The sequence below is a fragment of the Vibrio sp. 779(2023) genome, assembly GCF_033344285.1.
Taxonomy (GTDB): domain Bacteria; phylum Pseudomonadota; class Gammaproteobacteria; order Enterobacterales; family Vibrionaceae; genus Vibrio; species Vibrio alginolyticus.
The window spans coordinates 1-57671 of record NZ_JAWPOM010000026.1 but is presented as its reverse complement, the minus strand read 5'-3'; the positions used below and the strand labels follow the sequence as shown (position 1 = coordinate 57671).

Annotated in this window: 47 protein-coding genes (1 of these 47 running past the window's edge); 21 read left to right on the top strand and 26 right to left on the bottom strand. The window is 42.7% G+C overall.

What is annotated here, in order from left to right:
- Positions 1-1320, top strand: the 3' portion of a protein-coding gene (locus tag R8O70_RS22160; protein WP_318184378.1) for a secretin N-terminal domain-containing protein. The gene continues 33 nt to the left of window position 1, outside the view; the window shows 1320 of its 1353 coding nt (coding positions 34-1353); its start codon lies off the left edge, out of view; its stop codon occupies positions 1318-1320.
- 39 nt (positions 1321-1359) lie between these two features.
- On the opposite strand, the gene R8O70_RS22155 is transcribed toward R8O70_RS22160, so the two are convergent.
- Positions 1360-1986, bottom strand: a complete 627-nt coding sequence (locus R8O70_RS22155) for a DUF2726 domain-containing protein (protein WP_243195379.1) — start codon at positions 1984-1986, stop codon at positions 1360-1362.
- 212 nt (positions 1987-2198) lie between these two features.
- Here R8O70_RS22155 and R8O70_RS22150 point away from each other — a divergent pair, with 212 nt between their 5' ends.
- Positions 2199-2912 (top strand): hypothetical protein, encoded by a 714-nt coding sequence (locus R8O70_RS22150; protein ID WP_140084687.1) that lies wholly within the window; start codon positions 2199-2201, stop codon positions 2910-2912.
- A 157-nt stretch (positions 2913-3069) separates the two neighbouring features.
- Here R8O70_RS22150 and R8O70_RS22145 read toward each other — a convergent pair whose 3' ends face one another.
- Positions 3070-3285, bottom strand: a complete 216-nt coding sequence (locus R8O70_RS22145) for a hypothetical protein (RefSeq protein ID WP_069490317.1) — start codon at positions 3283-3285, stop codon at positions 3070-3072.
- Positions 3286-3465: 180 nt separating this feature from the next.
- Positions 3466-3831 carry a phage protein gene (locus R8O70_RS22140; RefSeq protein WP_069490318.1) on the bottom strand — a complete coding sequence of 122 codons (366 nt, stop codon included), beginning with the start codon at positions 3829-3831 and terminating at the stop codon, positions 3466-3468.
- A gap of 170 nt (positions 3832-4001) precedes the next feature.
- Here R8O70_RS22140 and R8O70_RS22135 point away from each other — a divergent pair, with 170 nt between their 5' ends.
- On the top strand, positions 4002-4433 hold the full coding sequence (locus tag R8O70_RS22135) for an AHH domain-containing protein (RefSeq protein ID WP_064353937.1): 432 nt from the start codon (positions 4002-4004) through the stop codon (positions 4431-4433).
- Positions 4434-4513: 80 nt separating this feature from the next.
- Entirely contained in the window at positions 4514-5089 is a 576-nt protein-coding gene (locus R8O70_RS22130; protein ID WP_064353938.1) for a hypothetical protein, read from the top strand.
- Positions 5090-5509: 420 nt separating this feature from the next.
- Here R8O70_RS22130 and R8O70_RS22125 read toward each other — a convergent pair whose 3' ends face one another.
- From R8O70_RS22125 to matP, 3 genes are all read right to left on the bottom strand, one after another.
- A complete protein-coding gene (locus R8O70_RS22125) occupies positions 5510-5833 on the bottom strand; it encodes a hypothetical protein (protein ID WP_017634287.1) in 324 nt (107 codons plus the stop codon).
- 114 nt (positions 5834-5947) lie between these two features.
- Positions 5948-6259, bottom strand: coding sequence for a DUF3634 family protein (locus R8O70_RS22120; RefSeq protein WP_005377468.1), 312 nt, complete (start codon positions 6257-6259; stop codon positions 5948-5950).
- 15 nt (positions 6260-6274) lie between these two features.
- A complete protein-coding gene (gene matP / locus R8O70_RS22115; protein ID WP_005396497.1) occupies positions 6275-6724 on the bottom strand; it encodes a macrodomain Ter protein MatP in 450 nt (149 codons plus the stop codon).
- 210 nt (positions 6725-6934) lie between these two features.
- Here matP and R8O70_RS22110 point away from each other — a divergent pair, with 210 nt between their 5' ends.
- Positions 6935-8575, top strand: a complete 1641-nt coding sequence (locus R8O70_RS22110) for an AAA family ATPase (RefSeq protein ID WP_171346171.1) — start codon at positions 6935-6937, stop codon at positions 8573-8575.
- Between the two features lie 70 nt (positions 8576-8645).
- Positions 8646-9164 (top strand): bifunctional 3-hydroxydecanoyl-ACP dehydratase/trans-2-decenoyl-ACP isomerase, encoded by a 519-nt coding sequence (gene fabA, locus R8O70_RS22105; protein ID WP_005390081.1) that lies wholly within the window; start codon positions 8646-8648, stop codon positions 9162-9164.
- A gap of 140 nt (positions 9165-9304) precedes the next feature.
- On the opposite strand, the gene rmf is transcribed toward fabA, so the two are convergent.
- From rmf to R8O70_RS22035, 14 genes are all read right to left on the bottom strand, one after another.
- Positions 9305-9478, bottom strand: a complete 174-nt coding sequence (gene rmf / locus R8O70_RS22100) for a ribosome modulation factor (protein WP_005377453.1) — start codon at positions 9476-9478, stop codon at positions 9305-9307.
- Between the two features lie 181 nt (positions 9479-9659).
- Positions 9660-11393 carry a DUF3466 family protein gene (locus R8O70_RS22095; protein WP_104979197.1) on the bottom strand — a complete coding sequence of 578 codons (1734 nt, stop codon included), beginning with the start codon at positions 11391-11393 and terminating at the stop codon, positions 9660-9662.
- A gap of 7 nt (positions 11394-11400) precedes the next feature.
- Positions 11401-13320, bottom strand: coding sequence for an ABC transporter ATP-binding protein (locus R8O70_RS22090; protein WP_206954798.1), 1920 nt, complete (start codon positions 13318-13320; stop codon positions 11401-11403).
- The gene (locus tag R8O70_RS22085) at positions 13298-13540 is read right to left on the bottom strand and encodes a glutaredoxin family protein (RefSeq protein WP_017821808.1); all 243 of its coding nucleotides are present in this window, start codon (positions 13538-13540) and stop codon (positions 13298-13300) included. Before R8O70_RS22085 ends, R8O70_RS22090 begins: the two co-directional genes overlap by 23 nt.
- 21 nt (positions 13541-13561) lie before the next feature.
- Positions 13562-15682: a bifunctional 23S rRNA (guanine(2069)-N(7))-methyltransferase RlmK/23S rRNA (guanine(2445)-N(2))-methyltransferase RlmL gene (gene rlmKL, locus R8O70_RS22080; protein ID WP_062730585.1), complete on the bottom strand. Its 2121-nt coding sequence runs from the start codon at positions 15680-15682 to the stop codon at positions 13562-13564.
- A 486-nt stretch (positions 15683-16168) separates the two neighbouring features.
- A complete protein-coding gene (locus R8O70_RS22075) occupies positions 16169-16711 on the bottom strand; it encodes a cell division protein ZapC (RefSeq protein ID WP_017634282.1) in 543 nt (180 codons plus the stop codon).
- A 168-nt stretch (positions 16712-16879) separates the two neighbouring features.
- A complete protein-coding gene (pyrD, locus tag R8O70_RS22070; protein WP_258624330.1) occupies positions 16880-17890 on the bottom strand; it encodes a quinone-dependent dihydroorotate dehydrogenase in 1011 nt (336 codons plus the stop codon).
- A 311-nt stretch (positions 17891-18201) separates the two neighbouring features.
- Positions 18202-23043, bottom strand: coding sequence for an NAD-glutamate dehydrogenase (locus R8O70_RS22065; RefSeq protein ID WP_115386001.1), 4842 nt, complete (start codon positions 23041-23043; stop codon positions 18202-18204).
- A 201-nt stretch (positions 23044-23244) separates the two neighbouring features.
- The gene (locus R8O70_RS22060) at positions 23245-23463 is read right to left on the bottom strand and encodes a DUF2835 domain-containing protein (RefSeq protein WP_005377440.1); all 219 of its coding nucleotides are present in this window, start codon (positions 23461-23463) and stop codon (positions 23245-23247) included.
- 65 nt (positions 23464-23528) lie between these two features.
- On the bottom strand, positions 23529-26135 hold the full coding sequence (gene pepN, locus R8O70_RS22055) for an aminopeptidase N (RefSeq protein ID WP_054574165.1): 2607 nt from the start codon (positions 26133-26135) through the stop codon (positions 23529-23531).
- 226 nt (positions 26136-26361) lie between these two features.
- Entirely contained in the window at positions 26362-27027 is a 666-nt protein-coding gene (locus R8O70_RS22050) for a hypothetical protein (protein ID WP_005377438.1), read from the bottom strand.
- Between the two features lie 194 nt (positions 27028-27221).
- The gene (gene prc / locus R8O70_RS22045; RefSeq protein WP_033905323.1) at positions 27222-29228 is read right to left on the bottom strand and encodes a carboxy terminal-processing peptidase; all 2007 of its coding nucleotides are present in this window, start codon (positions 29226-29228) and stop codon (positions 27222-27224) included.
- 17 nt (positions 29229-29245) lie between these two features.
- Positions 29246-29872, bottom strand: coding sequence for an RNA chaperone ProQ (gene proQ, locus R8O70_RS22040; protein ID WP_005377435.1), 627 nt, complete (start codon positions 29870-29872; stop codon positions 29246-29248).
- A gap of 97 nt (positions 29873-29969) precedes the next feature.
- A complete protein-coding gene (locus R8O70_RS22035) occupies positions 29970-30443 on the bottom strand; it encodes a GAF domain-containing protein (RefSeq protein ID WP_005377433.1) in 474 nt (157 codons plus the stop codon).
- 92 nt (positions 30444-30535) lie between these two features.
- On the opposite strand from R8O70_RS22035, the gene R8O70_RS22030 reads away from it, so the two are divergent.
- From R8O70_RS22030 to rsmF, 4 genes are all read left to right on the top strand, one after another.
- The gene (locus R8O70_RS22030; protein WP_005377431.1) at positions 30536-32332 is read left to right on the top strand and encodes an ABC transporter ATP-binding protein; all 1797 of its coding nucleotides are present in this window, start codon (positions 30536-30538) and stop codon (positions 32330-32332) included.
- A gap of 24 nt (positions 32333-32356) precedes the next feature.
- Positions 32357-33607 carry a paraquat-inducible protein A gene (locus tag R8O70_RS22025; protein ID WP_005377429.1) on the top strand — a complete coding sequence of 417 codons (1251 nt, stop codon included), beginning with the start codon at positions 32357-32359 and terminating at the stop codon, positions 33605-33607.
- Complete coding sequence (locus R8O70_RS22020) at positions 33600-36248, top strand: PqiB family protein (RefSeq protein ID WP_258624333.1); 2649 nt, start codon at positions 33600-33602, stop codon at positions 36246-36248. Before R8O70_RS22025 ends, R8O70_RS22020 begins: the two co-directional genes overlap by 8 nt.
- 150 nt (positions 36249-36398) lie before the next feature.
- On the top strand, positions 36399-37835 hold the full coding sequence (gene rsmF / locus R8O70_RS22015) for a 16S rRNA (cytosine(1407)-C(5))-methyltransferase RsmF (RefSeq protein ID WP_248486608.1): 1437 nt from the start codon (positions 36399-36401) through the stop codon (positions 37833-37835).
- A gap of 282 nt (positions 37836-38117) precedes the next feature.
- Here rsmF and R8O70_RS22010 read toward each other — a convergent pair whose 3' ends face one another.
- Complete coding sequence (locus R8O70_RS22010) at positions 38118-38951, bottom strand: S1 RNA-binding domain-containing protein (protein WP_017633794.1); 834 nt, start codon at positions 38949-38951, stop codon at positions 38118-38120.
- A gap of 192 nt (positions 38952-39143) precedes the next feature.
- Between R8O70_RS22010 and R8O70_RS22005 the strand changes: the two genes are divergently transcribed.
- Complete coding sequence (locus tag R8O70_RS22005) at positions 39144-40496, top strand: hypothetical protein (protein WP_005377421.1); 1353 nt, start codon at positions 39144-39146, stop codon at positions 40494-40496.
- Positions 40497-40529: 33 nt separating this feature from the next.
- Here the strand turns inward: R8O70_RS22005 and R8O70_RS22000 are convergent, their stop codons facing one another.
- Positions 40530-41027, bottom strand: coding sequence for a DUF4442 domain-containing protein (locus tag R8O70_RS22000; RefSeq protein ID WP_005377418.1), 498 nt, complete (start codon positions 41025-41027; stop codon positions 40530-40532).
- A 372-nt stretch (positions 41028-41399) separates the two neighbouring features.
- Between R8O70_RS22000 and R8O70_RS21995 the strand changes: the two genes are divergently transcribed.
- Positions 41400-42458 carry a 3-deoxy-7-phosphoheptulonate synthase gene (locus R8O70_RS21995; protein ID WP_047102331.1) on the top strand — a complete coding sequence of 353 codons (1059 nt, stop codon included), beginning with the start codon at positions 41400-41402 and terminating at the stop codon, positions 42456-42458.
- A 21-nt stretch (positions 42459-42479) separates the two neighbouring features.
- Positions 42480-42962: a YajQ family cyclic di-GMP-binding protein gene (locus R8O70_RS21990; RefSeq protein WP_005377415.1), complete on the top strand. Its 483-nt coding sequence runs from the start codon at positions 42480-42482 to the stop codon at positions 42960-42962.
- 102 nt (positions 42963-43064) lie between these two features.
- On the opposite strand, the gene R8O70_RS21985 is transcribed toward R8O70_RS21990, so the two are convergent.
- On the bottom strand, positions 43065-43985 hold the full coding sequence (locus R8O70_RS21985) for a bifunctional precorrin-2 dehydrogenase/sirohydrochlorin ferrochelatase (RefSeq protein WP_258624336.1): 921 nt from the start codon (positions 43983-43985) through the stop codon (positions 43065-43067).
- Between the two features lie 460 nt (positions 43986-44445).
- Here R8O70_RS21985 and R8O70_RS21980 point away from each other — a divergent pair, with 460 nt between their 5' ends.
- From R8O70_RS21980 to R8O70_RS21960, 5 genes are all read left to right on the top strand, one after another.
- Positions 44446-45474, top strand: a complete 1029-nt coding sequence (locus tag R8O70_RS21980) for an amino acid ABC transporter substrate-binding protein (protein ID WP_005377403.1) — start codon at positions 44446-44448, stop codon at positions 45472-45474.
- Between the two features lie 218 nt (positions 45475-45692).
- Entirely contained in the window at positions 45693-46898 is a 1206-nt protein-coding gene (locus R8O70_RS21975) for an amino acid ABC transporter permease (protein ID WP_005377402.1), read from the top strand.
- Between the two features lies 1 nt (position 46899).
- Positions 46900-47997 carry an amino acid ABC transporter permease gene (locus R8O70_RS21970; RefSeq protein ID WP_138939226.1) on the top strand — a complete coding sequence of 366 codons (1098 nt, stop codon included), beginning with the start codon at positions 46900-46902 and terminating at the stop codon, positions 47995-47997.
- Between the two features lie 23 nt (positions 47998-48020).
- Positions 48021-48770 carry an amino acid ABC transporter ATP-binding protein gene (locus R8O70_RS21965; protein ID WP_005377400.1) on the top strand — a complete coding sequence of 250 codons (750 nt, stop codon included), beginning with the start codon at positions 48021-48023 and terminating at the stop codon, positions 48768-48770.
- Between the two features lie 249 nt (positions 48771-49019).
- Complete coding sequence (locus R8O70_RS21960; RefSeq protein WP_025766607.1) at positions 49020-49682, top strand: Bax inhibitor-1/YccA family protein; 663 nt, start codon at positions 49020-49022, stop codon at positions 49680-49682.
- A 76-nt stretch (positions 49683-49758) separates the two neighbouring features.
- On the opposite strand, the gene R8O70_RS21955 is transcribed toward R8O70_RS21960, so the two are convergent.
- A complete protein-coding gene (locus R8O70_RS21955) occupies positions 49759-50133 on the bottom strand; it encodes a chromosome partitioning protein ParB (RefSeq protein ID WP_042523006.1) in 375 nt (124 codons plus the stop codon).
- Between the two features lie 408 nt (positions 50134-50541).
- Between R8O70_RS21955 and R8O70_RS21950 the strand changes: the two genes are divergently transcribed.
- Entirely contained in the window at positions 50542-50871 is a 330-nt protein-coding gene (locus R8O70_RS21950; protein WP_005377396.1) for a TusE/DsrC/DsvC family sulfur relay protein, read from the top strand.
- 2 nt (positions 50872-50873) lie between these two features.
- On the opposite strand, the gene yccX is transcribed toward R8O70_RS21950, so the two are convergent.
- Positions 50874-51146 (bottom strand): acylphosphatase, encoded by a 273-nt coding sequence (gene yccX, locus R8O70_RS21945; RefSeq protein WP_017634611.1) that lies wholly within the window; start codon positions 51144-51146, stop codon positions 50874-50876.
- A 90-nt stretch (positions 51147-51236) separates the two neighbouring features.
- Here yccX and R8O70_RS21940 point away from each other — a divergent pair, with 90 nt between their 5' ends.
- Entirely contained in the window at positions 51237-52640 is a 1404-nt protein-coding gene (locus tag R8O70_RS21940; protein ID WP_053304484.1) for a methyl-accepting chemotaxis protein, read from the top strand.
- Positions 52641-52800: 160 nt separating this feature from the next.
- Positions 52801-53994 carry a class I SAM-dependent methyltransferase gene (locus R8O70_RS21935; RefSeq protein WP_054574168.1) on the top strand — a complete coding sequence of 398 codons (1194 nt, stop codon included), beginning with the start codon at positions 52801-52803 and terminating at the stop codon, positions 53992-53994.
- 53 nt (positions 53995-54047) lie between these two features.
- Here the strand turns inward: R8O70_RS21935 and R8O70_RS21930 are convergent.
- A partial coding sequence (locus R8O70_RS21930) for a VWA domain-containing protein (RefSeq protein ID WP_318184376.1) occupies positions 54048-57671 on the bottom strand: 3624 nt, incomplete at its 5' end.

The following is a 57671-nucleotide window of genomic DNA, read 5'->3' as shown; positions in this document are numbered from 1 at the left end:
CTTTCAAAAAAACAAAAAAAATCTTATTGTGCCGGAGGCTTATTATCAGCGCTCTCGTTGCTCACTATGCGCTGTGGTAAAGTTGATAAACAAACTACGGCTTGTTCCAACTTTTCCACATCCAGCATTACTACCTTTCTGCTCGCGTGCACCCTGCTCAGCTCCCCTTCTTTTGCTGCAAGCTCTGCGCCTTTTGAGGCAAAGAACACACCGATTGGAGACTTTGCATCGTGGTTCTCGGTTCATACGGGGAATACGGTGGTTCTCGGTCAAGGTGTTACTGGTGAGGTCAGCTTTACCGCACCGGATTTGAAAGATGAGGACTATCCAGCCTTTTTCCTTTCGGTGCTTCGTGCGCATGGTTACGAGCTTACGCATGACCACGGCGTTTTTACCATCATTGCTGACGCCAACAAAGTGGAGACGTTCGAACCCTCACAAGTGAAGTTGTACTTCTTTGAGAATGTTCGAAATACCAAGGTCGTTGATTTGATTTCCTCGATGCTTGCTGCAACTCAGAATCAAACACTGAACAACAAAGCGATTAAGAATTACAAGGTTGAGGTGCTACCGACCACAAACAGCATTATCGTGACTGGCTCTGAGAACCAATTGAAGCACATTGATGTGCTCATCAAAGGGATTGATAGACCACAAAAGCAAGTCTTTATCGAGGCGGTAATTACCGAAACTGAGCTCGGTGATTCTCAAGAAGTCGGCGTAAATATGGACTTAGCATTGAGTGAGGCTGGTTTTGTTTCGCAACCTACTGCAATTAAGAAAGCCGTTGATAACTTGCTGTTTTATGAGGGCGGTGATTTTAACGCGCTCATTAAAGCTGTATCAAAGAATCAGAATACCAAGCTCTTATCGCGACCAAATATGTTCATTATGGACAGGGAGCGCGGTTACATCACGGTAGGTCAGAACGTGCCGTTCCTCACTTCGTCTGAGGTAACTGACGGCGGTAATCGAGTCCAGCAAATTGAGCGTAAGGATGTGGGCGTGTCACTTGAAGTGGTACCTCATGTGATTGGTGATCATGTTGTGTTGCAGATAATGCAAAAGTCTGACTCAGTAACGGATTCCTCTATCGCATCCGACATCATCACCAATACGCGAACACTGCAAACTGTAGTCAAGGTAAAAGACCGCCAAACGATCTCTTTAGGTGGTTTGATTTCCCAAGAGCAACGCGACTCTGTAAGTGGTGTGCCTGTTTTGATGGATGTGCCTTTACTTGGTGCTCTATTCCGGTCAGAAAAGACCAATACGGTAGATAAAGAACTTAAAGTAACGATAAGAACCACGATACTTTGAGTTAAAAGAAAAGCCGAACAATTGCTGTTCGGCTCTTCTTTAGCTGTGCTGTAATACGCTTTCCAATTCTCTACACTTTATTATCGTGTCACGCTCTAATACGGTTGCGATATTTGTTTTGTCATAAGAGCTTCTAGCTTCAAACCGAAGCAACGGATGGTGTCCGTTAAGTGCATTATTTACGTATATATCTCGCTCTTGTCTCTTCTTCTGCCTATGAGATGAGTCATCCAGCTCGATGACCGCCAAGACTTTTGTATCTCTATCCGTTATCACGTAGTCCATTCTTTTAGCCCAAGTTCGAGAGTTGTCTTTAAAGTTGGTAGGTTGAACCAACGCCATTAAAGAGACCTGACTATGAATGACATATTCTTCCGGTAGAAGCTCCTGCAACACTTTATAGAATCTGCGCTCTGTCTTGGTGGCCAAGTATGTGCTTTTCTTGTGAGGTACAGACTTAGCCTTATTGTTGGTGTTTGGAAAAGGTACTTCGACTATCTTGGGGTTCTTTTCTACAGCTTTTGGTTCAAAAGAATGTATGCTGTTCGGCCTTCTAACCGCAGCGCCTTGTTCCCATTCGTTAATCCTACGTTTAGATTTCTTACCCTTCTTTGTGAATAGATACACAATACACGCTAAGGATATAATTATCAGTAATTCAGTCACTTGCTGTTCCCCACTCATAAAAAAATGAGTGCATGGTAGCATATCGTTTTTGTTCGGTGTGTTATTGAAATCAGCTTTTATGCGCCCCCGTAATGTATTACGGGGGTAAATTCCCACTAGTGTCAGCTTTATATGCACCGACAAGAAATTCAAGCTATATCATATTCATAGGCGTTGATAACCAATGTTATAAAATATAATGTATAGATTCTATGAAAAAAGGTTATAACTTGATGAATGAGAAGAAGAAAGCACTTAACCAAATAAATCTGTCAGCAGCAGCAAAGTTTGCTGAGCAGTACGCCAAATCACCGGAGAGTAGTATTAGGAGTGCATTGAAAGCTACAGATCTAAGCAAAGCAGAACAGCTAGCGTTCCTCCACAAAGATATTGAAGATCAACGCAGCAGATATTTGGGTATGCTCAAAGCAACAGAATCTATGCTTGAATCTCAAAAGATGCATTCTTCTCTCCATAAAAACTTTGAAGAAGCACATAGCAAATACAAAAATATACGTATCCCTTCGGATTTCGAAGCTGTTGAAAAAAATTTCATGGAGCATAACTCCAACCTTATAAAACAACAGAATCAAATCCAGAAGGAAAAACAAGAAAAGAAGGAGCTCGAACTAAAACAGTTTGAGCTCTTTGAAAACATGCATAATACTCAATGCGAAATAATTGAATTGGCTAAGTCTTCATCTTTAGAGTCGGAAAAAGAGAGAAAATACTCACGGATAATCACATATGTTAGTTTGACTATTGCGATTATGGCATTAATCCCACCGTATTTAGATTTCTTTTCAGAAGAGACTCCGCCCACCATTATGTCTGATGCAACAGAAGATAAAATAGAAATGGTTACGTTACCAGTAGAGGCAGAAATTGACGCGAATGACGTTAAAACCTCATCTGATATGGATTAGTCTTTACTTTGCTTTTGGCGTTAGTGCTGAAACTCATTCACACTCTATAAATGGTGATTTGGCATAAATTTCCATCTTCACGAGATACAACAAAAAGTCAGCCATTGGCTGACTTTTTGTTGTGGTGTATAGAACACACTTTATGCAAAAATGGCAACTAAGCCGGATCATCTAAGTGCGGTTTGTCTTGCTCAACATATGGCTTAAACTCAGCATGTGTTAAGATTATTTTGTTCAACTCTTTTTTAGCTCTTGGACCAGTATACTCTCTTAGGTACTCTCGGTTCTTAATAGACTGAGACTTTCCTACCAATTCAAGATGACGATTTAACTCATAATCTTCCGAAAAATTTACATATTCTGAATCTTTCATAATAAATCCTATAAAATTGTACAGATTGCAGTGCAACATCGCACCTATTTGGATATGCGGATAAAAATATACATTTCAAGGTGTTCATTATGACCATTATCGCAATTCATTTAGCCAGTTCACAAAAATGGCGTTTTGCTACATCAGATAAATAGGAAATCTCCTAATTGCCGAGAGTTATTACATTAATCTTTTCAACTCCCTGGCATACTTTAGCATTCGTCGACATAACTCTAAGTCAGAATTGGCTCCTATTTCTATTAGCGCAATTCCTGTAAGTACTTGTTGAGCAGTAACGATTTGCCCTGTAGGAAGCTCTAGTCTGTCATAGTGCATTTTAAAACCTTCCCATTGCTCCGATGGACTCAATTCCCTTCCCTTTGTCATCCGCATGAGTCTCTTGCACTCCGGTGGAATGGTTTTCCCCTTATCCCATTCTTTGACCGTTCTCACAGTTTTCAAACAAAGTTCAGCAGCTTGTTCGACGGTTAAACCACATTCAAATTCACGAAAAATATAGTTTTTAGTCATTTCGTGATACTTCATTGAATAGTCCCTCAAAAGAGAGACATTTTATAGGACTGGCATATGCAATCGCATTCAACATAAGCAGATATAATGCGCACTAATAGTGTAAGCCCAAAGCGATAATGTCCTAGTATTTCCAAGTGAATCTGTCCTATGTTTGCTTGGAGGTATCTAGGAAGTTAGTTACGATGAACTACCATGAATTGCAACGTTTCTCCAGTATCCAAGGTGTGTTAAACAATAAGTTAAAGTGCCGAGAAGCCACATCCATTCTTGGAATAAGCTACCGGCACTTGTCTCGCATACTTTATGCCGTAGCAGAACCTCATCCTAGCCCAAATCACGCAGCACATCAGATTGTGATGAGAAACGGTAAGGTAACTGCGATGATTGATGCAAAATTACAAATGTTAGAATTTGGTATAGGGATTAATGATGCAATTAATGGTGTTTGGTTACCTAGATCCAGTGCTTATAAAGATCACTACACTACTCCAAAAGCTCCACCTCATTCACGAATACATGGTACAAATTATCAGAACTGGATTGGCACGCTTGGAAGAATTAGGCATAGTGAGAATGTATTTAAGTCCACACTGCTGAACTGCTTAACTGCTTAACTGCTGAAAAAGCAAATACAAGATAGTTCTCATCCTGAGAAAATTCTGGAGAAGAAAGATGCTAACTGGAAACCTACTGTATGACTGTATACAAATTAAAAAGTAAACCTCGAGAATTTAAGGTCTTAGAGCATGACCCTTATAAGCGAGCTCTCGATTCAGATGACTTTAAGTTGTTAAGACGACTTCGAAGAGCCCCTGTTGATTCAACCAGCTTGAGAGATGTTTGGGTAAATGAATATGCAACATTTACTCAACACTTTAAATCTGCTGAAGCAATCCCAGACATATCTAAATGGAGAACATTTCTTGTCTTGAGAGAAAATGCATATCAGGTAGTACGAGATGTAATTGATTCTGACGGTGAGTTCTTACCGATTACAATCGATGATGAAAGTTTTACCGTGTTCAACGTGATGTCCTTTGGAGAAGAAGACAAGCAGAAAATCAAATTTGAAGACATTGACGGAGAACAAGGATTATTAGAGAAACTGGCATTTATAGAAAGCGATCTTTCAAATAAATATGTCTTTAAATCAAAAGGTGAAGGTTGTACGTCAATTTATTGTGATGACAAACTCATATCGTTATGTGAAGAGCACAATTTAAAGGGACTTTCGTTCGATACAAATCTACTCGATGTATTTGAAGATTAATTCATCAGAATTTTTGTATTAGTTCAGACTAGATCTGAGACTCCAATTTGAAAAGAAGAGAGTTACCCACTTTGATTAAAGGTGCTTAATCACTAATCAAAGACAATAATTTGTGGTTATGCTTACGAAGCAAATCAAATCTCTTATTGAAAATTGATGCGCGCTTAGTCCTCGACTTACTGGCGTGTTCTTCTGTAAGCACCTGAATCAATCTATGTATGGTGATGATGGCCAACTCACTGAATTTGCCATTCAATGGCATCACGATTACTAACTTAAGCACTACCAAACAAAAAAGCCTTTCATACTCGCCTCGTACAACAGCAAAAATCAGCTAAACGCTCTAATCGCTCCGCAACGAAATCTGCCAAAAATCACGAGCTCAGTTCACTCGCTCTTAATCAAGGCGTTCTGAAACATTTATAAGCCTGTGGTTATATGGAGGCGAATGTACTTTTCGGGGTATTTGTAACGATAGCGTTTTCCTTTCTTCAAGTTGGACTTAACGTACCTACACACTTTTTGGTCACCACTACTGGTTACTCTTTTTATTACTGCGTTTTTACTTTTGTGCTCCATTTCTATCATGACGTCACAATAACCTTGATAGTCATCAAACTTATTGTCTACTTTCTTTTGAAGCTTAGTCTTAATCTTTTTAGCCAACAGGTTCGTTTCTGAGTCGTCAGCAAAAACTGAAGTACTTGCAAAGATCAGTATCATTAAAGTTACAACGTATCTCATCGTTTTGGTCCGTTTATGTTGTTGATTGTTCGATGATAAGTAATTTTTCTGTAGATACGAAAATGGGACGCCACATTGCGTCCCATTTAACATGATGAAGTAACTGATATGTAATTAAGCGCGCTTCTTGCCTTTGTTTGCTTTGAAGCCCTGATGCGGAAAAACGTTACGAATCCTCTGTTGAACTTTTTTGGGAATGCCTTTGGAAAAGCTTAAGCGCATTCCTGTTCGTTGGCTATACACCTTCATTTCACCAGTAAACGGGTTATGCTCACTAATATCCTGTAAGTTGTGTTTGAAAGAAGGAGGTAGATGCCCTTTTACGTTACTAATATGGCCATTATCGAACTTTACTTTTAACACCGGCCTATCGACTGCGATCAACCAAAAGATCACGATGGCTGCAATTAAGATTACATATAACATTTGGCACTCCCTATCCTAGCTAGATAGCAATTTACTCAAATCCTCTTTAATTGAGGTAACTTTTTGACTCGCTTTTTCACTTCTCGACGCTTCGGAAAGCAAATATTCAATTGCGTCAGATAACGTACAACCAAGTTCATTCGCTCTGCTAGAAAGCTTTTCCCAAACCCGGTAATCTAAATCAATGGATTTTTTCTTTGTATGGACTTGCTCTGCATTGAAGTGACGTTTCCGTTTCGCTCGGATAGCCTGCTTGAGTTTATTATCTAACTCTTCTGACATGTGGTTTTCTATCCAAGCCAAGACAAGTGTAGGCTCGTGTTCAAGGCGTTTTAGTTCTGCGACCGCTGCATCTGCTTCGCTTGTATCAATATGTCGGGTAATCGCTTCACCATCTTTCCATTTTTTGATGAGATACTTCCATTTCCACCCACATTCTAGATTCTCAAGCTGCTGATATTTCATTTATTCCGACCCATAAACATAACCTAGTGACAGCGTAACCCAGATGGTTTACTTGGGCAAATAAAACTCTTAGAAGTATCGATGTTGATCACTCATTTGTCTAAGTATTGTTCATTGAGAATTGAATGCCATGAGCAAACCAAATTGGTGCTAGGGTGTTATAGTCCGTTTCGTTATAATGTCGGCAAGATTGAATTACGATGAATTTTAATGAACCAACTTAATTGGCAAGACGTAACACCTTCACTTGAGCAGTACGAAGCACTTTTAAAGTCTGCACCTTCGTTACCAAAGAAGTCTTTTACTGAGCTCCAACCGAGAATGTCGGCAACGATATCTCGTTTTTCAAAAATTTCTGGATTGACGCGAGTACTACTCATTAACTGCGTAGATAATTCTGTCTATAGAGAGTTCATCAGTAAAGCTCTTCAGAGCCAGTCTAACGCTGCGATTGTTTTGTCGGAATCACTTGATGCCAAACGCTTATTTGACCGTTACAGTGTCGATTTAAGTGGTGATATTGCCTTCCAACCTGGCTTAATTTCACAGGCAGATAGCGGTTACTTAATTGTACCGGCTAATCTAATTTTGGCTAATCCAGGACTTTGGCCAAATATAAAGTCTGCAATTCAACAAAACCTTATCGAGCCACTGAACCTAAGCCCTACTCGTTTACCTACTTCAGTACCGCAAGCTAAAGCTTATGATGTAAAACTGATTGTAACAGGAGAAAGAAGTCAGTTAGCAGAGCTAGAATACATCGATGACGACTTCTGTTCTGGCTTTGCCATGTATACGGAAGTTGAAGAAGATATTCATCTGTCAGAGCAGAATTTGACAGATTACTTTGGTTTAGTGAACTGGATTTGTTCTCAATATCAACTGCCTCACTTAACTGAATGTGGTTTTAGAAGATTGTTGCTGGCCGGTATGAGATTTACTGAAGATCAACATTATCTGCCTTTAGGAGTAATGTGGCACTCTCAACTTCTAACGCTTGCCAGCCAGTTCAGTGATGGCCACGCATTAGATTACAAGTCGTTAGATAAAGCGATTGACGACAAGTATTACCGAGAATCTTACCTTCCTCAGCGTGCCGTGTACGATATTTTAGATGGACAAGTCATCATTGAGACAACTGGGGAACAAGTTGGTCAAATCAATGGCCTAACCGTTATTGATATGGCTGGGCACCCTGTCAGCTATGGTGAGCCTGCACGAATATCTTGTGTAATTCATTTTGGTGATGGCGATGTTTCCGATGTTGAGCGCAAAGCTGAGCTTGGAGGCAATCTACATGCAAAAGGCATGATGATTATGCAAGCTTTCTTGAGCTCTGCTCTGAAACTGGATGAACCACTGCCTTACTCTGCCTCCATCGTATTTGAACAGTCTTATAGTGAAGTTGATGGTGACAGCGCATCTCTTGCAGAACTTTGTTGCTTGGTGAGTGCTTTATCTGAATCTCCAATTAATCAACAAGTTGCTGTTACAGGAGCTGTTGATCAGTTTGGTCGAGTGCAAGCCGTCGGTGGCTTGAACGAAAAAATTGAAGGCTTTTATCAGGTTTGTAAACATCAAGGTTTTACAGGAAATCAAGGTGTTGTGATGCCAAAATCAAACCTTAAACACCTTGCATTACATAAAGATGTAATAGAAAGCATTAAAAATGGTGAGTTCCATATTTGGTCCGTTTCTACCGTAGATGAAGCTATTCCGATTGTAATGAATAAACCTTTTAGAGGTGAAGACGATAGCATTATTGGCAAAATAGCGGAACGTATTGAAAACTTTGAAAGACATGAGCATCCAGAAGGAATTGTGCAGCGCATCAAAAACTGGTTTGTCTAGTACTGATCGGAGTTGTTTAGCGTACACGTGTTCACTAAGATGCAGCTATCAAAAATTGGAGTAATTGATAATGCAAAACAAACGTGATTCTTATAACCGTGACGATCTACTTGCTTCTAGCCAAGGCGAACTGTTTGGGCCTGGTTACCCTCAGCTTCCTGCGCCAAACATGCTAATGATGGATCGTGTTACTAAAATGTCTGAGACTGAAGGCGATTTTGGTAAAGGTTTGATCTTGGCGGAATTGGATATTACTCCAGATTTGTGGTTCTTTGACTGCCACTTCCCTGGCGACCCTGTAATGCCGGGTTGTCTTGGCCTTGATGCGATGTGGCAACTTGTTGGTTTCTTCCTTGGCTGGGTTGGTGGCAAAGGAAAAGGTCGTGCTCTGGGTGTTGGCGAAGTGAAGTTTACAGGTCAGATCCTACCAACAGCGAAAAAAGTGACGTACGAAATCCACATGAAACGCGTTGTAAACCGTAAGCTTGTGATGGGTTTGGCTGACGGTCGTGTATGTGTGGACGGCAAAGAAATCTACGTAGCAAAAGATTTGAAAGTTGGCTTGTTCCAAGATACTTCAAGCTTCTAATCACGATTTTAATCGATTTATTAAGGCTCCTATTTAGGAGCCTTTTTGTTATCGAGTGTTAACCTACTTCCCTATGTCCCTATAATGTAGAAAAGGCTCCGTAGAGCCCTTTCGAATCCTTCTTTTTGTATGTGGAGAGTTTATTTGTAGAGACCAGATTGTCTTTCATCTCTGGCATCACGCCAACCACCTAACCAATACGACCGAGCATCAACTTGTTGATATGGGCAAGCCTCTTGAGACCTTCCATTCAACCCAGCTTTGTAGCCTTGAGATTGAGCTCGTTCTAGGCGATCACGCTTTTGTCTCTTCATAGTTAATTCCTCATACAGGTCCATTTACTAACGTACAGCTGTTATTGTGAAACTTTGATGGAGTTTTTATGACTCCACTTATAAGAATCGATCAAAGTAGGCAATTTCTCAAGGCATAAAAAAAGCAGAGACTCAAATGTGTGAGCCTCTGCTTGATTTAAAAATTACTGACGATTTTTAACTATTTTCTACGGAACCCAAACAATCCAAGCATGGTCAAAGCTAACCAACCAAGGCCTGCACCTTGACGCTCTGTCGTCGTTGAGTCAATGCTTCGAGATACGATGTCGTCCTTAGTTGCGTCAGCAATAGGTACTAGTTTGACTGCTACAATTTGCTCTTCAGAGCTACATGTCGCATTGTTTGCTGTTGTGCTATAACCACCTGCACATTTCATAGCAGTACCAGAGATCACACCTGCATCATTGATATCAGTTGCGTCGATAATACGGAACTGATTGTTTTGTTCAGAGTAATCACCGCCATTAGTCAAACTGTCTAGGAACCAAGCTTTTCCATTGAATAATGTTGCAGCACGTTCACTAGTCTCGCCACCTACGCTATATGGATAGATAAAACCGCGCTTACGACGTGGCTTGCCATCGTCTTCACGAGTCGTTTCCGCATCAAGTTGCCCGACGATTTCATTGTAAGAGTTGATACCGCCCATCTTACCGCCCGCACCGCTAAAGAAAATGCCAGTAGTTGGGTAAAAAGCGCTAATAGAATCCTTACGAACATCATCTACGATAAAGAGACGATTCGGAGCAGAGCCCGTTGGCATTAAGTATCCGCCCGAACGTTTTGCTTCACCAATAGCAACAAAATTAGAGTTAACGTCGGTTAATCGTGAGTTTGTATGAACCGTATCATCACCTTCGCGCTGTCTAGCTCCTACAACAACTTTGTTTTTCCAAGTTGCGTTTTCAACGCTACCTTCGGCTTCTAGAGTTCCGACAAAAACAGTCGCATTCAGGTAGTTATCATCACTGTAAGTGTTGTAACCTACGCCATAGACCGTAGTTCCATCAGTGACAAGGTCACGCATGCTCCCTTGAGCTAACCTTTCTCCATCTTTAGATGTGCCACTTGGCCAAGCCAATTCACTGACGGTTCCGCTTTTATCCCAAATCGCTGCTTTTGATGTGTGGTGAGATCCATTGGTATTGCTTGCTGTTCGAGAAACACTGCCAACAGTAAAAATGCCGTCTGTGCTCCAAGCATGGCTTTGCACAACACTTGCGTCACTATCGCCAGTAAGAATATTTGGTTCTACTGGTGCAACTACGGTATTTCGTGTTTCTAATGTAGAAGTATTTTCTGTGCTAACTTTACTCTGATTACCGACAGCTGCACCACCCTCGGTAAGCTGGTTGATAACATTGTTATATTCATTTTTATAAGCAGTAGAATCTTCTTCTATGAACGCTAACGCATTAGAAGTAAAGTCTTTACTACGTTCTTTATTCCACGGCGTCCAGTTTACTGAAGCCCAAGAGTCACAGGTGGAATAACGAAGCTGGTTGTAACAGTAACGCTCAAAGTCTTTGAGTTCTTGGATGTAATAAAAGCCAGCGTCTAATCCGAATGGGATTTCTTCACGATAGCTGTTCCCATCCACGGCTTGTGTCGCTGAAATCGGTGTAGTGCGAGTTTCCATTGCAAGTTTAAACTGCTCTGGCGTGCAGTTTGCTGCTGCATCAAAGCAGCCTAAAGCGAAAGGTGAACCTGTTGAAGGATCTGTACCTGCATCGCCCTGTTGAATTGCAACCCCGTAAGCCGTTTGGTAGTCACCGTTTGAACCATGATCCTGAGGTGAAACCTCAACAACTTGATACAATGCCGCCTGTGCGTTCATTGTGGTACCAACCATCATTGCAATGGCGGTCAATTTGAATTTATTACTACAATTCATTGAATTCTTAACTATCCTGTTGCATTGCTTCGAGTTCTTCCCATCTCTCGAATGCGATTTCCAACTCCTGCTCTAGTGCAGCAAGCTGTTCCAATACCGGCTGAGTTTGCTCTACAGGTTTAGCAAAGAACTCTGGATCGTTCACTTGCTCCTGAAGGCTCTCGATATCCGACTCTAATTGTTCAAGTTTAGCTGGTAGAGCCTCTAATTCTCTTTGCAGCTTATACGATAACTTCTTCGAATTGTTCTTAGGTTGCGTAGTTTTGGGAGTTTCCTCAACCACTTTCTCTTTCTTCGTTGGTTTTTCAACCTGACTGCGCGAAGCAAGAACTTGGTCACGCTGCTGTTTAGCATCATGATAACCACCAACGAACTCTTCGATTATACCGTTACCCTCAAAAATCCAGCTGGTTGTTACTGTGTTGTCTACGAACTCACGGTCGTGACTCACTAACAATAATGTACCCTGATAATTGGCAAGCATTTCTTCTAAAAGTTCCAACGTTTCGATATCCAAATCGTTAGTTGGTTCATCAAGAATAAGTAAGTTGTTTGGTTTCAACAAGATACGGGCTAGCAATAATCGGTTTTTCTCACCACCAGAAAGTGCCTTAACCGGGGTTCTGGCGCGCTTAGGTGCAAATAAGAAGTCTTGAAGATAACTCAGCGCATGACGCTGACGTCCCCCAACCATTACTTCTTGTTTCCCATCCGCTAAGTTATCGATCACTGTCTTTTCTGGATCCAAAATCTCTCGGTACTGATCAAAGTACGCGACTTCTAATTTTGTTCCGCAGTGTAAACGACCAGACTGCGCTTCCAATTGCCCTAGTAGCAATTTAAGTACCGTACTCTTACCGCAGCCATTTGGTCCGATAAGTGCAATACGGTCACCACGCATGATGTTAAAGCTAAAGTCGTCGACAATTGTCTTGCCTTCGTAAGCAAAAGATACATTTTCTGCTTCAAATACAATCTTACCTGAACGAGAAGCATCATCGATGTTTAGGTTAACTTTACCTTGAACTTCACGACGGTCACGACGCTCTTCACGAAGTTTTTTAAGGGCTCGAACACGGCCTTCATTACGAGTACGACGTGCTTTAATGCCTTGACGAATCCACACTTCTTCCTGAGCTAGTTTCTTATCGAACTCAGCATTTTGCATTTCTTCGACGCGAAGCATTTCTTCTTTGTCATTCAAATACTGTTCGTAATTACCAGGGAAAGAAGCTAATTGACCGCGATCTAAGTCGACGATGCGTGTCGCCATCGACTTGATGAATGTACGGTCGTGCGAAATAAAGATGATCGAGCCTTTGAAGTCTTTTAAGAAGTTCTCTAACCATTCGATCGTTGTCACATCGAGATGGTTTGTTGGTTCATCAAGAAGCAATACATCAGGATCACAAACCAGCGCACGAGCTAAAGCAGCTTTACGTTGCCAGCCACCGGATAGATCGGTCAGTTTGGTTTCTGGGCTTAGTTTTAAAGCGCCAAGTACGTTCTTAACACGGTCATCAAAGCGCCAAGCGTTAGAATGATCAAGTTGCTCTTGAACTTTCGCCAAACGGTTAATGTTCTTCTCACTTGGGTCTTGAGCAACAAGATCGAGAAGATCGTGATAGATCTTCAATTGTTCGCCGATTTCAGCCAAACCGCCAGATACGTATTCGTAAACCGTACCCTCTTGATTGCGCGGTGGATCTTGTTCAAGCCGAGAAACTACTACGTCTTGAGTTATTTGAATCTTGCCATCATCCAACAAAATGTCGCCGGCAAGCACTTTCATTAACGTGGACTTACCTGCTCCGTTACGACCAACTAAACAAACGCGTTCGTTTTCTTGAAGAGCGAACTCCGCTTTGTCTAGCAATGGGTGGTCACCAAATGCAAGTTGTGCGTTATGAATGGTAAGTAATGCCATTATTATCCAACCAATGTGTGAGTTGTTCTAAGTCAAACGGCCAGTTCAACTCAGAATCTTGATATTTTAATACGGGTATTGTGACGCCGTAACGAGAAAATAGTACATCATCGAACGCAATATCAATGATATCTGTTTGCTCGGCCAAACCGACTTGGTCTACTAGAGCAAATGCCATCTCACAAAGATGGCATCCCTCCGTGCTATACAATATCAGCACGTATTAATCCTTTTGTTTATACTACGCGTGCGTTACTAGCCAACAGTTATGAATCTGTTTATTACGCGCAAAATCTAATGGTAACGTTTGAGAAGAAATATTCTGAGCCTTCAAACCCAATTCAGCGAGTGATTCTTCATCCATCTTGAAGTGACGTTTGTTATTTGAAAATACGATTGTGCCTTCACTTCTCAGTAAACGTTTGAGGTTCTTCATTAGCTTAATGTGGTCACGTTGTACATCGAATGATGTTTCCATACGCTTAGAGTTAGAGAACGTAGGTGGGTCAATAAAGATCAAGTCGTACTCACTTTTTGCGTTTTCTAGCCATTGCAAACAGTCCGCTTGTTCATATTTATGTTGGCGCCCTACACAGCCATTAAGCTGCATATTGTCTTTCGCCCAGTTCAAGTAGGTGTTTGACATATCGACAGTTGTAGTGGAACGCGCACCACCAACTGCAGCGTGCACTGTTGCACTACCAGTGTAAGCAAACAAGTTAAGGAAATCTTTACCCTGTGCCATTTCGCCAAGACGACGACGAGTGATCTTATGATCCAAGAACAGGCCTGTGTCTAGGTAGTCATGGAGGTTCACGATCAGCTTCACACCGTACTCGTTTACTTCGAGCGTCTCTGATACCTGACCTAATTTTTGGTACTGGCTTCGACCTTTCTGCTTCTCACGAACTTTCAGTACAACTTTGTTCGCTTCGACACCTGTCACCTGAATCGTCGCACGGATAATGTCCGTTAGACGACGCTTGGCTTTTTCTTCAGGGATGTTCTTAGGTGCTGCGTACTCTTGAATCACAATTTGATCGCCGTACACGTCGATCGCTACGTTATATTCTGGAAGGTCTGCATCGTAGATACGGTAGCAGTCTAGTTTCTCTTTACGCGCCCACTTGCCAATCTTGCCAATGTTTTTCTTCAAACGGTTTGAGAAGTCTGGTGCGATTTGAACGTTAGTATCTGCACCTTTAACTTCATCAGCGCTGCGCTCGGCAATGCTGTAGTTCTTTTGGTGACACGGTAACGCACCATTGTTCAATTTAAACTGTTTATCAGCGCGCATACGAAGGCAACTCAAGAGCTCGTCTGAGCTAGAGAAGATAGATGCTTTACATCCGCCAAACTCAGATTTTAGCTGTCCACCGAATGCGGTATAGAGCGCAATCAGCCCCGGCTCAGTTCCTAGACGCTCACCGTAAGGTGGGTTTGAAACGATAACACCGTGTTCAAATCCTGCGGGACGAGTAATAGTTGCAGCATCACCTTGCGCAAACTCAATCAACTCTTCAACACCTGCTCTGCGGGCGTTTTCTTGAGCAACTTTTAATACTTTGGGGTCGTTATCGAATCCAAAAAACTTAGCGTCAACTTTCTTGACACCTCGTCTAGCTTGAACATTAGCCTCTGATTTAATCTCAGCCCAGGTCTCCGGTTCAAAATCTTCCAAAACTTCGAAGCCCCATTGTTTGCGCTTAACGCCAGGTGCCATGTTGGCTGCCATCATCGCCGCTTCAATAAGCAAAGTACCAGAACCACACATTGGATCGAGTAATGGTTGATGCCCATCCCAGCCACAACGCATGATAATCGCAGAAGCAAGCGTTTCACGTAATGGCGCACGACCCGATTCTGGTCGATAACCACGCTGATGAAGACCACTACCTACCATGTCTACCCCAAGCAACGCTTTATCTTTATGCAAACGAACGTGAATACGAATATCTGGGCGTTCTTTGCTGATATTAGGACGTGGCAAGCCTTTATTCTCAAAGCAATCTACGATGCCATCTTTGACCTTCATAGCTCCGTATTGGCTATTTCTAATCTCACGGTTTGTGCCGTTAAAGTCCACAACAAAGCGTTTAGAGCTATGAAATTGGTTAACCCAGTTAATAGTGGAAGTGGATAGATACAAGTCCATGTCGTTGTTACACGTGAACTCAGATAAAACACGTACAAATCGAGACGCTAAACGGCTCCACAAACAACAGCGATAAACCTGTTCGTTTGTCGCTTTAAATTTTACGCCTGCCTGTACTGGTTTCGCATTTTCAATGCCTAGTTTAGTCAGTTCTTCAACAAGCAAATTTTCCATGCCATTTGAAGTTACCGCGAGATATTGATTCATAGTGTTCTTTCGCTGATAAAAAATGGCTTCAATTATACCTGACTTTACGATCAATGCCTCGTTTTTAAAGGTATTTTCCCACCCGTTAGTTCAAATCATCACCACTCAAATGATCTAAAACTTTCAACATCTTTAGTTTGAATGTTTTTCATTCATGAACGTATTTTGTTTCCTTTAGAAGAAGTGAATACTTATTTACATGCATTTTGGTATATACCAGTCGGGATTGGTTGATGTAAGTTACTTACAAATACCCTTTATAGGGGAATAAATAGGGTTGTTTTAGGCGCTAGGTTGCCTAATTAAAGGAGTAATCAAATTGAAATAAGTAAAATAAAAGTGACCAGCTTCATGTTTGCATGCATAGAAAACAAACAGTTTCATGGTCTTTCGGATTGGAGTGTCTGAGGAAAGGACAAAAAAAATCGACCCAATAAGGTCGATTAAGGCAAACAAAGGAACGAAATAAAGAAAAATTAAACCGCTTTAACCCACCATTGCCATAGGGGTCATTGCAAAGAGGTGGTTTGCACAAGCCATGCGATCATGCATTACTTTAATCGGCTGCCCAAATTGAAGCGCCTTATTGCCATCAAGAACAAAGGCTTCTTGGTTAACATAAGCACATAAGCTCGATGTTTCGCCTGGTTCTAGAACGATGAACATACCATCAGAATATTGATTTGTGAGAAAGACCATGTCCCCTTCTTGAGGTTCATAATCAGAGGTCTGTGCATCGAAGAACCAGCTCTTAGGCTGTACAGGTTTATGAAAACGCTTTGCAGCAACACAATACAGTGTTAATTCAGCTTGGCGATATTCACTGATATCGAGACAGCGAATGCGCTCATTAAACGTTTGAAATGCGCTGGCGTCATCAACGGTAAATTCACTGTTTGAGAAGGCACAGTTAACCAACAATTTTCGGGATAGATTGGTTTGGAAAATCATTTCCTCCCCCAGATCCAGCATTAAGCAAGCTTTTTGCTCGTCAAAATACCAATTCCATTTGTCGCTGGGTTTAAGCATTATTCCGTTCTCTCTTGACTAGTTAAATCAGTGGTAAAGAGGTAAGACGCTTAATTACCTACTCGTGATTTTTAAATTCTACAAACGAACGGATAAAAAAAAAGAGGAAACAAAGTCCTCTTTTTTATGTAACAGGTACTGATTTTTCAGTAGTTTTTGATGTATATGTTAAAGATTTTTAACAATATCACGTACGAGACCTGGGCCGTGGTAAATAAAGCCAGTGTAGACTTGAACAAGTTTAGCGCCTGCCATGATCTTTTCTTTGGCTGCAACATAGGAATCTACACCACCAACACCGATAATTGGAAGTTTGTCTTCAAGCTCTTCATGAAGCTTACGTACGACCTCCGTAGAGCGTGATTGCACAGGGCGACCACTCAAGCCACCTGCCTCATTGGCGTGTTTCATCCCTTCTACGATCGTGCGATCCAAAGTTGTGTTAGTCGCGATCACACCATCTATATTGTTTTTCAATAAAGAATCGCAAATTTGGCAGATTTCATCGTCACTTAAATCTGGCGCAATCTTTAATGCTAACGGGACGTACTTGTTGTACTTCTCTGATAACTCCGCTTGTTTCGCCTTTAATTCGGAAAGCAGTTCATCAAGCGCTTCACCATATTGAAGTGAACGAAGGCCTGGAGTGTTTGGCGATGAGATGTTTACTGCAATATAGCCAGCATACTCATACACTTTTTCCATACAAATCAGGTAGTCCTCTGCCCCTTTCTCAATTGGCGTATCTTTATTTTTACCGATATTAATTCCGAGAACACAATTGAATTTTGCTCGTTTAACATTCTCGATCAAATTATCAACGCCTAGGTTATTAAAGCCCATGCGGTTGATGATCCCTTCTGCTTCCACTAAACGGAATAGGCGTGGTTTATCATTACCTGGTTGTGGTCGTGGCGTTACAGTGCCGACTTCGACAAAGCCAAAGCCCATGGCATCAAATGCTTCAATACATTCGCCGTTTTTATCTAAACCAGCCGCAAGACCAACAGGGTTACGGAATGTTAGACCCATACACTCAACTGAACGAGTTGGTAACTGTTGGCGGTAAAAGAGATCAAGTGGTGTGCCGTTAAAGCGTTGGAAGTTCTTGATTGCAAGATCATGTGCCTTCTCGGCATCGAGTTGGAAAAAGCCAGTTCTGGCTAGACGGTAAAGCATTGTGCCTCCGAAAGAAAAAAGCCCCGTATAAACGGGACAATATTATTTACCGTTTTTCATCGTAATTCAATGAAAATGAACGTAATAAGTAAAAACCTATATCTTTATAAGATTTTCAAATATAAAACAAACAATTACAATCAAGTTTCTGCGATAAAAATCGTAACTAACCGCTTAAAAGCAATCGATTTCACTCTGTTTTAATTTCAACTCAATGTGACAATGTAACTATTTTCGTTCCAAATGTGAATAATAGATAATAAAAAGCCCCGTTAAATAACGAGGCTTTTACTTATGACTTGATTATTCCACTACTCTTTCGATGAGCAGTTGAGGTTTAAAAGTACTAGCTCTCGAAGTGCTACAGAGAACTTAGCAAATTCGTGTACTGAGCCAACTTTGAACTCGTTTAAGATACTCTCCCAGCGGTGCAACGATTGCTCGTTAGTTTCAATCCAATCTTCTAACGCAGCCATCACGTCAAGCTCTTCGGTTGAGCAGCCACAAGTCAGTACCTGAGCGGTAAGTTGACGTTGTTGCCAGTCCAGATCTTCACGGAATGCCGCTCTTGCAAGTGCTTGCCAGTTGTTATCAACGGCTTGGCTATTAATTTGCTTCAAGAACCAATGCAACGATAAACGGTCACCCAAGTTAAAGTAGAGTTTCGATGCTTGCTCAACCGTTTTACCTGTTTCACTTGCTACTGATGAAATATCCAGTGCAGATTGTAAGCTTGATAAGCGGGCAACTTGGTGAGCGAGTTTCTCTTCAACCCCTTTCTCTATCCAACCTTGAGCCAACTCATTGTGTTCTTCAACTTCAGACTCAACTAACATAGTGTCTAGGGTTTCAGTGATAACATTGACATCTTGCTTGTAGATAGCAATCAACTCACCGACCGTGCATTTGCCGCTACGGTTACGAAGCAACCAGCGTGCAATTCGACGCAGTGCTCGGCGCACGTAAAACATAATTTCGTATTGAGCTTGCGCTGTCGCAACGTTATCAAGTTTGCGAGTTTGTTTGAGGATTGCTTCTAAATCAAAGATTTCTCTAGCCGCACTGTAAGCATTGGCAATATCGACAACACTTGCACCAGTTTCTTCTTGCAAACGAGTAACGAAGTTACAGCCCATTTCATTAACCATCTGGTTAGCCAATGCTGTAGCTATAATTTCAGCTCGCAGTGGGTGATTAACCATTTGATCTTTATAGTTACGTCGTAACGCACTTGGGAAATATTCAACAAGTTGTTTTGCATGGAATTCATCATTTGCGATTTCATCCGTAACAAGTTGCTGTTTAAGTACCATTTTACCGTAGGCAACTAACACTGATAGCTCAGGGCGAGTCAGACCTAGTCCCTGTTTTTCACGCTCGATTAGCGTTTCATCATCAGGAATGTATTCGAGAGCACGGTCCAAGTACCCTGCTTTCTCCATAGTGTGGATGAATCGAATTTGCTCCTTAACAATGCCAACACCTTGCTGTTCAGTAACAGAGATCGACTCCGACTGACGGTAAGCATCATCCAAGACAATTTCACCCACTTCGTCTTCCATAGACTCTAGAATTTGGTTACGTTGCTTAACCGTAAGATCGCCATTTGAAACCAGTCCATTGAGGAAGATCTTGATGTTGACTTCATTATCCGAACAGTCAACGCCACCTACGTTATCAACGAAGTCCGTGTTCACTCGACCGCCAGTTAGTGCGTATTCGATACGACCAAGCTGAGTCATACCCAAGTTACCACCTTCGCCAACCACTTTGGCTCTTAAGTCACGGCCGTCAATGCGCAGCATGTCGTTAGCACGGTCACCAACATCTGTATGAGTTTCTGTCGATGATTTAACGTAAGTGCCGATACCACCGTTCCAAAGAAGATCGACTTTCATTTTCAAGATCATCTTTATCAGATCGTTAGGCGCTAAAGATGCTTTCTTCGTACCTAACATTTTCTGAATTTCTGGCGTCAACTGGATCGATTTTGATCGACGAGAGAAGATGCCACCACCTTGAGAGATCAAGTCTTTGTTGTAATCTTCCCAGCTTGATCTTGGCAAATTAAACAAGCGGTTACGCTCTTCCCAGCTGCTGGCTGAATCTGGATTTGGATCAATAAAGATGTGCATGTGGTTAAACGCAGCTTGCAATCGAATATGCTTCGATAACAGCATACCGTTACCGAACACGTCACCTGCCATATCACCTACACCGATTGCAGTAAAATCAGTGGTCTGACAGTTGATGCCCATTTCACGGAAGTGACGTTTAACAGATTCCCAACCACCTTTTGCGGTGATTCCCATTGCTTTGTGATCGTAACCGTTTGAACCACCTGAAGCGAATGCGTCACCTAGCCAGAAGTTGTATTCTGCAGAAACAGAGTTTGCCAAATCTGAGAAGGTTGCTGTGCCTTTATCGGCAGCCACTACTAGATATGGGTCATCTTCATCGTGACGAACAACGTTTTGTGGTGGTACCACCTCTCCTTCAATGATGTTATCTGACACATCTAGCAGTGCACGGATAAAGCGTTTGTAACAACGCTGACCTTCCGCAAAAATTTCATCACGAGTGGTGAGAGATGGCTGGCGTTTACAAACGAAGCCGCCTTTTGCACCCACTGGTACAATTACAGTGTTCTTAACCTGTTGCGCTTTTACTAAGCCAAGAATCTCCGTACGGAAGTCTTCTTGACGATCTGACCAACGCAAACCACCACGAGCCACTTTTCCACCACGAAGGTGAACACCTTCAATATCTGGTGCGTAAACAAAGATCTCGAATGCAGGTACAGGCTGCGGAATCTCAGGAATATCGCTTGGCTTCATTTTCAAAGATAACCAAGGCTTAGGCTGCTTATTCTCGTCTACTTGGTAGTAGTTGGTACGAAGCGTCGCCATGATCATTTCAATATAACGACGAATAATACGATCATCATCCAAGCTCTCTACACGATCCAACTGCTCTGTTAGCTTTTTAATTAGATCGTTTTGGCCTTTCTCGCTGCCTTTGTGTTTCGGATCAAATCGCTTGGTGAACAGCTTGACTAGACCTGTCGCTAAGTCTGGGTAGTGGCTTAGCGTGTCTTCGATGTACTGCTGACTGAATGGGAAGCCTACTTGGCGCATGTATCGTGCGTAAGCACGAAGAATGGAAATCTCACGGCCAGATAACGACGCACCTAATAACAATCGGTTGAAACCATCACTTTCAAGATTACCCGCCCAAATGGCAGCAAATGCTTGTTGGAAACGATCACGAGCTTCACGAAGGTCAACGGTTTTCTCGCTCTTATGCAGCATAGAGAAGTCAAGGATCCAGAAAGTCTGCCCGTTGTTTTTCTCGATCTCATATGGCGATTCGCCAATCACACGCAAACCAAGGTTTTCCAACATCGGCATTACGTCAGAAAGGTGAATTGGTTCATCGCGATGGTATAACTTTAAGCGGACAGCTTTGGAATCTGCACCCTCTTCTTGAGGTCGGTAGAACAACATGCCAAGTTTATTATCATCACTTAATGCTTCTAAGCGCTCGATATCTGCAACCGCAGAACCTGGCATCATGTCCTCTTTGTATGAGCGAGGGAACGCACTCATATATTCTTTTGAAAGAGGAAGGCCTTTACTTTCACCAAAGTTAGCAATGATGGATTCTTTTAGTCTGTCATCCCAAGAGGTAGAAACTTCCATTAGATTTTGCTCGATCTTTTTCACGTCTACGTCAATGTTGTTATTGTCTACACGAACAATGTAATGTGTTCTCGCTAGTGGGCTTTCTGAGAAGTACGTTGTAAATTCAACCTCTTGCTCGCAACCAAAGTACTGCTTAAGAATGCGTTGAGTTTGACGACGCAATTCTGTGTTGTAACGATCTTTAGTGACATAAACCATGCAACTGAAGAAACGACCAAATGGGTCTTTACGAACAAACAAACGCAGCAAGTCACGATCTTGCATTTGTACAACACCCATTCCCACCTCAAGCAGCTCTTCTTCATTAGCTTGAAGCAACTCGTCGCGTGGGTAGTTTTCTAAGATATTGTGCAATGCTTTGTATGAGTATGATCCGTGACGGTATCCACTTGCTTCAAGGATACGGTCAACTTTTTCACGGATCAGAGGAATACTTTGTACCGCTTGGTTGTAAACAGCGGAGGTATATAAACCAGTAAAGCGATGCTCACCTATTACTTTACCGTTTTTATCAAACTTTTTAATACCGATGTAATCAGTATAAGCTGGACGGTGGATACGAGATGCTTTGTTACCTTTGGTGATGATCAGAGCGTATGGTTTTTTCGCTTCTAATCGCGCTGAATCTGATAATTCAGAGAGCTTGACGCTACGAACGCGCTTGTCATCAGCAAACAGACCTAGTCCTTTTTCTTTAGCAGGAACAAGTTCGGTATCACCATTGACCTCTTTTAAGTCATAATCTTTATAACCCATAAAGGTAAAGTTATGATCTTCTAGCCAACGAAGAAATGCGATCGTTTCATCCATACGATCCGTTTGGATAGAAACACGATCTTTATTTTTCTCAAGTTCATCAGTAACAAACTTAAGCTTATCAACCATCTGCTTCCAGTCATCAACGACTAAGCGAGTATCAGATAGAATTCTTAACAGCTCTTCTTTAAGCGCTTGCATCTCGTCTTTACTAGTAAGGCGGTCTACCTCTATGTGGAAAAGTGATTGAAGAACACCACCCTCACCGTTTACGTCTGTAACTTGGCCTTTTTTATCACGCTGAATCTGTGTTGGGTTATTCAACATTAGGTGACAAACAAGATCCAAACGTGCTAAAGCCATTTTGACTGAGTCCACTAAGAATGGACTATCTGGAACAACAATTTCTACGATTGTGTGTGTGGATTGCCAGCCTTGACGACTTACGGTCGGGTTAAATACTCGAACCGAAATCTCTTCTGGTTTTTTTTCATTGATATGGTGCCAAAGGCTAACGACAGCACCATAAAGGTCGGATTCGTTTCGCTGAATTAGATCATCATCAGCAATGTTACTGAATAAGTGTTGAGCAAGTTTAGTTACAAGCGTTTGGTGAGAAAGCTCGAGTTTGTCTTGAATCAGTTGGTAAACCTTTTCAAGCAGAACCGGCACTACATTTTCACGCGCGGTCATATTCACACTCCACATTAGAATTGTTGTTTTGTAGGGGGACTTAGTAGCTAGGTTGTTACCTTAGAAACTAAGCATAGGTAATGCATGTGCCCATTGTAAAAGCATAATTACAAATGTTTAACAACTAATCGTAGTGGTAAGAGGTGAAATGTCCGATTCTGTGACTAAGATTCCTATTTAACTCTCTGCAAATACAATACATCACAGAGTTTCTAACTTAAGAAACTTATTATTTTGGTCAGTTGTTAGTCTAAACTGGCCTCTAACGCCCAATTGACTAAGAAATGGTCTAAATCTCGCGGCGGGTAACTGCAAACGCAAACCGTTGTGTGTGACAACTTGAACAACACTTGCCGCACCAGAATAATGAGATAAAAACGTTTGATATGAAATGTTGAGATTGAAGTAGTAATAGTTCATGAAGTGAAAACTAAGTGACATAAACAAATAAGGTGGTCTTAATGACCACCCTATTGTGTTGTTTACTATTCGTCTAGTGCTTTAGTCACTTTTTCGAATAGATCTTTAGCAAGATTATCCATTGCTTTGAGCTTTTCAAGTTCTGCACGAATCATTGCTTGGCGAGCTTCATCGTATTTACGGAACTTAAGCAAAGGATCAATCATTCGAGAAGCTACTTGTGGGTTCGAATCATTTAGTTGGCGAAGAATTTCACCGGCAAATTGGTAACCTACACCGGATTTATCATGGAAACGTACAGGGTTCGCACTTAAGAACGAGCCAATTAAGCTGCGCGTACGGTTCGGATTTTTCAAACTAAATGCTTCGTGGTTCATGGTTGCTTTTACTTTTTCAAGAGCATCCTCTGCAGGATTGCTACCTTGCAGTGCAAACCACTTATCCATAACCAAACCATCGTGCTTCCATTTATCGCTATAATCAGCCATAAGTGCTTCACGACACTCGAGCTGAGCGTTATTTGCGGCACTCATCGCAGCAATCGTATCTGTCATGTTATTTGCAGATGCGTACTGCGCGTTGACTAAATCATTACCTTTTTCCGTATATGCTAGGTACTGAAGGCAACGGTTACGTAAAGCACGCTTGCCAATAGCAGCATGGTCGATCGTATACTCTGTTTGCTTAAGCGTGTGATAAGTCGCACTTAGCTCATCTTCTAATTCCTTAGAAAGTGACACTGTAATGCTGTTTAGCACTTTGTCTACGGCATCGATATCAATTTGCTGGTACCAACCAGTAATCTCATTGATTGAAGGCATAGAGAAAACTTGAGCAATGAAAGCTGGCTCAAGCGTTTCATCCAACAGCACACCGCGGAAAGCATCTATCACACCTTCAGAAAGCGATACTTCTTGTCCCGCTTGAACGTTTTTCACATTCTGACGAATGTATTTAGCCAATAGCATTTGGCTAGCGTCCCATCGAGCAAAATCGTTCGTTGCGTGCTTCATCAAGAAGACTAACTCGTCATCGCTGTAATCGTATTCTAATTTGACTGGTGCCGAGAATTCACGCAACAAAGATGGCACTGGCTGTTCTTCGACATTTTCAAATACGAACGTTTGCTTATCTTGTTTAATATCCAGCACGTTATTAACTGATTCACCGTTAATCACCAGTGGGATAACTCGACCTTTCGAATCATACAACTCGATATCGAACGGAATATGCAGCGCTTGTTTTTCTGCTTGGTCTTGCGTCGGCTCCGTAAATTGCTCTACCGTTAGTGCGTAAGTTTTTGCATCAGCGTTGTATTCGCTATTTACGCGCAGCGTTGGTGTACCCGATTGGCTGTACCACAGACGGAACTGTTTTAAATCAACACCGGTGGCATCTTCCATTGCAGAAACAAAGTCTTCACACGTCGCGGCGGTACCATCGTGACGTTCAAAATAAAGTTTCATTCCTTTTTGGAAGCCCTCTTCGCCAAGGAGTGTATGGTACATACGAATAACTTCGCTGCCCTTTTCATACACCGTTAGCGTGTAGAAGTTATTCATCTCAATGACTTTGTCAGGACGAATCGGGTGAGACATTGGGCTTGCATCTTCCGCAAATTGAGGACCACGAATAATACGTACGTTATCAATACGGTTATCAGCACGAGAGCCTAAGTCAGAAGAGAATTCTTGGTCTCGGAATACGGTTAAGCCTTCTTTTAGACTTAGTTGGAACCAGTCACGACAAGTGACACGGTTGCCAGTCCAGTTGTGGAAGTACTCATGACCGATCACAGCTTCGATGCCTAAATAATCACGATCTGTCGCAGTTTGATCGTTCGCCAGCACATATTTTGAGTTAAAAATGTTCAAGCCTTTGTTTTCCATTGCACCCATGTTGAAGAAATCAACAGCAACGATCATGTAAATATCCAGATCGTATTCTAGGCCAAAGCGTTCCTCATCCCACTTCATCGAGTTGATCAGCGATGTCATCGCATGGCCTGCACGATCTAAGTTACCTTTATCAACAAAGATTTCTAAATCAACACTGCGACCTGACATCGTTGTATATTTGTCACGCAATACATCAAAGTCGCCTGCAACAAGGGCGAACAAGTAAGCTGGTTTTGGATGCGGATCCTGCCATTGAACCCAGTGACGACCGTTCTCTGCATCGCCTTCTGCAATTCGGTTACCATTGCTCAGCAAATATGGGTAAGCAGCTTTATCTGCGATCACTTTTGTTGTGTATTTTGCTAGAACATCCGGACGGTCTAGATAGTACGTGATACGGCGAAAGCCCTCAGCCTCACACTGAGTACAAAATGCACCGCCTGATTTGTACAAACCTTCGAGTGCTGTATTCGCTTCAGGATCAATTTTGGTGACGATTTCAAGTTCAAACTCGGATGGAAGATCGGTCAGTACCAGCGATGACTCCTTCACCTCGTGATGAGCCCAATCCTCACCATTTACTTTTACAGCGCGTAGCTCAAGCCCTTCGCCATCGAGTTCTAGCGTTGTTGTATCGCCTTTTTGAGCAACTTTTGATACCGCCGTAACGATTGTGTCATTGTCATATAGATCAAAAGTAAGATCGATATCAGTAATCGCATGAGATGGCTCTTTATAATCTTTACGATATTTGGCCTGGGGAGCTTGAGACATGAGCATAAATCCTTGTATGTCGAACAACAAAAATACCAGACTGCATGATCAAAAATGCAGTTCTGGTATCACTATATAAGCTATTTGTAGGGGTTGTGGTATCAGAATACAAGTCTTTCTATCAAAAAACGGAGCTTTTAGTGCTCTAGCTCCGTTTTTTGATTAACATTTAAACAACATTAATGACTTACCGTACGCACGCGTAATTTGGCGCATGTTAAAGGCATCATGGCGTAACTCTATTGAGTACGGCGTACATATCACCATTGGAATCTTCGATCGTTAGCTCATTCTTGTTGAGCTTATACGTGGTTCCATGCTCGCCATTTTCATACAACAGAACCAAAAACTCATCTTCTGTGTAAAACACACCTTGTTTGATGGACTCATCCCCTTCTTCGTTCGAAACCCTAAACATGAACACGAAATCAGGTTGAAGTATCAAATCCATCTGATTAATGTTGTTGGCCACAAGACCGTCGCCAGATACGTGAGAGCTAGACCAAATACCTGCAAGTGAATTGGATAATCCCTTAGTGAATGTTACACCATTAAGATCAAGCGTATTATGGTTGTTGCGATAGGCATAAATTTGAGGCTCGTCGGTGTTTAAACCAAGAACGATGGTGTCTTCATTTGCGTTATACAGCCCTTCCCAATGGTCAACGGAATAGTCTTTCTTTTGAATATCAATAGAAAAGCTGTAGTCAGAACCTAATGAGAGTTTGATCGCACGAAAGTTTTCAGCCGACTCTTCGGGGTTTGGGTTCATCAAATACCAGTCTCCGATGAGAAACGGCGTGTCAAAGTGACTTAATTCATCTTCTCTGGTGTTTTCTCCACCAAACACACTAAAGCAGCAAAAGCTAAGTAAAATAAAGAACCACTTCATATCGGCATCCTTATCGTTTTCTTTTAGCTTAGCCAGTAGTCCTCACTTTCGCGAAATTTTAGATGTAGATCACGTAAATTATTGGGGGAAAATAAGCGAATATCTTGCTCGATATCGAGACAGCGGAAGACAAAAAGGCATAAAAAAAGAGTGAATCTGAAAGACTCACTCTTTTTATTCTAAATTGCCAGTTATTATGACTGATTTTCCTGCTTAAGTAGATCGACCATAATCGCGACAGACTCATCTAAATAAACATCAGGAGCCTCGTAGTCTTTTGGTATGTCATCCAATGTTTTGAATGCTTTTTTACCCAAAGCAGCTTGACGTTCATTTATGCGTTGTAATCGAAGTGCTTCCGCTTTATCCGATTCAGCTTTACGAACTTTCTCGTTCAAAGACAAAGTATTATCGTCTTTTTCTTTACGATATTTCTCGATGTCTTCATTGATAAAGCGGAACTCCATCTCATCAGAAATACGCTTGTTATGAAGAGCAGTAAGTTTTTCAACTAAGGCGTCGTTACTTGGAAACGTTTGATATTGTGCTTTATCAATCTGATCCCAAGGTAAAGCATTGTCTTCAACACTTTCACCAGTTTCAGAAGCCTCAATTGGCGTTGGGTACGAAATATCTGGTGCAACACCACGATTTTGCGTACTTCCACCGTCAATACGATAAAATTTCTGAATCGTGTACTGAACATAACCTAGCTCTTTATCGAAAAGATCATAAATATGATTCAGTGAACGATGTTGCTGAACTGTACCTTTACCGAAAGAGTTTTCACCTAAGATGATTGCACGATTATAATCTTGCATTGCCGCTGCAAAAATTTCAGATGCTGAAGCACTGTAGCGGTTAATCAATACCGTCAATGGGCCATCATAACTCACTTTTCCATCGGTATCGGCATTCACCTTGATGCGGCCATAGCTGTCACGGACTTGAACTACAGGGCCTTCTTTAATGAATAGACCTGTCAATGCCGTTGCTTCTGTTAGCGCACCACCGCCATTGTTGCGTAGATCAACGATTACGCCGTCAACGTTTTTGGTTTTCAACTCAGCTAGTAATTTATCGGTGTCTTTCGATAAGCCGACGTAGAAACTTGGTACTTCTAAAATACCAATCTTCTTACCGTCTTTTTCGATGATTTCTGACTTAACCGCACGATCTTCTAAGCGAACTTTGTCACGAACAATTGTGACAATGTAACTCTTCGCATCGTTACCTTCTGGCAAGATCTGTAGATTAACCTTTGTGCCTTTAGGGCCTTTGATTAACTGAACAACATCATCCAGACGCCAACCGATCACGTCGACAATTTCTTCACCGTCTTGTCCAACACCAGTGATTCGGTCCCCTTCACCAAGTTGCTTACTCTTTGATGCCGGACCGCCAACAACAAGTGAACGAATTACTGTGTAATCGTCTGTCATTTGCAAAACGGCGCCGATGCCTTCTAGAGAAAGGTTCATTTCCGATTGGAATTGCTCGGCATTACGTGGAGAAAGGTAGCTTGTATGAGGGTCAACCTGTCGCGCGAAGGCATTCATATACAACTGAAATGCGTCTTCATTGTTGGTCTGTGTGATGCGCTTCATCGCGTTGTTATAACGCTTCTCTAAAACTTCTTTAATCTCTGGCCACTCTTTGCCAGTCAGTTTCAGATTTAACGCGTCATATTTCACACGCTTGCGCCACAACTCGTTGAGCTCTGCTTCGTCTTTTGGCCATGCTGCCTCAGAGCGGTCTAACTCTATCTCGTCATCGGTATCAAACTTGATCTCTTCATCGAGTAGAGTTAACGCATAAGCAAAACGATCGAAACGCTTCTGCATTGAGAGGTTGTAAACATCAAAAGCAATTTGGTTGTTGCCCGATTTAAGCTGATCATCAAGCTCGACTGACCAATTTTTAAATGAATCGATGTCTGCTTGAGTGAAAATATTTCTATTGTAATCAAGCAACTCTACATAGCGTTCAAATATCGCTTTAGAGAAATCATCATTGAGGCTGAAGTGCTTATAATGAGAGCGGGTAAATCGCGAGGTGACTCGTTTGCTAGCTGTTTCATGCTGAACTTCAGGAGAAAGAACCGGCAGGTCATCTTTATGTAGTTTGGCTTCAAGAGCCTGAGCTGATGCTGCTAGCCATAAGCTAGCAGCAATCAGGGTCACTTTTGAACGGCAATTCATGCGTAGGAGTATCTCCTTTATGCGCGCAAGTGCTCCGCTTTCACAACCATTTGTAGGCCGTTAGCAAGTTGAACACGTACATCATCCTTATTGATTTCAACAATGGTCGCTGCCATGTTTCCTTTGCCCATGTTCACGTTAACTGCGTTACCTACTGTGATTTCATCAGCATTTAGAGCGCGCGTTTCTACAGGCTTAGTTGGTTTTTGTACTTTTGGTTTATTAGTACGACGAGGCTGTTGAGGCTTTTTAGCCGCAGGTTTCGCTTTCGCCTTACCCTCTTCACGAGCTTTTTGTGCTTGTTCTTTACGACGAGCCTGAACTTTCGCCTTGCTTTCTGCAAGTGTCGCTTTCGCGTGTTCAACGTGCTCTTCTTCTAGCTCACCACAAGGGTTGCCATCTAGGTCTACACGTACTGCACCTGGTTTTACACCGTGTAGGTAACGCCATGATGAAGTGTACTGTCTTAACGCTGCACGAAGCTGTGTTTTGCTTACTTTTTCGTCTTCATTTAGACGTTCCGCAAGATCTTGAAAAATACCAATTTTCAGAGGTTTTGCTTCACCTTCTAAAGTAAAGCACTTAGGGAAACATTCAGCAATATATGCAATAACTTCTTTGCTGTTTTTTAACTTTTCAGTCATGAGGGGTCCTGATTTGAGCGGATTTCCGCGAGCATTAAGAAAAAATATTCTCGTATTATAGTGACATGCCAAGGAAAAACCACACTCGAAGGCTAATTTATGCGTCGTTCGCGTGTGAATTAAGCAGCTTTTCTACTTCAACCATGAAATGAGTGAGACCTTCTTCGTCTGTTTCATTAAATCGGCCAATACTTGGACTATCAATATCAAGTACACCAACCACCTTTCCATTAATAGAAAATGGAATCACAATTTCTGAATTGCTCGCTGCATCGCACGCAATATGCCCCTCAAATTCGTGAACGTCGTATACTCTTTGTATAGTATTAGTTTGTGCAGCAGTACCGCAGACGCCTCGACCCATTGGGATACGAACACAAGCTGGTTTTCCTTGGAACGGACCAAGAACAAGCTCTTCACCTTTCGTTAGGTAAAAGCCTGCCCAGTTAAGATCGTCAAGTTCCATGAAAAGCAATGAGCTCAAGTTTGCTAGGTTCGCAATAAAGTCTGGTTCAGACTCAATTAGAGCAACAGCTTGTTTGGTTAGTCTTTGGTATTGTTCTAAGTTCATATTAACTTCCTACTTACTATAAAAGCTTCCATTCTCAATGTATGGCGCTAAAATGCAGCCCTACTTTATAATAGGACTTATTCTCAATTACAATGCTTCTGAAAAATGACACTATTAGCCGTTCTTGGTTGATAACACAAGTAAAAAAGCACAAGTCCAAGCTGATCATAGCGAACTTGATAGCGGTGCTTGCAACCTTGATTAGTGTTCCAATTCCCCTCCTCATGCCTTTGATGGTTGATGAGGTCTTATTGGACCAACCTGCAAAAGGCTTAGATGCCATGAATGCCATTCTCCCTGAAGCGTGGCACACTCCGACAGGCTATATTTTCTTCACCCTGTTCTTGGTTGTTCTTATGCGAGCTGCGAGCCAAGGATTAAATATCCTTCAAAGCCGACAATTTACGCTTGTTTCAAAAACCATCACGTTTGAGATGCGCAGTAAAATGATCGACAAACTCGGCCGTATCAGCATCCGACAATACGAAACCAAAGGTAGCGGAGGAATCAACGCACACCTTATCACTGACATTGAGACCATTGATAAATTTATTGGTTCTACGTTAGCAAAATTCGTTATCAGTTTTCTGACTGTTATTGGTACTGCTATCGTTCTACTTTGGCTCGATTGGCGACTTGGTCTGTTTATCCTGTTAGTTAACCCTATTGTCATTTACTTCTCACGTAAACTAGGCAGTATGGTTAAACATCTGAAACGGAAGGAAAATCATTCTTTTGAAATTTTCCAAAACCGCTTAGTTGAAACATTAGATGGAATCTACCAACTACGCGCGGCCAATAAAGAACGAGAATTCCTCCAACAACTCAAAGACAGTGCGAACCAAGTTCGCGTTGATGCAGACAAGTATGCTTGGCAATCTGAAGCGGCTGGTCGCGTATCTTTCCTTCTCTTTTTGATCGGCTTTGAATTATTCAGAGCTGTCGCAATGTTAATGGTCATGTTCAGTGACCTTACTATTGGCCAAATATTTGCCGTTTTTGGTTACCTATGGTTCATGCTGTCTCCTGTTCAAGAGTTGCTTGGGATTCAGTTTTCTTGGTATAGCGCTAAAGCGGCATTAAAACGCATCAACGACTTATTAGAGTTAGAAGAAGAGCAGAGACCGGTTCCTAAGGTAAATCCTTTCAAAGAAGGTAGAGAAGTTGATGTTAAAGTAGAAAACATTAATTTCTCTTACAATAATGAAAACAAAGTCCTAGATAATCTTTCTTTACATATGCCGGCAGGAAAGAAAGTGGCGTTGGTTGGTGCAAGCGGCGGTGGTAAGTCAACCTTGATACAATTACTTATTGGGGTTTACCGTCAAAACTCCGGTAGCATTCGCTTTAATGATGAATTAACAGAAGATATTGGCTTTGAAGTAATTCGCGACAAAATTGCCGTGGTATTACAGCAACCTATACTATTTAACGACACCTTGAGGCATAATCTAACGCTTGGTGGTAATTTTGACGAAATGTCACTTTGGCGTGCGCTTGAAGTGGCTCAGCTGCATGATGTAATTTCTCAACTTAACCACGGCTTGGATACTCAAGTTGGTCGTAATGGCATTCGTTTGTCAGGAGGTCAACGACAACGGCTTGCCATTGCTAGAATGGTGCTGAGTAATCCTCAATTTGTTATTTTAGACGAAGCCACGTCTGCGCTAGATACCGCTACTGAAGCGGCTTTACACAAAGCACTGACCGAGTTCTTACGTGGTAGAACAACATTAATCGTTGCGCACCGACTATCCGCTGTTAAACAAGCCGATTTGATCTACGTGCTTGAAGATGGGAAAGTGACGCAAACAGGTACTCATGGTGAGTTAGTTGAGCAAGAAGGCTTATATCAAACCTTATATGGGGGCATACAGTCCCACGCTTAAATCGTTCAAGCTAGAGAGGTCGTTATGACCTCTCTGTCTAAGCACGCCATGCAACCCAATAACGTACGTTTGTGCCAAGGTTGTGAATTGCCTGTCGACATCGTCGACTTACCCCATGGCAAAAATGCACACTGCCCTCGTTGTGGTACACAATTATATCGCGGAGGTAGCCCTAGCCTCTCTGGTAATCTAGCCGTCGCGATAACCTGTATCCTACTATTTATTCCATCGCACTTTTTTAACTTTATTAGCATCCGACTCTTTGGTGTGATGATTCCGGCAACCCTGCCTTCAGGGATGATCACATTGATGGAAGAAGGATTTGTTCTTCTTTCATTGCTCATTCTATTTTGTAGCTCTCTAGCGCCACTGACGGTTTGTGTTTCAGTGGTAACGGCGCATATTTCTTTACATCAACGATGGTTCCGTGGGCTTCGTATCTCACTGTGGCTAATTCAACATTTGAAGCATTGGGTTATGTTGGATGTGTTCTTAGTTAGCATCGCCATTTCCTGTTTTAAACTCCAAGATTATTCCGACATTTTCGTCGGCCCAGGGTTAATTGGTCTGGTTCTTTTGCAGATATTTACCGTTTTGTTAGTTTCAAGAATCAGCGTGCGTCGTTATTGGGAAGCTTGGAAACCAGAAAGTTTATATGCTTTTGAGCATAAAGATGTGCATTGCCATGAATGCCACTTGTCCCAGCCTGAAGGTGACCATTGCCAGCGTTGTCATCACGAGTTATATCATCGCAAGCCAAACTCCATTCAGAAAACATGGGCTTACCTCATCGCAGCAACGGTCGCCATCTTCCCCGCTAACCTGATCCCTATTTCCATCTTGCTTACCAATGGTAAGCGTTTGGAGGACACTATTTTTTCAGGCGTGGCTGGTTTGGTAAAAAGCGGCATGTATGGAATCGCTGCGATCATTTTTGTTGCCAGTATCGTTGTCCCGGTGATTAAAATACTTGGGCTCGCCTACATCATGCTTTGCATCCAATTCAAACGTTCGGTGTTTAAGAGACAACGAATGATGGTTTACTTTGTTGTTAAATGGATCGGTAAATGGTCTGTGATGGATTTGTTTGTTATTTCTATCATGATGACGTTAGTCGATCGTGGTCAGATACTGGATTTCACACCAGGATATGGCGCGGTAGCATTTGGTGTTGTCGTTGTATTGACCATGCTTGCAGCAGAAAGTATTGATCCAAGGCTAATCTGGGACCAAACAAGCCCAAAACAATCAGAAAAAGAGTCAATGAATGAGTGATCAGAACAGTTCTCAAACGTCATACGTACCAGATGTAAAGCGGAGTAAAGGCATATCTCCTCTTTGGCTGTTGCCAATTTTGACCATGGTCTTAGCTGGCTGGCTTGTTGTGAAGTCGATACACGATGCAGGACAACGAGTGCAAATCTATTTTTCTGATGCCGCAGGTCTTGTCGCCGGCCGAACCACTATCCGTTACCAAGGATTAGAAGTCGGCATGGTAAGAGACATTAACCTCACCGAAGATCTCGGCAGTATTTATGTCGATGCTGATATCTATCCTGAAGCTGCAAAGTTACTGAACGATAAAACACGCTTTTGGTTAGTAAAACCAACAGCTAGCCTAACGGGAGTTTCCGGACTGGATGCGCTCGTCTCAGGTAACTACATCTCGATTCAACCCGGAGATGGTCAAGAGTTTGAGACAACATTCCATGCGTTAGACTCTGCCCCAACAGATTTACGCGTTTCTCAAGGTTTGAATATTAAGCTCAAAAGCCGTGATTTAGGTGGTGTATCGGTTGGCTCTCAAATTGTTTATAAGAAAATCCCAATCGGTGAAGTGTACAGTTACCAGCTAGATGAAGATGCAAAATCTATCACTATTCAAGCCAACATTCAGGATCAATACCGACATATCATTAACAACCGCAGTCGATTCTGGAACGTCAGTGGAATTGGTGCCAGCATCGGTTTTGAAGGTGTCGATGTAAGACTAGAAAGCATGAGTGCCTTACTAGGTGGCGCCATCGCCGTCGACTCTCCGGATGATGGTGAGCCTGTAGAAGAGAACACCGAGTTCCGTTTGTATAAAGATTTGAAAACTGCTGGTCGAGGCATCGCGGTTAAAATCGTCCTACCTGATGACAGCAAGATCAGCGGAGAAGGCGCTCCAATTATGTATCGCGGAATCGAAATTGGCCAAGTGACGGACTTGAGCCTTTCCGAGGGTCGAGAAGTGATATTGGCGTCAGCGGCAATTCAACCCGCTTTTAGTGACATGCTGACGACAGGTACTCGATTTGTTTTAGAAGAAGCAAAAGTGTCCCTTTCTGGTGTTGAAAACATTGCTAATTTAGTGCGAGGAAACTTCTTAACGATCGTGCCGGGAGCGGGTGAACGCTCTCGCCGCTTTACTGCCATTCGTAAAAACGTGTTTAACCAACAGCAAGAAAAGTCCATCGCGATTCGGTTGGTGTCCGACAATTCGTTTGGCCTAGATAGCGGTGCCAATGTACTTTATAAAGGCATCGTTGTTGGTTCAATCATCAACGTGGGCCTAGTTAAGGAAGATAAAAAATCACAACACGAAGTATTTATGGATGTATTGATTGACCATGAATACAAACATCTGATCAAATCAAACAATCGTTTTTATGTAACCGGCAGTGCATCAGCAGAGTTAACTGAATCCGGGCTCAGCGTTACCGTTCCTCCAGCAAAGCAGTTGTTAACCGGGTCAATTAGTTTTGTGAGCGAAGGCAAGCAGGATATTCAAAAAGAGTATCAACTGTTCCAAAATGAATCATTGGCTGAATTGGCGCAGTACAATCAAAGTGGCTCTAGGGCTCTAACACTATTTGCTTCTGAATTGCCGCCGATTTCCAAAGGCAGCCCTCTACTCTATCGTAATCTTCCAGTTGGTAACGTCTCCGATTTCCAACTAGTTGATGGCGGAGTACTAATTAAGGCTACTATCGAAAACCGCTTCGCTTATCTTGTAACGCCACAAACCGTTTTTTGGAATCGTTCAGGGATTGAGATAGATGCATCATTAGCTGGCGTCAGTGTGAAAGCACACCCTTTGAAATCGTTAATAGAAGGTGGCATCGCTTTTGACTCCGTGCCAGGCGTTGAAAACAAAATCGGAGAAAACTGGAAGCTGTATTCTGATCAAAAAACCGCTCGCAAGTTTGGGCGCGTCATTGCTTTAGAAACCGACGGTTCGCAAGAGATTGCTAAAGGAATGCCGATTGAATATCAAGGTGTTAAAGTTGGTGAAATCACTCTGGTTGTACCGAATTTTCGTCGTAACATGGTTGAAGTCACTGCAAGGATCCTACCTGAATACGTAGAAAACATTGCGGTTGAAGGCTCACATTTTTGGCTAACTGAACCAGAAATTGGTTTAGGTGGCGTTAAAAACCTCGGAGCGTTGGTGTCGAAATCCATCAGTGTTGAACCAGGTAAAGGTAAAGCCAAATTTGATTTTCAGTTAGAAAATAGTTCAGAACGCGTGCATGGAATCATGTTTACGTTACAAAGTGAACAAAGAGGCTCAGTACAAGTCGGTACCCCTATTCTTTACCGCCAGATGGAAGTTGGCCAAGTGACCGACGTAAGCCTAGGAGAATTTGCTGATCGCATCGTCACGACTATCAAAATACAGCCTGAATATGCTTACCTCGTTCGTCAAAACAGCGTGTTTTGGAATGTTTCAGGAGTAGATGTCTCCATCGGGCTTACTGGCGCGAACATCAAAGCAGGCACATTTGATAGTTTAGTTCGCGGAGGAATTGCGTTTTCAACGCCAGAGCAATCGACTATTCCACCAGCGGCAAAAAGTGGGCAATCTTTCTTTTTGTATCCACAAGCTGAAGAAGGTTGGACTCAATGGCGTACTGCGATTCCTAAGCCGTAGAATAAAGCTCAATTCAGGTACAATTGAAGTTTGAGTACCTTAAAAGAGCAGCAATCGCTGCTCTTTTTTATTGCTCGGCCCTTGTCACTATTCGTTTCTGCTTCGCTTTCGTATATTATTTGCCACAAATTCTGCAAACGAGATCCCACATTGCATCCTAATGTTTACATCCCAGACGCGTTTCTGGAAAAAATCCAAACTATCCTTCCAGCTCACCTCAACATGGAAGACTTTATCGCATCGTGCCAAAAGCCACTGCGCAAGAGTATTCGAGTTAATACGTTGAAGATCAGCGTTGAAGCGTTTTTAGAACGAGCAGAAACAAAAGGCTGGAAGCTTTCTCCTGTGCCTTGGTGTGACACGGGGTTTTGGATTGAAGCGGACGAGTCAGTTGTACCATTAGGCAACACAGCAGAACACATGTCTGGCTTATTCTACATTCAAGAAGCCAGTTCGATGATGCCGGTATCTGCTCTGTTTATGAATGATGAATCTTACGATGCCGTGTTAGATACCGCAGCCGCTCCAGGCTCAAAAACCACTCAAATTGCAGCTTTAATGAACAACGAAGGTGTACTTGTGGCCAATGAATACGCCGCAAGTCGTGTAAAAGTACTGCACGCTAATGTGGAACGTTGTGGGGTACGTAACGCCGCACTAAGTAACTTCGATGGACGCGTTTTTGGCGGTTGGCTACCAGAACAATTTGATGCGGTTTTGCTCGACGCGCCTTGCTCTGGAGAAGGCACCGTTCGCAAAGACGAAGATGCGATGAAAAACTGGACGCAAGCTTCCGTACTCGACATCGCTGACACGCAGAAAGATCTTATTGAAAGCGCCTTCCATGCATTAAAGCCCGGTGGTGTGATGGTTTACTCAACATGTACGCTCAGTACAGAAGAAAACCAACAAGTTTGTCATCACTTGAAAGAAACCTTTGGGGATGCTGTAGAGTTTGAAAGCCTTGAGAACTTGTTTGAGAACGCAGAGGCAGCTCTAACTGAAGAAGGCTTTTTGCATATTTTCCCGCAGGTCTACGACTGTGAAGGGTTCTTTGTTGCAAGAATTCGCAAACTGGCTGCTGTTGAGGCGCCAGAAGTCAAAAAGCGCATGGGGAAATTCCCCTTTGCTAAAACTTCAAAAAAAGAATCGACAGAAATTGCTCAACAACTCCAAAGCGCGTTAGGTATTAAACTTCCAAATGACAGTTCTGTATGGCTTCGCGATAAAGATGTCTGGTTATTCCCTAATGCTTTAGAACCGATGATCGGCGAATTACGCTTCTCCCGTATGGGTATAAAGATCGCGGAAGCCCATAAAAATGGCTACCGTTGGCAGCATCAGGTGGCAACGGCATTAGCGACGGGCTCTGAGGCAAACGCCATCGAGCTAACCATTGAAGAAGCGCGCGAATGGTACATGGGACGTGATGTTCGCCCACAAACGATTCCTGAGGGAATGAAAACAGGTAAAGGCGAAGTGCTTGTCACCTATCAAGGCGCAGTCATTGGCCTTGGAAAATGGGTAAGCAACAGAATTAAGAACGGTCTTCCTCGCGAATTAGTACGAGATAAGAACTTATTTTAAAGAAGTAGCGAATCATAAATAAATGAAAAGCCATCGTATTTGCGATGGCTTTTTAATTCGTACGTATGAAAGCAACTGGGCTCGCTAGCGATCCGGATACGCTGTACTAAACTAGTTGTATCAAAGTAATGCTTTGATGTGGCATTTCTCTCTATGTTCACCAACAAAATTATTGTTGGACAAGTTTAGCGCAGGCTCTGCGGAGCCGTTTCCCCTAGGCCCAAAAAAAGGAAAAGTTTGGGCCGTTTTTTTGGCTGCAGATCCGCTATACGTGAGTTAGGACTACGCTAGACGAATACCGTCTTTCTCAATGACAATTTTACCCTGCTTGTATAAGCCACCGATGGTCTTTTTATAAGTCCCTTTACTTGTGCGGAAAGCATCAAAAATCGCTTCAGGAGAAGACTTGTCATTCAAAGGCAAAAATCCGCCTTTCTTCTCTAGCAGGTCAAGGATCTTACTAGAAAGATCGTCCATTTTCGCCACACCGACTTTTTGTAGAGCAAGGTCGATTTTGCCATCTTCACGAATGTGCTTAATAAAGCCTTTCAGCTTTTTACCGATGTAAAGCTTACCAAAAACATCCGATGGGAAAATCATGCCCCAATGCTTACCGTTAACGATAGCTTTATAACCAAGTTGACTACGCTCTGCGATGATCAAATCAACTTGCTCGTTAACTTCATAATTCGCTGGAGTTTTATCTAACCATTTATTGAACTTAGTCGTACCAACAATGCGACCTGACGCTTTGTCGGTATAAACATACACTAAAATGGTTTGTCCGGCAGAGAAGCGAGTGCGTTGCTCACTAAAAGGAATCAGTAAGTCCTTTTCTTTGATGCCCCAATTTACAAAAGCACCTGTCGCATTCACACCCTCAATCTTCATTAAACCCCATTCACCCACTTGGGCAATTGGTCTTTCAATGGTCGCAGCAAGTTGGCTTTCTGAATCGAAGTACAGAAATACGTCTACATGCTCACCAATTTCAGTACCCTCTGGTACATACTTACTAGGTAGTAGAACAGAACCGTAATCATCGCCATCCAGAAATACGCCAAAATCAGCCTTTTTAATGACTTCTAAGCTGTTAATTTGACCAATTTTAATCATTGATTTTGTCTCTTTTTAAATTTACGTGGAATTATACCTAAACTAACAAGAAAATCAGAGAGAAAAGCATAGTGCTCTGTTATGCTGTTGTCGTTCAGCTATATGCCCCAGTCACTCTTTTAGCACTCTTATACTTACCTGCTCAACGGAACGCATAAGTTAAGAATGCTTTAGCAAAGTCAGGAGCTTTCTTTGGTCACCGTCGATAAACAAGACTCAATAACATTAAAAATCAGTCATGCACTCGCAAAGAGCAAAAGTGTCGACCTAGATATTTACTTTTTTATACCTGGTGAGCTTGGTTTAAACGCCGATATCATCAGTGAATCCGAATTTTATTACACCTCAATCACACAGCAACGATCTTATTACAGTACTGAAATCCTTCTTCCGCTAGTACACAGTCGACTTGCCAAACGTGGACGCCTGTCGAATCAGCAATACCGAGTAAGTTTGAGTTTGTTCGCTTACCAATACGTTATCGCGTTAGACAAAGCGGTAGCAAGTTTAAACAAGCATGAGAACAACTCCGTAACGGAAGATGAAGTGGACGAAGTTATCGAGCTCACGCTTGAGATCTTAAAGCGCTTGCGGCGTTCTATTCCTTATGAAGAGAACTTAAAACGCTACTACGTTAACATCGATAACTATCTGTCTTGGTATACCGAGCAAAAGTTCCTGTCACTGGTGGCTCATCTCCCACGTGAAGGCGACTATGGCACGATCAAGAAGCGCCTGATCACGCTATGTGAGAAAGAGCAAGCCCATCGTAAACTCAACAAATACAACTCATCAAGAGTCGTTGAAGACGTTACTCGCTTATCTAACAAAATGCGCTTGCTAAGGCGATTGATTGAACACCCTATCGTGCTTCGTGAAGAAACCATATCGATGGGTAACAACATTAAGCGCGCTATCAAAGGTATTGCAACCGGTTTAGTGATGGTTGTCGTGACCTCGACAGTGATTCTCGCTCGCGATTATCTGGGGGAAATTTCTGCCTCATTCATTATCGCGATGTCTTTTATTTACGCTTTACGAGAAATCTTTAAAGATGATTTACGCGATGCCATGTGGCGATGGATCCGTAAAGGCAAGCCAAAATGGCGTAAGAAGTATGTTGATCCAACGACGAAAAAAGTGGTCGGCAAAAAATTGGAGTGGCTCGATTATCGTACCTTAAGTAGCTTGCCGGATAAGATTCAAAGAATACGGAAAAAGCGCGTCGTGCAACGTGAAGAGCAGATTCTTCATTATCACGAGAAAACCGAAATGGCGACCTCTCTTTTCTTGAGTGGTTACGAACAAACGAGAGAAACATTGAACATCAGTTTACGCCCTATCATCCGCTTGATGGATAAAAGCTCAAACCGAGTTTACCGTTTAAATGAAGGTCAAGTAACCAAAGAGTCAGTAGAGAAACGTCATTTGCTCAATGTGATTGTCAAAGAGGACAACCACACCGATGAGCCTGTTTATTACCGCTGGAAAGTGGTCTTAAATCGCTCCAAAATCGTCTCTATCGAGAAGATTGAACTCAATTAAGCCAACGCCTTTAAACAAACGAGCCACAAACCACTAGGCAGCCTCTTTTCTTTGTTGGGCTGCTTTTTTTATCGAAAGAGTAAGCGAAAATTCAGCCATTGGCTCGTCACCATGTAAGTTAGGACACAGCGCGACAATTTTTACGTCACGATTTACTCGTTCACCCGTTGCCAAGGTGTGCTCGAGCATCTCATCAATGACATGACCATCGTTACAAACAAAGTGCACATCGGCTTCCGGGCGCTTTAAAAACTCGGCTTTCACACCTTTAAATGCTAGCGAGATCGCTTCTCCCTTTTCTTGCGCTTTACTCATAGCAAGAAAACCACCAGCAACATCAGCGCCAACGGCTAAAGCGCCGAAATACATGCTATTCAGGTGGTTCTTCGTTCTTCTGCGCAATGGGATACGAACCTCAACATGCTTGCTATCTATCGCAATGATTTTAGGGTGGCAAAGCCAAATCAGCGGCACTTTCGAAAAGCCAAACAGATTTAGATACAAATTCGCACGACGTAGAGCTGATAACATTTTGGTCTCCTTACCAATCTAGTCAGACCAGTTAATCAACGAAAGAAATAGATGTCAAAGAAATGTTAACAAAAGCTCGATCTCACGAGTTATTTAACCCTCATGAAGTGACGGCGTCACCCGTGAGGTATGAAGTTTATCGCAGTTACTTAGATTACCTTACAGCGAGATAGATAAAATGGTTATAAATTCAAATGTATATATATTGATTTAATGATCAAGTTTTGTCATTTATACATAAGTCATTTAAATGAATACCTACACCTTTGTATACAATTCGGTATTTCCTGGCGAAGATTCCCGTGAAACGGTTTATTCCTGCCTGTAATTCCGTTATCTTTACCCCTTCGCAATAGAGAATAAAGCTATAACATGCCTATAAAAACAGATGAATTGAGAACCCAGCCTTTGGGTCCAATGCCTACCCCAGCAGAGCTAGGTAGTGTACATCCTATTACGGATGACGTTGCAGACCGTATCGCTCAATCTCGTCGTCAGATTGAAAACATTTTATCGGGTGAAGACGATCGCCTTCTTGCGATTGTAGGTCCGTGTTCTGTTCACGACACTGAAGCTGCCATTGATTACGCCACTCGCCTGAGTGAAATCCAAGACAAGTACAAAGACGAACTGTTTATCGTGATGCGTACTTACTTTGAAAAGCCTCGTACAGTAGTTGGTTGGAAAGGTTTGATTACGGACCCTAACCTAGATGGTTCTTACGCACTTGAAGCTGGTCTTCATAAAGCTCGTAAACTACTACTGGATATCAACAAGCTTGGTCTTGCGACTGCTACTGAGTTTCTTGATATGATCACTGGCCAATACATCGCGGATTTGATCACTTGGGGCGCGATTGGTGCTCGCACAACGGAATCACAAATTCACCGTGAAATGGCGTCGGCACTATCTTGCCCAGTTGGTTTCAAAAATGGCACAAATGGCAACGTAAAAATTGCAATTGATGCAATTCGCGCATCGAAAGCATCGCATTACTTCTACTCGCCAGATAAGAACGGTCGAATGACGGTTTACCGCACAAGTGGCAACCCTTACGGTCATATTATTCTGCGCGGTGGAGAAAAAGGCCCTAACTTTGATGAAGCATCAGTCAAACAAGCATGTGATGCTTTAGCTGAGTTTGGATTGCCACAACGTTTGGTTGTGGATTTCAGCCATTCAAACTGTCAGAAGCAACACAGAAAACAAATCGACGTAGCTCAGGACATTTGTAACCAAATTAAGTCAGGCAGCACTCGTATTGCGGGTATCATGGCCGAAAGCTTTATTCTTGAAGGCAATCAGCCAATGACTGACATCAATAACCTAACGTATGGTCAGTCTATTACAGATCCGTGCCTAGGTTGGGAAGACACTGCTACAATGCTAGATATGCTGGCAAGCGCTGTTAAGTCCCGAAAGTCCCTATAACAAAATAATCAAGGAATCTTCATGCCATCGTTTGATATTGTTTCTGAAATCGATACGGTTGAACTACGTAACGCCGTTGATAATGCTAACCGTGAATTGTCTACTCGTTTCGATTTCCGCAACGTAAATGCGAGCTTTGAGCTAGTAGAAGAAAACGTAAAAATGTCTGCGGAAGGTGACTTCCAACTTAAGCAAATGCGCGACATTTTACGCGGCCACTTAGCGAAGCGTAACATTGACGCGAACGCAATGGATGCACAAGACCCAGACGTTACTGGTAAAAACTGGCACCAAACTCTGCTTTTCCGCCAAGGTATTGATACTCCAACGGCGAAAAAAGTAGTGAAACTTATCAAAGACGCAAAGTTAAAAGTACAAGCTTCTATTCAAGGCGACAAAGTACGTGTTACTGGTAAGAAACGCGACGACCTGCAAGCGACAATGGCAGCGATTCGTGAAGCAGAGATGGGTATCCCATTCCAGTTTAACAACTTCCGTGATTAATCAATCTGAGAAGTAAGTAAAAACGCCAGCGCATAATCCGCTGGCGTTTTTTATTGGCTTTTGTGTAACGAACTACGTATCCACTTTTAGCATTTGGCATTGCTAGATAACCAAGTCCTGCCCTTGCAGCAATACGAATTCGCTCGTTCCTTGTGGTATGAACACGCAAATTCGAAGCTTTTCAGCTTTAGCCTTGGCCAGCATATCCGAAAGCTCAGCAGCGCTCGAGAAAGCTTCTCTTTCTGCATCTCTGCGTATTAGTTCTAACACATTCGCTTCACATCGAGTTGAGTACAGAGCCAGCTCCGCTTGTTGCATATAGCGTACGGCTTTTATTGGCAACATCTCAACATCTTTCCCAACATGTATCCAAGTACAACTTCCCTTTTCATCTAAAGGTGTTGCCATGGTCGCTTGGTAAATTGCTTCTAACTCACGATTATCTCGCGCGTTTTCCACCTCGGGATTCGAGAAAAATTGCTCCCAAAACTTGCGGCGTAAATCGACGCTAGGCAGTGCCTCTTTAATTGAGTTTCGCTTTGAGTTAGCAAAATCCGCCATCAACCCCATGTTTTGTGGCAGTATCGATTCAAGCTTTTCACGGATGTTTCGAATTAAAACTGGCGAAGCTCCACCACTAGAGATAGCGATTTGGATGCGGCCACGATTAATCATTGACGGCGTGATGAAATCACAATAAGGCTTATCATCCACAACGTTAACCAAGATGCCTAGATCTTTGGCATCTTTGTACACTTGGTGATTTAGCTCAGGATTGTCTGTCGTCGCCCACACTTGAACAAAGTTTTTAGTGACAATGTCACTCGAATAGAAACGTTGTACCCAGCGCAGTTGATGCTCAGAAGCAAGCTTAGACAGAAAATCAACCAACGTCGGAGAAACGATAGTCACATCCGCCCCAGCCTTTAGCAACGCTTCCACCTTTCGGCTTGCCACCTCACCGCCACCCACGACGAGAACGGGTTTATTAATTAAATCTAAGAACAGAGGAAAATATCGCATTTCAATCCATGATTACTCTAATTAGCTGTTGTAGACCATGCTACCAAAAATGGGGCAAGCTCATCACCCTGTTTCGGTATCACAAATAATTTTTGTTTGAATTTTTACTGAACTTCACCTTGCTCAGCTAATGACAGTTTTAATAACAACTTTTTATTCTTTTGTATTGTTCACTCTTCTATTGATTGTTCTGATGCACCAAATTGTCCATGAATTGCACTATTTACAAACAATTAACATTTCGTCATTCTAAATCTCAAGGCACTTTGTAAGTTCTCTCAAAACTTCATTTAAATTATATATTTGAGAATTAACAGATCCTTTCCTACGCTTATAACTGGTTGATCTATCGAATGCCGTTTCTTCGAAAATCAATCACGTAGGACGATAACTCTAACGAATTGGACACGTTATTTCAGGTCACTCCTGATTAAACATGGATCATACAGGAAGGATACAAATGGCAAATAAACTCACAGTTCTTGCTTCCGTCGTAGCGGCTTCTACTGCGATGATGGCAACATCAGCTCAAGCAGCAGACACTACTCTGGACAAAGTCACAAAACAAGGTTTTCTTACTTGTGGCGTAAGTACCGGTCTACCTGGTTTCTCTAACCCTAACTCAAAAGGCGAATGGGAAGGTATCGACGTAGAATATTGCCAAGCACTGGCTGCAGCCGTTCTTGGGGATAAAACGAAAGTTAAATATGTACCCCTAACCGCAAAAGAACGTTTCACTGCGCTTCAATCTGGTGAGATTGATGTGCTTTCCCGTAACACGACCTGGACTCTCCACCGTGACACTGCACTGGGCCTAAACTTCGTAGGTGTGAACTACTACGACGGTCAAGGTTTTATGGTGAAGAAGGAACTTGGTATATCAAGTGCTAAAGAGCTTGATGGTGCGTCGGTATGTGTTCAATCAGGTACAACAACCGAGCTAAACCTTGCAGATTATTTCCGCAACCAAGGCATGGCGTACAAACCTGTGGTATTCGACACAGCGGCGCAAACTTCGAAAGGTTTTGATGCGGGACGCTGTGACGTATTAACAACTGACCAATCTGGCCTTTATGCACTGCGTTTGAATTTGAAAGATCCGTCCTCTGCGGCCGTTCTTCCAGAAATCATCTCTAAAGAGCCACTAGGTCCAGTCGTTCGTCAAGGCGATGATCAATGGTTTAACATCGCTAAGTGGACATTGTCTGCGATGATTAACGCTGAAGAATACGGTATTAGTTCGAAGAATGCGGATGAAATGCTGAAGTCAACAGATCCAAACATCAAACGTATCCTCGGTGTTGATGGCCCTAAAGGCAAAGGGTTGGGTATCCGTGACGATTGGGGCTACCAGGTTATCAAACAAGTTGGTAACTATGGTGAAAGCTTCGAACGTACAGTCGGTACTGGTTCGCCATTAGAAATCTCTCGTGGCGTTAATGCGCTATGGAATGCAGGCGGCTTTATGTACGCGCCACCAATCCGATAGAAAGAGTTAATCAGGGCGGTTCATGCCGCCCTTTTTCTTGATTATATCTCACTGTATGAGTAAGGATCGCTCATTGGATGGCGAAAAGCGCTCGCTTGGTGGAACGGCTTTAAAGGTTCGTAAGCCGCTAGACATGAGAGCGTTATTCTTTAGCCAGCAAGGACGAAACTTCGTTATACAGGCCGATATCTATAACTAAGGTTTGAGGTTATCGCTGTATGAAACCGACACAAGATGCATCGCCAAGTACGATGTCCAAACCAAGCGGAAGCAAGAGCCTGATTTATAATCCTGCCTTTCGTTCTGCTATTTTCCAGATCATTGCCATTGCTGCACTGGTATTTTTCTTTTACACGATTGTAAACAACGCTCTCAATAACTTAGATGCTCGTGGTATTGCAACGGGCTTCGGTTTTCTGAATCAAGAAGCCGGGTTTGGTATTGGGTTAACATTAATTGAATACGATGAAACGTACTCTTACGGTAGAACATTTATCATCGGCCTTCTTAATACGGCGTTAGTCTCTGTATTAGGTATTATTCTGGCTACTGTGATTGGCTTTACCATGGGGGTTGCCCGCCTTTCTTCTAACTGGTTAGTTAGTCGTTTAGCGGCAGTTTATATCGAAACTTTCCGAAATATCCCCCTTCTTCTGCAAATATTCTTCTGGTATTTCGCTGTTCTTCAAGCATTACCCTCACCACGCCAAAGCTTAAGTCTTGGTGAAGCTATTTTCCTGAACGTTCGTGGCTTATATTTCCCTGCACCGACTATGGAACCTGGCAGTAGCTACGTTATTGCCGCGTTAATCTTCGGGGTAATCGCAAGCTTATTAATTAATGTATGGGCGAATAATAAGCAACGTCTCACTGGGCAACAAACCCCAATGGGAAGAATAGTTTTGGGTTTAGTTGTTGGCCTTCCATTGGTTGTGTACTTCCTTGCTGGTATGCCAATTTCACTGAATTATCCTGAACTAAAAGGGTTTAACTTCCGAGGTGGTATTAGCATTATTCCTGAATTGGCTGCGCTACTTTTGGCATTGAGTGTTTATACAGCTTCTTTCATTGCTGAGATTGTGCGCTCTGGTATTAATGCGGTTAGCCATGGTCAAACCGAAGCAGCGATGTCGCTAGGCTTACCACGCTCGAAAACTTTAAAGCTTGTTGTCATTCCTCAAGCGTTACGAATTATTATTCCACCTTTAACCAGTCAATATCTCAACCTCACCAAAAACTCATCGTTAGCGATGGCGATTGGTTACCCAGATCTTGTCTCTGTGTTTGCTGGTACTACCCTGAACCAAACGGGACAAGCGATTGAGATCATTGCGATGACGATGGGCGTGTACTTGACATTAAGTCTGATTACGTCTGCATTAATGAACTTGTATAACCGTAAAGTCGCGCTGGTGGAGAGATAATATGAGTACTCATCAATTTCAACCGGATCTCCCGCCACCCGCCAATACTGTAGGCTTCGTTGGTTGGATGCGGAAAAATCTATTTAATGGCCCTATCAATTCCATTGTTACTGTCATTCTTGCGTATATTGTCGTAACTGCAATATGGTATATCGTGGATTGGGCGTTTATTAACGCAGACTGGATTGGCTCAACGCGTGACGACTGTAGCCGAGATGGTGCTTGCTGGGTATTTATCAGCGTGCGCTGGGAGCAGTTCATGTATGGTTTTTATCCAGAGTCCGAACTATGGCGCCCTCGCCTGTTCTATGTCACATTAGCCATATTTACTGTTTTACTCGCGTATGAGAAGACACCGAAACGGATGTGGATTTGGCTTTTCTTCGTAAACATCTACCCATTCATCATCGCTGGACTTTTATACGGTGGTGTCTTTGGACTAGAAGTGGTAGATACACACAAGTGGGGTGGACTACTCGTTACGCTCATTATTGCGCTAGTTGGTATCGTAGTTTCATTGCCAATTGGTGTGGTGCTTGCGCTTGGTAGACGTTCAGAGATGCCGATCATTCGCAGCATTTGTACCGTCTACATTGAAGTTTGGCGTGGCGTTCCTCTGATTACGGTTTTGTTCATGGCTTCGGTTATGCTTCCATTATTTATGTCTGAAGGTTCAGAGACAGATAAACTGATTCGCGCCCTTATCGGTGTGGTTATGTTTGCCTCCGCTTACATGGCAGAAGTGGTACGCGGTGGTCTACAAGCCATTCCGAAAGGTCAATATGAAGCCGCTGATGCGCTTGGGTTAAGTTACTGGAAAAAGACTGGGCTGATTATCTTGCCACAGGCGCTAAAGATTACTATTCCTTCTATCGTGAACACCTTCATCGGTTTGTTTAAAGACACCAGTTTAGTACTCATCATTGGCATGTTTGACGTACTCGGTATAGGGCAAGCAGCAAACACCGACCCTGAATGGTTAGGTTTTGCTACAGAAAGTTATGTATTTGTCGCGTTAGTGTTTTGGGTATTTTGTTTTGGCATGTCGCGCTATTCGATATGGCTTGAAAACAAACTTCATACCGGTCACAAACGATAACTCATCAAGAGCAAGGACGTATTATGACGCAACAACAAGACTACATGATCCAATTGAAGGACATGAATAAATGGTATGGTGAGTTTCACGTACTAAAAAATATTAACCTCGACGTTAAGCGCGGCGAGAAAATCGTTATCTGTGGTCCATCAGGGTCGGGAAAATCAACGATGATTCGCTGTATTAACCGCCTTGAAGAACACCAAGCAGGCAGCATTTACGTCTCTGGTACGGAATTAACTGAAGACTTAAAGAACATTGAAGCAGTACGCCGAGAAGTGGGCATGTGCTTTCAACACTTTAATCTCTTCCCTCATTTAACCGTACTGGAAAACTGTACGCTCGCGCCTATCTGGGTGAAGAAGATGCCAAAAGATGAGGCAGAAGCAGTTGCGATGAAATATCTGGAACGTGTTAAAATTCCAGACCAAGCGGAGAAGTATCCCGGTCAGTTGTCTGGTGGTCAGCAACAACGCGTGGCGATTGCTCGCTCTTTGTGTATGAACCCTAAAGTCATGCTTTTTGATGAGCCAACATCTGCACTCGACCCGGAAATGGTTCGCGAAGTACTGGATGTAATGGTCGAACTCGCCGAGGAAGGCATGACTATGCTATGTGTGACACATGAAATGGGCTTTGCTAAAGAAGTTGCCGATCGCGTGATATTCATGGACGCAGGAGAGATCATCGAAGAAAACAACCCGGTCGACTTCTTTGAGAATCCTCAATCGGATAGGACCCAAAACTTCCTAGCGCAAATCTTACACCACTAAGATTTAGCCGAATCGACATAAAAAAGCACTGGTTTCTATGAAGCCAGTGCTTTTTGTTACTAAATTCAAAAATCTGTGTAAGAATCAACATAGCTATGCTAGGCAGTAATATTGTGTTACAAGTTGCCAAATACATAACATCTTATTTCTATTATTATTTTATCTAAGTTACGTATGGTTAGGGCTTGATTTTTTGAACTTTCAATCCCATAAATGTACTTAAAAGAAAGTCTCTTATCGAGGAAGATTATGAACAGTCCAATGTTTACCCGCACTTCAACTCAAGAAAGTGCTCTACAAACGAACAAAGTATTGCGTAATACTTACGCTCTACTTTCAATGACACTTTTATGGTCGGCAGTCGTTGCTGGCGTTGCAATGGCATTTAACCTTCCACATCCAGGTATCATCCTAATGCTGGTTGGTTTCTACGGCCTATTATTCTTAACAGAGAAAAACCGTAACAACAGTCTTGGCCTTGTGTTTACGTTCCTATTTACTGGCTTCTTAGGTTACACCGTTGGCCCTATTCTAAACATGTACATAGGTGCAGGCATGGGCGATATCGTATTAACCGCACTCGGTGGTACGGCACTATCTTTCATGGCAGCATCGGCATACGCACTAACAACGAAACGTGACCTATCGATGATGGGTGGCTTAATGCTATCACTATTTGTTGTGCTGGTTGTGGGCATGATTGCAAGCTTCTTTATTCAATCAACCCTTTTACACTTGGCGTTGAGCAGCTTGTTTATCATTTTCTCTACTATGGCGATCCTGATGACAACACAAAGCATTATTCGTGGCGGTGAAACAAACTACATCTCTGCGACAGTAACTTTGTATGTATCAATCTACAACATCTTCATCAGCCTACTAAGCATTCTAGGCATCATGAACGACGATTAATCGTTTCTCGTTAAGTAGAATCAAAAAGCCCGAAGGTAATTCCTTCGGGCTTTTTCTTTGCAAGTAATTCAGTTTGTTACGCTTGGTCTACCGCCAACTCGATAACTTCGTCAGCTTCTGGGTTTTCTCTAAAGCGTCTCACTTTAATCGTTTCCTCTCCTAACATGATTTGCTTGGCGATTCGGTGCATACCGTCAAAAACACGATAGTCACTGGTTAAGATTACCGGATACGACAAATCAGCATTGTTGATTCGTTGGCAATGTTTTGCAATTTCACGGCAGGTTGGCTGTGGCCCTTCATGACTAAACCAAGTCACTTCATTTGGGCCTTTTATATCAGCAATCGCAATTTCTTCTACAGGTAAGGATTCTGCAAGTTGCCAAATTCGCTCGATGGACCAAGTGGATTTTACATTGTCATTAATCTCAATGTAACGTTGTTTCGACATGACTAACTCCTTGTCATCATTGTTGTTTCTAACCTGAATACAGGCTTTCATTAATCCAATGAGAATATCGGTCTATGAAAACAAACACAACGTTGTCAGCTATTCATTCACCCATAAAATCCCATAATCAGACAAGTAGCCAAGAAAAAACCAAAACAAAAATGAATAAGCCTGGATATCCATGCAATTTCGTTGGTACTCACCCCGTAAAATTTCTAACAAACTGAATAGTTTCCTATTTATTTGAATAAAAGAGCATTTCTATCAAAGTGCCTAGCTCAGTCAAAAACACTCACCATTTTGTACGCTTTTGATTCGCTCGATACGACTTCGAGATTCTTTTGTTGAGAACATTCTCGGCTGTCGCTAATCTATAAACATCCATGTTTACTTAACGGATAAAACGTTATGTTCGTTTACAACGGCAAAGAAATTGAAACGGATGCTCAAGGCTACTTATTGGATCATACTCAATGGGAAGAAGGTATGATTGAGCTTTTAGCAAAAGAAGAAGACATCGAGCTTACGGATGCTCATTTGGAAGTTGTGCATTTTGTGCGAGACTTTTATGAAGAGTTTAATACCTCCCCTGCAGTGCGTATGCTTGTGAAAGCGATGGAAAAAGCGCACGGCCCAGAAAAAGGTAACAGTAAGTATCTATTCAAGCTGTTTAAAAAGGGGCCAGCCAAACAAGCAACCAAATTAGCCGGCCTACCAAAGCCAGCTAAATGCTTGTAGATTCATAAAATTTTAAAACCGCGTAACGGCTTATACGACGCAGGTTCCTGCATCACATGCTCTACTGTTGCCGTTCGCGGTCCTTCTTGTAACCATTCCGAAAACGCAACTATTTGCGCGTCTGTTCCACACGCCATCACTTCAACATCACCATTGTTTAGGTTCTTCGCATAACCTGTTAACCCTAGCTTCAATCCTTGATGGGAAGTATGGTAACGAAAGCCCACGCCTTGAACATGACCTTTTACTATAAATCTCTCACACTTTACGTTCATCTTTGTACCGCTTCTTTTTACTGAGTGATATATTCTTTTCGTCTATTCACCCCACTAAGGATAGTGGGTTTTTGCACGGTTATTATAATTATGAAAGAAATTCCATTCCGCTGGATTGATAAGTATCTCATTCACTTAAAGATTCAAGAAAAGTTCTATTTGCTCTTCGTTCTCCCTCTTCTTGCTTTAGTCATTCTCACTCTCGTCCTTAATAGCGCGGCTAATACACTGATCTCAAGTATGTACCAAGAAGAGCTCATGCTTATGAAAGGTCTGATAGAGGCAGGCAACCTTTCTCAATCTCAAGTAGCAAGCCTCATAGCGGGTTCAGAAACCGTTTCTATTGGCTCAGGGCCGCAATCCGTGTCAGTTTTAAATGGTGCGTACAGCTTGGTTGCAAACCATGAACTTTCTTTATGGACTGCCCTATCAACGACTCAAGTGAGCATCATCTGTGTGAGCTTGTTTATTCTCGCTCTTGGCGTTTACTACATCATGACGTTTATTGGCGGCGCGATGTTCACGATGAACAAAGCATTAAACACTCTTGCTGGTGGCGACCTAACTGCGAGAATGAACTTCTTCCCTGTTCGCGACGAGTTTAGTGAAATTGCTATTACGATAGACAAAGTTGCAGAACGAGAGCAACAAATGGTGCTGTCGATTCAAGAGTCTGTGGCTTTAATGCAACAAATTAGCTCAGATCTGAATCAATCGATTCATCACAGTTCAGATATTTCAGCGACTCAGCAGGAACACCTCAACTCTCTTGCGAGTGCAACTGAACAGATGGCATCAACGATTCGAGAAGTCGCGACACTAGCTCACGATTCAAGCACGCAAACCGATGATGCACGTAACGTGGCTCAGTCTGGACAAGTGAAAGTTGAGAATACGCTTCACTCGATTTCGAACCTTTCTAATGAGATTCAATCTGCGTCTCAAGCCGTTGCCGAGTTAGATGCCAATGCAGCACAAATTGATGAAGTAGTGACAACAATCAATGGGATCTCCGAGCAAACCAACCTACTTGCTCTGAACGCGGCTATTGAAGCTGCACGTGCTGGAGAACAAGGTCGTGGATTTGCGGTCGTTGCGGATGAGGTTCGCGCTCTTGCGGGACGCACTCAGCAAGCGACAGTTGAAATCCAAACGATGATTGAATCATTACAGCGTAACAGCCAGTCGCTTACTAAGCTGATGGAAGTGACAGTTAATAATGCAAATGAGGGACAAAACCTCATGACGGAAGTGAATCACGAAATCGGCTCTTTGGCAGATAAAAATCAAACTATCTCCGACAGTAGCATTCAAATTGCAACAGCAGCTGAAGAGCAAGGTGTAGTCGCGGACAATATCGCCTCAAGCGTTGAAGAAATTCGAGTTCAAGCAGATAACGTGTGCAATATGATAAGCACGACTTCACAAAACGTTGATCAACTGCGTAAGCAAAGCGACACAATGGAAGCACTACTTACTGGACTTAAAGCATAGCAACGGAATCTATTACAGCAAATTCAAATAAAAGGGTCACTTTAGTGACCTTTTTGTATTTAAAAGTCACTACAATGTACTGGATTGCCGAGGGATATTGCTTTTACCATTCACATCCCGGACAATACGCCCCTTTCAAAATTCAACAAGAGCTAATGAAATGACAGCTGCTATCTATTTGGTTAAAGGTCGTGAGAAATCGGTCAAGCGCAAGCACCCTTGGATCTTCTCTCGAGGCATCAACAAAGTTGAGGGCGAACCTGCTCTTGGCGAAACGGTTGATGTATTCACTCACGACGGTAAATGGCTAGCTAAGGCGGCATATTCGCCAGCTTCGCAAATTCGTGCTCGTATTTGGAGTTTTGATAAAGAAGAAATCGACACCGCGTTTTTCGTTAAACGACTTAAAGACGCACAACTTCTTCGTGAAGACATTATCGAACGTGATGGCCTTACGGGTTATCGCCTTATCGCAGCAGAGTCTGACGGCTTACCAGGCGTTACGATCGACCGTTACCAAAATTTCTTTGTGTGCCAACTTCTCAGTGCTGGCGCAGAACACAATAAGCAGGCTATTGTTGACGCTCTGGTTGAGTGCTTCCCTGATTGTAATGTGTACGAGCGCTCTGACGTGGCCGTTCGTAAAAAAGAAGGTTTAAAAGAGATCACGGGCGTCTTGCACGGCGAAGAGCCACCTAAATCGGTCGTCATCGAAGAAAATGGCGTAAAGATTAGTGTAGATATCGTTGGCGGACACAAAACAGGTTTCTACCTAGATCAACGTGATAGTCGCCAGCAAGCGATGAAATATATGAAAGGCAAAGAAGTTCTTAACTGCTTCTCTTACACAGGTGGCTTCGGACTTTACGCTCTAAAAGGTGATGCAAAGCGTGTGATTAACGCTGACGTGTCACAACCTGCTTTAGATACCGCAAAATTCAACGCAGAACTAAACGAGTTTGATATTTCGAAGAAGCGTGCCGTGTTCCTAAATGCAGACGTGTTTAAGCTGCTTCGTGAGTATCGTGATCAAGGAACTCAGTTCGATGTTGTGATCATGGACCCACCGAAGTTCGCAGAGAGCAAAGCACAACTAAACGGCGCATGTCGTGGTTACAAAGACATCAACATGCTAGCAATGCAAATTCTAAAACCGGGCGGCACGCTACTGACCTACTCTTGCTCTGGCTTGATGGATCAAGTTCTGTTCCAGAAAATCATCGCTGATGCAGCCGTAGACGCTAACCGCCAAGTAAAGTTTGTGGAGCGTTTTGAACAAGCCGCTGACCACCCAACCGATACAGCATATCCAGAAGGTTTCTACTTAAAAGGTTTTGCATGTAAAGTGCTTTAGGCTACGAATAAGTAAGACAAAGCAGAAGAAAAGGGCCTACTGGCCCTTTTTCATTATGGCTCTAAGTTAACCTTAGTTAGTGCGGATAACACATCTCTCTCAAAGTCCGCATTTCCCACGATTAAATCACTAAACTCTGTCGCCCCGTTTTCTATTACGATAGTTTGAATTGAGTTTCCATCGTTATGGGTTATTTCTAGAGATAAGTCATCGCCATCAATGTTCAAGTCAATACTATTGAGAAGTTCTTCTATCGTATTGTGCCCTGCATCTTCAACGACTTCACTCAGATCTAAGGTGTCCAAATCTCTCTCAAAACCTCTAATTAGATCTGTTCCTGTATCCAAGGAGTCGTTGACCCATTTAAAGACATCTGCCTCGTTATCATTACCGATCAAGATGTCATGACTTACGTCTACTTCAGCTTCAATAATATTTGCAGAGCCATTACTTGAAGCATTTACTCCTCCGTTTTCATCAATAACGAATTGCAGGGTGTTCTCACTTTGATCACCATCGTTATCCGTCAATACATAATCGAAGTCTAACGTTTCAACTGTATCACCCACCGCACCATAAAATGCATACGCACCATCGTTTAAGTCGATTTCCAGAGTATGTTTGCTGTCGATATAGATAGTAAGCTGCATCGTTGTGTCGTCAAATGCATGCGAAATACCATCGTTATTGTCAGTTACTATTAGGTCTGTACCATCAAACGAATAAGTGACACCGTCATGTTCTATTTCGCTAATATAACCACCATCTGCCCCAATACCTGTATCTGGAGAAGTGGTATACATCAAGTTCCCCCCAACAGGTTGAATCACTGACTGCAACATAACCGGAGGTAATTGAGTTACGTCAGGAACCACAACACCATCAAGGTCTTGATTCAAAAAGCCATCATATGCTACGCGATCTAATTGCTCCGGCATAAGATTAACGCCCATACCATACGCTAGGGCTGTTATCTGATTATCAGGATCGGTTAGGTGATCAATCCAACTCTGCTCGCGAGCGTCGTTTATAAATGATGACGCAGGGTTTGGCTGACCATCTGACAAGAAGTAACTAACATTCGACGCACTGGTTAACTTACCTACATCATCCCATGACTGTTTTGCTTCATTTAGCGCGTTGTTATAGTTAGTCGCGCCACCCGCAGTTAGCGTCTCAATATACGCTTTGGCCTCCTCGACCGTCAGCCACGTCGCAGCACCTATAGCGTAAGTGGATGCTGTACTGCTATAAGTAATAATTTGAACTCGCGTTTGACCGATAGACTCATATTGATTCAATAACTGAGTTGCCGAATCTTTCATTATCTGCAAGCGATTATCCGTTCGCATAGAACCCGAGACATCCATTATGAGCTGAACGTTGGCACTTTCTTTAGTTTCTGCAACTACATCGTGAATAATAGATGCAGAATCTGGTGAGTCATCTTCCACAATAACGTTGACCGTTGTGGAGTTAGTAAGACCACGAGCATTCGAGACAAGCACAGGCACCTCAATATTTAAGGTGTCTTCTCCAGATGGGTTGGAGTGATCAATCGGACCAAGAAGCTCCGTAGATACCACTCCAGTATCATTGACTGATATTTTGATAACCTCTTCACCGTTCGCTGAACCGATAAGCATTTGGTCGTTATTTGATAACGTCCACGTTACAGAGATACCGTTACTAGTAAGAGCTGTAGATGGTTCACTGAGCGTAACAGAATCAACGGTTTGACCCAGCGTCAATTGTTCTACATCAGTACTCGAGTCAGTTGTGTCATCAAAGCCGTTTAGAGCAGAGTCATCAGCAATGGCGTTGCTTAAGCCTTCCTCAGAAACGTTTAGTGTTACACTTTCTACAATTGGTGGGGCGTAAGGGTTGACAGAAAAGTACCCCGTTTTACTGTCGCCATCATTATCAGTAATCGTGTAGTTAAAATCGATATCCCCATCGCCATAAGGTGAGGTCAAAGGCAAGTATTGGAAGAACTCCCACTTTCCAGTGCTAGGTGTAAGTTGAACTTCGAATGCAAGCTCTCCATCAGCCTCTGCAATCAGTCTATTAGAGTTTTGTGGATCGACGTATATCAACACGTCTTTACCATCTAGAGTCTCTAAACCAGCCTCACCTCCATTTAAGACTATAGAACCAGGGCCATCAGCTCCATATACAGCACCGAGGTTCCCATCCGCACTAGCAATTGGCACGCCAGAGTACGCACCTGTAAAGGTTATTGATTTAACGGTAAAGTCACTGTTGTCTTCAGTATCCGGGCCATTGCCATTACTGGTCGCCTCGAGGATGATTTTATCAAAGCCTCCCTGTTGAACATTGAAATTTGCCGCGTAATCACCACTGCTTGCGTCAGAGCTGAACGATTGCTGAGCAATTAATACACCATCTCTATAAAAAGATGCGATTCCTTTCTCAAGTTCACCACCAAACATTTTCTCAAATTCTATTTCTGCTCCGTAAGCAACTTTATTGCCTAAGTCTATGATTAACTGCTCTGATACACCCTCATTACCCGCGAATCGATAATCGACTTCGTTTTCTAATTGGAAGCCGTTGTTACCAGAACTTTTAACGCCAATCCCTTCTGATGATTGATTGATTTCAGCTGTTCCCAGCATCACAGATTCGTCAGACACAAAACCGTTTGCAGTCACAACAACATCCCCAAATGTTCGACTGGTTGCGTCTGCCTCACTTCCTGCAAAATCTATGCGCCCTGTCAGAACGTTAGGTGCACCAGTAAGCGACACATCGACGGGTTGAACAACCACAGGCACGTATGGGCAATCATCTTCAACGGCCACATTTAAGCTTTGAGATGTTGTTGTTTGTCCATCACTTACAGAAATCTGTAAATCAAAGTTGATGATGTCTTCCACATCATTAACAGGATGATCAAGTGGCTCAAACAGAGTAATAGTATAGTCCCAAGAGCCTTGACCTGAAGCTGAAGGCTCGCTCAGCACAACAGTAGCAACAACGCTCAGGTGAGCAGTTTTCGCAGTCAGCGTTTGAGTACTGTTGTCCCACGTCCACGATATAGGCTCCCCTCCTGATGTTAGGTTGTTAGGGCCTGCCAATACCACTGAAACATTCGCCGTGTCTGGATCGGCAACTGTGAATGTTCCTGAGAAACTTGCGGAGTTAGTGGTGTCTGAAGGTGCTCCTGTATTATCAGGGATACCATTAGCTAAACCTTCTTCCGAAACAACTGCATTCACAACATTTGAAATAGAAGGAGGAGCATCATTATCAATAATCGTTGCCGTACCGGTATCGCTGCCTTGCACTGCACCAATGCCGGTTACTGTCACGCTGAAGTCTTCAGGGCCTTCATAAACGGCGTCATCAATGGAAGCGATGCGCACATCAAACTCAGTTTGCCCTGCTGGCACCGTTACCACGCCATCGTTTGGCACTGCAACCCAACCGGAGCCTGTGTTGTATTCTAAGGTGCCTAAGTCACCGACTTCGGTATCGCCGAGATTAAGACCCAACTCTACTTGCGTTTCCGCTTCAGACGCGTTCGATAGCGTCACTTTGAAGTTGGCTGTCTCACCCTCATTAATGGTGCCAGCATCTGAAATAGTCACGCTTGGACGGTCATCATCCGGATCGGGACCCGGGCCACTGCCGTCATCCACTATCGTTGCCGT

Bases quoted from the DNA above. Each gene is read 5' to 3' on its own strand.
- R8O70_RS22150 (WP_140084687.1), top strand. From the start codon at position 2,199: ATGAAAAAAGGTTATAACTTGATGAATGAGAAGAAGAAAGCACTTAAC.
- R8O70_RS22145 (WP_069490317.1), bottom strand. From the start codon at position 3,285: ATGAAAGATTCAGAATATGTAAATTTTTCGGAAGATTATGAGTTAAAT.
- R8O70_RS22140 (WP_069490318.1), bottom strand. From the start codon at position 3,831: ATGAAGTATCACGAAATGACTAAAAACTATATTTTTCGTGAATTTGAA.
- R8O70_RS22135 (WP_064353937.1), top strand. From the start codon at position 4,002: ATGAACTACCATGAATTGCAACGTTTCTCCAGTATCCAAGGTGTGTTA.
- R8O70_RS22130 (WP_064353938.1), top strand. From the start codon at position 4,514: ATGACTGTATACAAATTAAAAAGTAAACCTCGAGAATTTAAGGTCTTA.
- R8O70_RS22125 (WP_017634287.1), bottom strand. From the start codon at position 5,833: ATGAGATACGTTGTAACTTTAATGATACTGATCTTTGCAAGTACTTCA.
- R8O70_RS22120 (WP_005377468.1), bottom strand. From the start codon at position 6,259: ATGTTATATGTAATCTTAATTGCAGCCATCGTGATCTTTTGGTTGATC.
- matP (WP_005396497.1), bottom strand. From the start codon at position 6,724: ATGAAATATCAGCAGCTTGAGAATCTAGAATGTGGGTGGAAATGGAAG.
- R8O70_RS22110 (WP_171346171.1), top strand. From the start codon at position 6,935: ATGAACCAACTTAATTGGCAAGACGTAACACCTTCACTTGAGCAGTAC.
- fabA (WP_005390081.1), top strand. From the start codon at position 8,646: ATGCAAAACAAACGTGATTCTTATAACCGTGACGATCTACTTGCTTCT.
- rmf (WP_005377453.1), bottom strand. From the start codon at position 9,478: ATGAAGAGACAAAAGCGTGATCGCCTAGAACGAGCTCAATCTCAAGGC.
- R8O70_RS22095 (WP_104979197.1), bottom strand. From the start codon at position 11,393: ATGAATTGTAGTAATAAATTCAAATTGACCGCCATTGCAATGATGGTT.
- R8O70_RS22090 (WP_206954798.1), bottom strand. From the start codon at position 13,320: ATGGCATTACTTACCATTCATAACGCACAACTTGCATTTGGTGACCAC.
- rlmKL (WP_062730585.1), bottom strand. From the start codon at position 15,682: ATGAATCAATATCTCGCGGTAACTTCAAATGGCATGGAAAATTTGCTT.
- R8O70_RS22075 (WP_017634282.1), bottom strand. From the start codon at position 16,711: ATGCTTAAACCCAGCGACAAATGGAATTGGTATTTTGACGAGCAAAAA.
- pyrD (WP_258624330.1), bottom strand. From the start codon at position 17,890: ATGCTTTACCGTCTAGCCAGAACTGGCTTTTTCCAACTCGATGCCGAG.
- R8O70_RS22065 (WP_115386001.1), bottom strand. From the start codon at position 23,043: ATGACCGCGCGTGAAAATGTAGTGCCGGTTCTGCTTGAAAAGGTTTAC.
- R8O70_RS22060 (WP_005377440.1), bottom strand. From the start codon at position 23,463: ATGAACTATTACTACTTCAATCTCAACATTTCATATCAAACGTTTTTA.
- pepN (WP_054574165.1), bottom strand. From the start codon at position 26,135: ATGTCTCAAGCTCCCCAGGCCAAATATCGTAAAGATTATAAAGAGCCA.
- R8O70_RS22050 (WP_005377438.1), bottom strand. From the start codon at position 27,027: ATGAAGTGGTTCTTTATTTTACTTAGCTTTTGCTGCTTTAGTGTGTTT.
- prc (WP_033905323.1), bottom strand. From the start codon at position 29,228: ATGAATTGCCGTTCAAAAGTGACCCTGATTGCTGCTAGCTTATGGCTA.
- proQ (WP_005377435.1), bottom strand. From the start codon at position 29,872: ATGACTGAAAAGTTAAAAAACAGCAAAGAAGTTATTGCATATATTGCT.
- R8O70_RS22035 (WP_005377433.1), bottom strand. From the start codon at position 30,443: ATGAACTTAGAACAATACCAAAGACTAACCAAACAAGCTGTTGCTCTA.
- R8O70_RS22030 (WP_005377431.1), top strand. From the start codon at position 30,536: ATGCTTCTGAAAAATGACACTATTAGCCGTTCTTGGTTGATAACACAA.
- R8O70_RS22025 (WP_005377429.1), top strand. From the start codon at position 32,357: ATGACCTCTCTGTCTAAGCACGCCATGCAACCCAATAACGTACGTTTG.
- R8O70_RS22020 (WP_258624333.1), top strand. From the start codon at position 33,600: ATGAGTGATCAGAACAGTTCTCAAACGTCATACGTACCAGATGTAAAG.
- R8O70_RS22010 (WP_017633794.1), bottom strand. From the start codon at position 38,951: ATGATTAAAATTGGTCAAATTAACAGCTTAGAAGTCATTAAAAAGGCT.
- R8O70_RS22000 (WP_005377418.1), bottom strand. From the start codon at position 41,027: ATGTTATCAGCTCTACGTCGTGCGAATTTGTATCTAAATCTGTTTGGC.
- R8O70_RS21995 (WP_047102331.1), top strand. From the start codon at position 41,400: ATGCCTATAAAAACAGATGAATTGAGAACCCAGCCTTTGGGTCCAATG.
- R8O70_RS21990 (WP_005377415.1), top strand. From the start codon at position 42,480: ATGCCATCGTTTGATATTGTTTCTGAAATCGATACGGTTGAACTACGT.
- R8O70_RS21985 (WP_258624336.1), bottom strand. From the start codon at position 43,985: ATGCGATATTTTCCTCTGTTCTTAGATTTAATTAATAAACCCGTTCTC.
- R8O70_RS21980 (WP_005377403.1), top strand. From the start codon at position 44,446: ATGGCAAATAAACTCACAGTTCTTGCTTCCGTCGTAGCGGCTTCTACT.
- R8O70_RS21975 (WP_005377402.1), top strand. From the start codon at position 45,693: ATGAAACCGACACAAGATGCATCGCCAAGTACGATGTCCAAACCAAGC.
- R8O70_RS21970 (WP_138939226.1), top strand. From the start codon at position 46,900: ATGAGTACTCATCAATTTCAACCGGATCTCCCGCCACCCGCCAATACT.
- R8O70_RS21965 (WP_005377400.1), top strand. From the start codon at position 48,021: ATGACGCAACAACAAGACTACATGATCCAATTGAAGGACATGAATAAA.
- R8O70_RS21960 (WP_025766607.1), top strand. From the start codon at position 49,020: ATGAACAGTCCAATGTTTACCCGCACTTCAACTCAAGAAAGTGCTCTA.
- R8O70_RS21955 (WP_042523006.1), bottom strand. From the start codon at position 50,133: ATGTCGAAACAACGTTACATTGAGATTAATGACAATGTAAAATCCACT.
- R8O70_RS21950 (WP_005377396.1), top strand. From the start codon at position 50,542: ATGTTCGTTTACAACGGCAAAGAAATTGAAACGGATGCTCAAGGCTAC.
- yccX (WP_017634611.1), bottom strand. From the start codon at position 51,146: ATGAACGTAAAGTGTGAGAGATTTATAGTAAAAGGTCATGTTCAAGGC.
- R8O70_RS21940 (WP_053304484.1), top strand. From the start codon at position 51,237: ATGAAAGAAATTCCATTCCGCTGGATTGATAAGTATCTCATTCACTTA.
- R8O70_RS21935 (WP_054574168.1), top strand. From the start codon at position 52,801: ATGACAGCTGCTATCTATTTGGTTAAAGGTCGTGAGAAATCGGTCAAG.